Origin of the sequence: Tenacibaculum sp. Cn5-46, assembly GCF_022347705.1 — a bacterium.
In the GTDB taxonomy this organism is placed as follows: domain Bacteria; phylum Bacteroidota; class Bacteroidia; order Flavobacteriales; family Flavobacteriaceae; genus Polaribacter; species Polaribacter aiptasiae.
Genome location: NZ_JAKRGD010000006.1, coordinates 57,672 through 115,342, shown reverse-complemented (window position 1 = coordinate 115,342; position 57,671 = coordinate 57,672). Strand labels below are relative to the sequence as shown.

Annotated in this window: 59 protein-coding genes and 3 tRNA genes (2 of these 62 cut by a window edge); 32 read left to right on the top strand and 30 right to left on the bottom strand. The window is 31.1% G+C overall.

Annotated elements, in window-relative coordinates:
• From MHN29_RS13025 to MHN29_RS13015, 3 genes are all read left to right on the top strand, one after another.
• On the top strand, positions 1–1,838 hold the 3' portion of the coding sequence (locus MHN29_RS13025) for a penicillin acylase family protein (protein ID WP_235274998.1). The gene continues 547 nt to the left of window position 1, outside the view; 1,838 of the gene's 2,385 nt are visible here — the last part of the coding sequence; its start codon lies off the left edge, out of view; its stop codon occupies positions 1,836–1,838.
• Positions 1,839–1,845: 7 nt separating this feature from the next.
• The gene (locus MHN29_RS13020; protein WP_235274997.1) at positions 1,846–2,175 is read left to right on the top strand and encodes a hypothetical protein; all 330 of its coding nucleotides are present in this window, start codon (positions 1,846–1,848) and stop codon (positions 2,173–2,175) included.
• A gap of 79 nt (positions 2,176–2,254) precedes the next feature.
• Positions 2,255–3,457 carry a hypothetical protein gene (locus tag MHN29_RS13015; RefSeq protein ID WP_235274996.1) on the top strand — a complete coding sequence of 401 codons (1,203 nt, stop codon included), beginning with the start codon at positions 2,255–2,257 and terminating at the stop codon, positions 3,455–3,457.
• Positions 3,458–3,495: 38 nt separating this feature from the next.
• Here the strand turns inward: MHN29_RS13015 and MHN29_RS13010 are convergent, their stop codons facing one another.
• Genes MHN29_RS13010 through MHN29_RS12980 form a run of 7 tightly spaced genes read right to left on the bottom strand, consistent with a single transcriptional unit; the run spans position 3,496 to position 9,337 of the window.
• The gene (locus MHN29_RS13010; protein ID WP_235274995.1) at positions 3,496–4,038 is read right to left on the bottom strand and encodes a DUF1131 family protein; all 543 of its coding nucleotides are present in this window, start codon (positions 4,036–4,038) and stop codon (positions 3,496–3,498) included.
• A gap of 1 nt (position 4,039) precedes the next feature.
• Positions 4,040–4,774, bottom strand: coding sequence for a nitroreductase family protein (locus tag MHN29_RS13005; protein ID WP_235274994.1), 735 nt, complete (start codon positions 4,772–4,774; stop codon positions 4,040–4,042).
• A 1-nt stretch (position 4,775) separates the two neighbouring features.
• Positions 4,776–6,149: an aldehyde dehydrogenase gene (locus MHN29_RS13000; protein ID WP_235274993.1), complete on the bottom strand. Its 1,374-nt coding sequence runs from the start codon at positions 6,147–6,149 to the stop codon at positions 4,776–4,778.
• A gap of 4 nt (positions 6,150–6,153) precedes the next feature.
• A complete protein-coding gene (locus MHN29_RS12995) occupies positions 6,154–7,185 on the bottom strand; it encodes an alkane 1-monooxygenase (RefSeq protein WP_235274992.1) in 1,032 nt (343 codons plus the stop codon).
• A 26-nt stretch (positions 7,186–7,211) separates the two neighbouring features.
• The gene (locus tag MHN29_RS12990; protein ID WP_235274991.1) at positions 7,212–7,898 is read right to left on the bottom strand and encodes an RluA family pseudouridine synthase; all 687 of its coding nucleotides are present in this window, start codon (positions 7,896–7,898) and stop codon (positions 7,212–7,214) included.
• 34 nt (positions 7,899–7,932) lie between these two features.
• The gene (gene yihA / locus MHN29_RS12985; RefSeq protein WP_150901017.1) at positions 7,933–8,544 is read right to left on the bottom strand and encodes a ribosome biogenesis GTP-binding protein YihA/YsxC; all 612 of its coding nucleotides are present in this window, start codon (positions 8,542–8,544) and stop codon (positions 7,933–7,935) included.
• A gap of 28 nt (positions 8,545–8,572) precedes the next feature.
• Positions 8,573–9,337, bottom strand: coding sequence for an alpha/beta fold hydrolase (locus MHN29_RS12980; protein ID WP_150901016.1), 765 nt, complete (start codon positions 9,335–9,337; stop codon positions 8,573–8,575).
• A 202-nt stretch (positions 9,338–9,539) separates the two neighbouring features.
• Between MHN29_RS12980 and mraZ the strand changes: the two genes are divergently transcribed.
• From mraZ to MHN29_RS12900, 16 genes are all read left to right on the top strand, one after another.
• Positions 9,540–10,007, top strand: a complete 468-nt coding sequence (gene mraZ, locus MHN29_RS12975) for a division/cell wall cluster transcriptional repressor MraZ (RefSeq protein ID WP_235275203.1) — start codon at positions 9,540–9,542, stop codon at positions 10,005–10,007.
• Entirely contained in the window at positions 9,994–10,890 is an 897-nt protein-coding gene (gene rsmH, locus MHN29_RS12970) for a 16S rRNA (cytosine(1402)-N(4))-methyltransferase RsmH (protein WP_235274990.1), read from the top strand. The genes mraZ and rsmH overlap by 14 nt, the downstream gene beginning before the upstream one ends.
• Positions 10,890–11,219 carry an FtsL-like putative cell division protein gene (locus MHN29_RS12965; protein WP_150901013.1) on the top strand — a complete coding sequence of 110 codons (330 nt, stop codon included), beginning with the start codon at positions 10,890–10,892 and terminating at the stop codon, positions 11,217–11,219. Before rsmH ends, MHN29_RS12965 begins: the two co-directional genes overlap by 1 nt.
• A 7-nt stretch (positions 11,220–11,226) precedes the next feature.
• Positions 11,227–13,239 carry a penicillin-binding protein gene (locus MHN29_RS12960; RefSeq protein ID WP_235274989.1) on the top strand — a complete coding sequence of 671 codons (2,013 nt, stop codon included), beginning with the start codon at positions 11,227–11,229 and terminating at the stop codon, positions 13,237–13,239.
• Entirely contained in the window at positions 13,240–14,703 is a 1,464-nt protein-coding gene (locus MHN29_RS12955; protein WP_235274988.1) for a UDP-N-acetylmuramoyl-L-alanyl-D-glutamate--2,6-diaminopimelate ligase, read from the top strand.
• A gap of 5 nt (positions 14,704–14,708) precedes the next feature.
• Positions 14,709–15,935, top strand: a complete 1,227-nt coding sequence (gene mraY, locus MHN29_RS12950; protein ID WP_235274987.1) for a phospho-N-acetylmuramoyl-pentapeptide-transferase — start codon at positions 14,709–14,711, stop codon at positions 15,933–15,935.
• A gap of 2 nt (positions 15,936–15,937) precedes the next feature.
• A complete protein-coding gene (murD, locus tag MHN29_RS12945; protein WP_235274986.1) occupies positions 15,938–17,272 on the top strand; it encodes a UDP-N-acetylmuramoyl-L-alanine--D-glutamate ligase in 1,335 nt (444 codons plus the stop codon).
• A 15-nt stretch (positions 17,273–17,287) separates the two neighbouring features.
• Positions 17,288–18,478, top strand: coding sequence for an FtsW/RodA/SpoVE family cell cycle protein (locus tag MHN29_RS12940; RefSeq protein ID WP_235274985.1), 1,191 nt, complete (start codon positions 17,288–17,290; stop codon positions 18,476–18,478).
• Positions 18,462–19,553, top strand: coding sequence for an undecaprenyldiphospho-muramoylpentapeptide beta-N-acetylglucosaminyltransferase (murG, locus tag MHN29_RS12935; protein ID WP_235274984.1), 1,092 nt, complete (start codon positions 18,462–18,464; stop codon positions 19,551–19,553). The genes MHN29_RS12940 and murG overlap by 17 nt, the downstream gene beginning before the upstream one ends.
• On the top strand, positions 19,553–20,905 hold the full coding sequence (gene murC / locus MHN29_RS12930; RefSeq protein WP_235274983.1) for a UDP-N-acetylmuramate--L-alanine ligase: 1,353 nt from the start codon (positions 19,553–19,555) through the stop codon (positions 20,903–20,905). The genes murG and murC overlap by 1 nt, the downstream gene beginning before the upstream one ends.
• Positions 20,902–21,642: a cell division protein FtsQ/DivIB gene (locus MHN29_RS12925; protein ID WP_235274982.1), complete on the top strand. Its 741-nt coding sequence runs from the start codon at positions 20,902–20,904 to the stop codon at positions 21,640–21,642. Before murC ends, MHN29_RS12925 begins: the two co-directional genes overlap by 4 nt.
• Entirely contained in the window at positions 21,629–22,966 is a 1,338-nt protein-coding gene (ftsA, locus tag MHN29_RS12920; protein ID WP_235274981.1) for a cell division protein FtsA, read from the top strand. The genes MHN29_RS12925 and ftsA overlap by 14 nt, the downstream gene beginning before the upstream one ends.
• An 89-nt stretch (positions 22,967–23,055) precedes the next feature.
• Positions 23,056–24,930 (top strand): cell division protein FtsZ, encoded by a 1,875-nt coding sequence (gene ftsZ / locus MHN29_RS12915; protein ID WP_235274980.1) that lies wholly within the window; start codon positions 23,056–23,058, stop codon positions 24,928–24,930.
• A 70-nt stretch (positions 24,931–25,000) separates the two neighbouring features.
• Positions 25,001–25,447 carry a GatB/YqeY domain-containing protein gene (locus tag MHN29_RS12910; RefSeq protein ID WP_235274979.1) on the top strand — a complete coding sequence of 149 codons (447 nt, stop codon included), beginning with the start codon at positions 25,001–25,003 and terminating at the stop codon, positions 25,445–25,447.
• Between the two features lie 7 nt (positions 25,448–25,454).
• Positions 25,455–25,528: transfer RNA gene (locus tag MHN29_RS12905), tRNA-Arg, on the top strand.
• A 150-nt stretch (positions 25,529–25,678) separates the two neighbouring features.
• Positions 25,679–26,473 (top strand): zinc-dependent peptidase, encoded by a 795-nt coding sequence (locus tag MHN29_RS12900; RefSeq protein ID WP_235274978.1) that lies wholly within the window; start codon positions 25,679–25,681, stop codon positions 26,471–26,473.
• Between the two features lies 1 nt (position 26,474).
• On the opposite strand, the gene MHN29_RS12895 is transcribed toward MHN29_RS12900, so the two are convergent.
• Complete coding sequence (locus tag MHN29_RS12895; RefSeq protein WP_150901001.1) at positions 26,475–27,107, bottom strand: Crp/Fnr family transcriptional regulator; 633 nt, start codon at positions 27,105–27,107, stop codon at positions 26,475–26,477.
• A 126-nt stretch (positions 27,108–27,233) separates the two neighbouring features.
• Between MHN29_RS12895 and MHN29_RS12890 the strand changes: the two genes are divergently transcribed.
• Positions 27,234–27,653 (top strand): CBS domain-containing protein, encoded by a 420-nt coding sequence (locus MHN29_RS12890; RefSeq protein WP_235274977.1) that lies wholly within the window; start codon positions 27,234–27,236, stop codon positions 27,651–27,653.
• An 89-nt stretch (positions 27,654–27,742) separates the two neighbouring features.
• Positions 27,743–27,898 carry a hypothetical protein gene (locus MHN29_RS12885; protein WP_235274976.1) on the top strand — a complete coding sequence of 52 codons (156 nt, stop codon included), beginning with the start codon at positions 27,743–27,745 and terminating at the stop codon, positions 27,896–27,898.
• Between the two features lie 103 nt (positions 27,899–28,001).
• On the opposite strand, the gene rpe is transcribed toward MHN29_RS12885, so the two are convergent.
• Positions 28,002–28,658, bottom strand: coding sequence for a ribulose-phosphate 3-epimerase (gene rpe / locus MHN29_RS12880; protein ID WP_235274975.1), 657 nt, complete (start codon positions 28,656–28,658; stop codon positions 28,002–28,004).
• A gap of 127 nt (positions 28,659–28,785) precedes the next feature.
• Positions 28,786–29,649, bottom strand: coding sequence for an RNA polymerase sigma factor RpoD/SigA (locus MHN29_RS12875; protein WP_058884193.1), 864 nt, complete (start codon positions 29,647–29,649; stop codon positions 28,786–28,788).
• A gap of 221 nt (positions 29,650–29,870) precedes the next feature.
• Here MHN29_RS12875 and MHN29_RS12870 point away from each other — a divergent pair, with 221 nt between their 5' ends.
• From MHN29_RS12870 to MHN29_RS12860, 3 genes are read left to right on the top strand one after another with little or no spacing between them, the layout of a single operon-like run.
• Complete coding sequence (locus MHN29_RS12870) at positions 29,871–30,440, top strand: RNA polymerase sigma factor (protein ID WP_150900998.1); 570 nt, start codon at positions 29,871–29,873, stop codon at positions 30,438–30,440.
• Between the two features lie 5 nt (positions 30,441–30,445).
• Positions 30,446–30,649, top strand: coding sequence for a hypothetical protein (locus tag MHN29_RS12865; RefSeq protein ID WP_150900997.1), 204 nt, complete (start codon positions 30,446–30,448; stop codon positions 30,647–30,649).
• Between the two features lie 28 nt (positions 30,650–30,677).
• Complete coding sequence (locus MHN29_RS12860; RefSeq protein ID WP_235274974.1) at positions 30,678–31,496, top strand: hypothetical protein; 819 nt, start codon at positions 30,678–30,680, stop codon at positions 31,494–31,496.
• A gap of 411 nt (positions 31,497–31,907) precedes the next feature.
• Here the strand turns inward: MHN29_RS12860 and MHN29_RS12855 are convergent, their stop codons facing one another.
• The 5 genes from MHN29_RS12855 to MHN29_RS12835 all read right to left on the bottom strand — a co-directional run bounded on the left by MHN29_RS12855 (position 31,908) and on the right by MHN29_RS12835 (position 37,048).
• Entirely contained in the window at positions 31,908–32,609 is a 702-nt protein-coding gene (locus tag MHN29_RS12855; RefSeq protein WP_235274973.1) for a porin family protein, read from the bottom strand.
• A 1-nt stretch (position 32,610) separates the two neighbouring features.
• Complete coding sequence (ubiE, locus tag MHN29_RS12850) at positions 32,611–33,339, bottom strand: bifunctional demethylmenaquinone methyltransferase/2-methoxy-6-polyprenyl-1,4-benzoquinol methylase UbiE (RefSeq protein WP_235274972.1); 729 nt, start codon at positions 33,337–33,339, stop codon at positions 32,611–32,613.
• A 21-nt stretch (positions 33,340–33,360) separates the two neighbouring features.
• Positions 33,361–34,254, bottom strand: coding sequence for a NifU family protein (locus tag MHN29_RS12845; protein ID WP_235274971.1), 894 nt, complete (start codon positions 34,252–34,254; stop codon positions 33,361–33,363).
• 115 nt (positions 34,255–34,369) lie between these two features.
• Positions 34,370–35,764 (bottom strand): OmpP1/FadL family transporter, encoded by a 1,395-nt coding sequence (locus tag MHN29_RS12840; protein WP_235274970.1) that lies wholly within the window; start codon positions 35,762–35,764, stop codon positions 34,370–34,372.
• 48 nt (positions 35,765–35,812) lie between these two features.
• Positions 35,813–37,048 carry a hypothetical protein gene (locus MHN29_RS12835; RefSeq protein WP_235274969.1) on the bottom strand — a complete coding sequence of 412 codons (1,236 nt, stop codon included), beginning with the start codon at positions 37,046–37,048 and terminating at the stop codon, positions 35,813–35,815.
• A 148-nt stretch (positions 37,049–37,196) separates the two neighbouring features.
• Between MHN29_RS12835 and proS the strand changes: the two genes are divergently transcribed.
• The 4 genes from proS (at position 37,197) to rpsT (ending at position 39,508) form a co-directional block, all read left to right on the top strand.
• Positions 37,197–38,675 carry a proline--tRNA ligase gene (gene proS / locus MHN29_RS12830; protein ID WP_235274968.1) on the top strand — a complete coding sequence of 493 codons (1,479 nt, stop codon included), beginning with the start codon at positions 37,197–37,199 and terminating at the stop codon, positions 38,673–38,675.
• A gap of 282 nt (positions 38,676–38,957) precedes the next feature.
• A tRNA-Glu gene (locus tag MHN29_RS12825) sits at positions 38,958–39,029 on the top strand.
• 121 nt (positions 39,030–39,150) lie between these two features.
• Positions 39,151–39,222 (top strand) — tRNA-Glu (locus MHN29_RS12820).
• Positions 39,223–39,256: 34 nt separating this feature from the next.
• Complete coding sequence (rpsT, locus tag MHN29_RS12815; protein ID WP_150900989.1) at positions 39,257–39,508, top strand: 30S ribosomal protein S20; 252 nt, start codon at positions 39,257–39,259, stop codon at positions 39,506–39,508.
• Between the two features lie 273 nt (positions 39,509–39,781).
• Here the strand turns inward: rpsT and rodA are convergent, their stop codons facing one another.
• The 8 genes from rodA to MHN29_RS12780 all read right to left on the bottom strand — a co-directional run bounded on the left by rodA (position 39,782) and on the right by MHN29_RS12780 (position 47,757).
• The gene (rodA, locus tag MHN29_RS12810; protein ID WP_235274967.1) at positions 39,782–41,059 is read right to left on the bottom strand and encodes a rod shape-determining protein RodA; all 1,278 of its coding nucleotides are present in this window, start codon (positions 41,057–41,059) and stop codon (positions 39,782–39,784) included.
• A complete protein-coding gene (mrdA, locus tag MHN29_RS12805; RefSeq protein WP_235274966.1) occupies positions 41,040–42,923 on the bottom strand; it encodes a penicillin-binding protein 2 in 1,884 nt (627 codons plus the stop codon). Before mrdA ends, rodA begins: the two co-directional genes overlap by 20 nt.
• 48 nt (positions 42,924–42,971) lie before the next feature.
• Positions 42,972–43,478, bottom strand: coding sequence for a rod shape-determining protein MreD (gene mreD / locus MHN29_RS12800; protein ID WP_235274965.1), 507 nt, complete (start codon positions 43,476–43,478; stop codon positions 42,972–42,974).
• Positions 43,471–44,292: a rod shape-determining protein MreC gene (gene mreC, locus MHN29_RS12795; RefSeq protein WP_235274964.1), complete on the bottom strand. Its 822-nt coding sequence runs from the start codon at positions 44,290–44,292 to the stop codon at positions 43,471–43,473. The genes mreD and mreC overlap by 8 nt, the downstream gene beginning before the upstream one ends.
• 16 nt (positions 44,293–44,308) lie before the next feature.
• On the bottom strand, positions 44,309–45,337 hold the full coding sequence (locus MHN29_RS12790; protein WP_028890183.1) for a rod shape-determining protein: 1,029 nt from the start codon (positions 45,335–45,337) through the stop codon (positions 44,309–44,311).
• 79 nt (positions 45,338–45,416) lie between these two features.
• Positions 45,417–46,949: a bifunctional phosphoribosylaminoimidazolecarboxamide formyltransferase/IMP cyclohydrolase gene (purH, locus tag MHN29_RS12785; protein ID WP_235274963.1), complete on the bottom strand. Its 1,533-nt coding sequence runs from the start codon at positions 46,947–46,949 to the stop codon at positions 45,417–45,419.
• A gap of 147 nt (positions 46,950–47,096) precedes the next feature.
• Complete coding sequence (locus tag MHN29_RS18295; protein WP_255689397.1) at positions 47,097–47,222, bottom strand: hypothetical protein; 126 nt, start codon at positions 47,220–47,222, stop codon at positions 47,097–47,099.
• 82 nt (positions 47,223–47,304) lie between these two features.
• On the bottom strand, positions 47,305–47,757 hold the full coding sequence (locus tag MHN29_RS12780) for a GAF domain-containing protein (RefSeq protein WP_150900983.1): 453 nt from the start codon (positions 47,755–47,757) through the stop codon (positions 47,305–47,307).
• Positions 47,758–47,866: 109 nt separating this feature from the next.
• Here MHN29_RS12780 and MHN29_RS12775 point away from each other — a divergent pair, with 109 nt between their 5' ends.
• Genes MHN29_RS12775 through MHN29_RS12765 form a run of 3 tightly spaced genes read left to right on the top strand, consistent with a single transcriptional unit; the run spans position 47,867 to position 50,993 of the window.
• The gene (locus MHN29_RS12775) at positions 47,867–48,277 is read left to right on the top strand and encodes a hypothetical protein (RefSeq protein ID WP_235274962.1); all 411 of its coding nucleotides are present in this window, start codon (positions 47,867–47,869) and stop codon (positions 48,275–48,277) included.
• 57 nt (positions 48,278–48,334) lie between these two features.
• On the top strand, positions 48,335–50,584 hold the full coding sequence (locus tag MHN29_RS12770) for a TonB-dependent receptor (protein WP_235274961.1): 2,250 nt from the start codon (positions 48,335–48,337) through the stop codon (positions 50,582–50,584).
• A 37-nt stretch (positions 50,585–50,621) separates the two neighbouring features.
• The gene (locus MHN29_RS12765; protein WP_150900980.1) at positions 50,622–50,993 is read left to right on the top strand and encodes a heavy-metal-associated domain-containing protein; all 372 of its coding nucleotides are present in this window, start codon (positions 50,622–50,624) and stop codon (positions 50,991–50,993) included.
• 32 nt (positions 50,994–51,025) lie between these two features.
• Here the strand turns inward: MHN29_RS12765 and MHN29_RS12760 are convergent, their stop codons facing one another.
• From MHN29_RS12760 to MHN29_RS12730, 7 genes are read right to left on the bottom strand one after another with little or no spacing between them, the layout of a single operon-like run.
• Positions 51,026–51,862 carry a pseudouridine synthase gene (locus MHN29_RS12760; RefSeq protein WP_150900979.1) on the bottom strand — a complete coding sequence of 279 codons (837 nt, stop codon included), beginning with the start codon at positions 51,860–51,862 and terminating at the stop codon, positions 51,026–51,028.
• A gap of 46 nt (positions 51,863–51,908) precedes the next feature.
• Entirely contained in the window at positions 51,909–52,829 is a 921-nt protein-coding gene (locus MHN29_RS12755; RefSeq protein WP_235274960.1) for a geranylgeranylglycerol-phosphate geranylgeranyltransferase, read from the bottom strand.
• Between the two features lie 10 nt (positions 52,830–52,839).
• Complete coding sequence (locus MHN29_RS12750) at positions 52,840–53,766, bottom strand: mevalonate kinase (RefSeq protein ID WP_235274959.1); 927 nt, start codon at positions 53,764–53,766, stop codon at positions 52,840–52,842.
• A gap of 50 nt (positions 53,767–53,816) precedes the next feature.
• Positions 53,817–54,311, bottom strand: a complete 495-nt coding sequence (locus MHN29_RS12745; RefSeq protein WP_235274958.1) for a toxin-antitoxin system YwqK family antitoxin — start codon at positions 54,309–54,311, stop codon at positions 53,817–53,819.
• A 19-nt stretch (positions 54,312–54,330) separates the two neighbouring features.
• Positions 54,331–55,410: a diphosphomevalonate/mevalonate 3,5-bisphosphate decarboxylase family protein gene (locus MHN29_RS12740; protein ID WP_235274957.1), complete on the bottom strand. Its 1,080-nt coding sequence runs from the start codon at positions 55,408–55,410 to the stop codon at positions 54,331–54,333.
• Positions 55,411–55,445: 35 nt separating this feature from the next.
• Positions 55,446–56,150 carry a LytTR family DNA-binding domain-containing protein gene (locus MHN29_RS12735; protein ID WP_235274956.1) on the bottom strand — a complete coding sequence of 235 codons (705 nt, stop codon included), beginning with the start codon at positions 56,148–56,150 and terminating at the stop codon, positions 55,446–55,448.
• Positions 56,143–57,204, bottom strand: coding sequence for a sensor histidine kinase (locus MHN29_RS12730; RefSeq protein WP_235274955.1), 1,062 nt, complete (start codon positions 57,202–57,204; stop codon positions 56,143–56,145). The genes MHN29_RS12735 and MHN29_RS12730 overlap by 8 nt, the downstream gene beginning before the upstream one ends.
• A 212-nt stretch (positions 57,205–57,416) precedes the next feature.
• Between MHN29_RS12730 and MHN29_RS12725 the strand changes: the two genes are divergently transcribed.
• Positions 57,417–57,671, top strand: the 5' portion of a protein-coding gene (locus MHN29_RS12725) for a hypothetical protein (protein WP_235274954.1). 102 nt of this gene lie beyond the right edge of the window; the window shows 255 of its 357 coding nt (coding positions 1–255); the start codon lies at positions 57,417–57,419; the stop codon falls past the right edge of the window.

Here is a 57,671-nt window from a genome sequence, read left to right as displayed (position 1 = left end):
CACATAAAACTGATCCTCTGTTAACCGAAGTAAAAGAAAAGCTGGGAGACGCTTATATTAATGAGTTGATGAATTCATATCAAGAAAACTTAACAATTAATAAATCAAATAATAAAGAAAAGATTAGAGCAGAATTATCAGTTGCTGTTCAAGAAATTATGGAAAAACTACCTGTTTCTCCTTTTATAGGAAGTAATTCATGGGTAATAGCTCCACAGAAAACAAAGAATGGAAAAGTAATTTTTGCAAATGATCCTCATATTGCGTTTTCGCAGCCATCAGTATGGTATCAGAGTCACTTAAAAACTCCTGACTATGAAATTTATGGATTCAATTTAGCTTTAATGCCATTTCCTTTGTTAGGTCATAATAAAGAATATGCTTACGGATTAACCATGTTAGCAAATGACGATTTGAATTTTTATGTTGAAGAAAATAATCCAGAAAATGCTAATGAATATAAAACATCTGAAGGATATCAAAAATATAAATTAGTAGACAAAACAATTAAGGTAAAAGGAGGAGCAGACACAACTTATCAGGTAAAAGTAAGTAAACATGGTCCTGTTATGAATGGCTTAATAGAACATGTTAAAGATGATAAACCAGTGGCGATGAATTGGATTTATACACAACTGCCTAATCAAGTGTTGGAGGCATCTTATTTAATGTCTCATGCAAAATCAATAGAAGGTTTTAAGAAAGGAGCATCTTATATTCATGCACCAGGACTAAATGTAATGTATGGAGATGCAAAAGGAAACGTGGGTTGGTTTGCTTCTGCGAAATTATATCAGTTGAGAGATAGTTTATCGTCAAGAATGTATTTAAATGGAGCTTCAGGTAAAGATGAAATTCAAGAATATTTAGATTTTAAAGAGAATCCACAAGCAGTGAATCCGACTTGGAATTATGTGTATTCGGCAAATAATCAACCAGATTCGGTAAGAGGTAAATTGTACCCAGGATATTATCAGCCAGAAGATAGAGCTAAAAGAATAGTAGAATTGTTAGAGGCTAAAAACGATTTTACTAAACAGGATGTTACTGAAATGATTTATGATGTAACTTCACCAGCTGTTGCTGATATTTCTAAGAATTTATTAGAAGGAGTAGAGAAAGAAACACTGTCTCCATCAGCAAAAAAAGCTTATTCAGTTTTAAAAAAGTGGAAAGGTGATTATCCTAAAGAAAGTTTAGGGGCTACAATTTACAATAGATTCTTGTATGCGTTTTTAAAAGAAACTTATAAAGATGAACTGGGAAGTAGTTTTCAGTTATTTATAGATACTCAATTGCAAGATCAGGTATTGGCTCAGCAATCTAAAAGAAAAGAGTCTGTGTGGTGGGATAATATATTAACCAAAGATAAAGTTGAAACTCGAGAAGAAATCATTACGAAAGCTTTTACAGAAGCAGTTGAGTTTTTACAAAATCAATTGGGAGAGAATGTAGATAACTGGATGTGGAAAAGAGTAATTAGTGTAGAGTATGAGCATGCAATAGGAAAAGCAGGCGGGGCTTTGCGTAAATTTTTTAATGTAGGTCCGTTTGAAACTATTGGAGGTAATGAGGTGATTAATAATCAGATTTTTAAATTGGATAGTACAGGGTATTATAAAATTACAGCAGGACCATCAACTCGTAGAGTAATTGATTTTTCTGATGTTGAAAATAGCATAGCTATAGTGCCAACAGGTCAATCAGGAAATGTATTTAGTCCATATTATAAAGATCAGGCTCAAAAGTATGTAAACGGAGAGTTTGTAAAAATGAAAATAAATCAAAAAGAGATTGAAAAGAGTGAAAACAAATTAGTGTTTGTTCTTAAGAAATAGAATAAGTATGATTTTTGATTATATAGATTTTGATGGAAGAGAAAGGAAGATTCATTTACCTATAGTGGAAGATAAATTTAATGTGAATTATAAGACATGGAAAGAAGATGATTATTTGTCAGGTAGTGAGTTAGAGTTAGGAGAAATGTTTACAGAGTTGGTTTTTAAATGCTGGTCAAAAGTTAAAAAAGAGTCAGGCTCAAAAATGTTCGGAATGTTATCTTATGCAACTGGAGGAGGAGGTTGTTTTAATTTAGATAGTAAGGAAATGTCAACTGAATCGAAGGGATATATCAAAGATTATTATGAAAAAAAAGGAATGATGCTTTTAAAATAATTGTTTACTTATTTAGCTATAAACTGAATTACTTTCCATTTTTTTATAGTTTTGTAGTTCAAAAATTTTAAAAAAAGTTATGAAAAAAATTGCTACAACGTTTGCTTTGTTATGCTCGTTCATGTTTTTTGCACAAAATTACAATCCAATAATTAATTATAGTTTTAATGGAACACCAGCAAATGGTATAAAAATCAAAACTAATATTCCGTTTAAAAATGGTCAGGGTATGCCTACCGTTATTATAGAAGGATATCAGTATGGAGGAAGAGCTCCTATAGGACTAATTTTGAATTGGTACGTATATGGGGATGATTTTTATTATCCTGTAGCTTCATCATTTGGAGCATATACGCCAGAAATAAAATTGTCAAAAGAAAATGATAAAGTTGTTATTTTTATTAATGATAAGCAATATTACAATCGTTTTACAATAAGAGGGTATGCAGTAGGTCAATCGGAAACAGCTGAAATGTTTTCAAATTGGTCAATTTCAGATGAGCTATTAACTGGAAGTGTAGTGAAGTCATTCGTTTACAAGAGTAAATTTGCAGGTGCGGTTGAATTAGATGGTAAATTAAGTATTGGAAATAATAACTCTAAAGCTCTCATGGATGTATCTACTTTTGTGCCTAATGGAACGTTGGGAAGTGTTTTTGGGAGGTTAGCTGAAGGGAATACGGTTGGAGATGGTACTTATCTTGGGGTTAAGGGACATAAAACTCAAGGTCCAGATGTTGATAATATTAAAAGCTTTTCATTAGTTCATAATTTTTATGGGAAAACAAATAACTCAATTAATTTTTATCGAGGAAGAGGTATTAATGGAGGTTTTATAGCATTTAATACTTCAAATGATATAGAGAGAATGAGGATAACACCAGAAGGAAATGTAGCAATAGGAACAAATGATGCGAAAGGTTATAAATTAGCAGTTGCTGGGGGTAAAGGAATTATTGCAGAAGAAATAAAAGTAAAATTACATGTAAATTGGCCTGATTATGTTTTTACTAAAGATTATGAGTTGCCGAGTTTAAATGATTTAGAGAAATACATAATTGAAAAAGGACATTTACCTAATGTGCCTTCAGCTAAAAAAGTAAAAGAAGATGAAGGAGTGGAATTAGGTGTTATGAATGCTAAACTTCTTGAGAAAATAGAAGAACTAACATTATATACTATTCAGCAAGGAAAGGATATAAAAAAGAGAGAATTGGAAAATCAAAAATTAAAATTAGCTTTAAAAAAAATAGAAAAAAGGCTAACTAGATTAGAAGAATAAAATAAAAAAGCTACTTGAAAAGTAGCTTTTTTATTTTGCTAATGTTCTCTAATTATAAACTGTACTACTTTCCATTTTTTTACCTCTTCATAAATAAAATCTTGTTTATCTGGACCATTGTAAGTTCCAGATATTTCGTATTGTAAATTTGAGTTAGGTTCAGATAAAGTAGTGTGGAAATGAAAATCTGTTTTATGGGAAATGTTGGGTCGTAATTTCTTTACTTCTTCATAAGTCATTCCAACTTTTACTCCATACATGTCTTCTAAATTGGTTTGAGCATTAATTTCATTAATAATACAAGTTTTTTGCTCATTCATAATAAAATTAAGAGTAGTGTTATCTTTTAAAACTTCAAAATAACGATAATCAGGTCCGTCTTGTTGGCCAACTTTAGAGGTAATAGTATAAGAAGGAAAAGCAGCTTGTAGACTGTCTATTGTAATACATTCTAGTAGATTAATATTGTTAACACCATTATCGGTAATAGAAAAATCAGTAGTTTTTTTAGAAGTCTTCTTTTGTTTACAACTTATTGTAGTTGATATAATAAGTACAAGAAATAGTAGTAGCTTTTTCATATTATATTTCTTTATAAATTTCGTTAAAAGGAATTCTAAAACGTTCGCCATAAACACCTTCAGGTTTTCGAATACCACATGAAACAATCATATTGATTTCTGCGCTACTTGGTATGTTTAATAATTTTTTAACTCTCCAAGTGTCTGAGCCTTCCATAGGGCAGGTATCGTAATTTTCAGCTGCCATAGAAAGCATAAAGGTTTGCGCTGCTAACCCACAAGTTTTATGAGCAACAATGCGCATGTCGCTATTGCGGACTTCTCGATAAATTGGTCGAAACAATCCAGTAATTAAAATCATTAAATATTTAAAAAAACCTAAAATCCCCATAAAGTCAGCGTAAGCAAAAGGTATAATTTTACCATAATAGTTACGAGCTACTTTTTCTCTACTGCTTTGTTCAGATTTTGGATTGTTTTTGCCAAAAGTTTTATTCATAAAAGATAAGTTTGCTTTGGCTCGTTTTCGCCATAAATCCTTACGGACTACAAAAACAACTAATTGCTGTGCGGTTCTTGCAGCATTCTGATTAAAGCATAAAGGAGCAATTTTAGCAATTGTTTCTTTAGAGGTAATATGATAAAATTCCCACAATTGCATGTTGCTACTGGTAGGAGCTAAGCTAGCTTGTTGTAAGCATTTTTTTACGATAGCACTGTCGATAGCTTTTTCAGAGTCATAAACTCTTACGGAGCGTCTATAATTAATAGCTTCAGATACTGTTTTTTCTGTCATTTTACCCAAACTTCATTAATGATTTTAGTTGTTTTAACTTTCCTTTGTAAGGAGCATATCTAGTAGGTATATCTAACCAGTTTCCTCTTGTAACAACTCCTTTATTGTGAGAAAAAGTGTCAAAAGTTTGTTTTCCATGATATCCTCCAATTCCACTTTCACCTACACCTCCAAAAGGTAACCTATGATTTGCAAAATGAACAGTAGTATCATTTATGGTACCGCCTCCAAAAGAATAAGTTGCTATTATTTTTTTTGCAAAACGAGTACGAGTTGTAAACACGTATAAGGCTAAAGGTTTGTCGTAATTAGCTAATGTTTTGGTTATGTCTTCTTCGTTTTCATAAGAGATTAAAGGAAAAATAGGTCCGAAAATTTCACCTTTCATCACTTCACTATCAAAGCTCGGCTCATCAATAATGGTTGGAGCTATATATCTATCTTCTCTGTCGGTTTGTCCACCAATAATAAAATTTTCATTATCAAGCATTAGAGCTAAACGGTCAAAGTTTCTGGTGTTTACAATTCTTGGGTAGTCCTCAGATTTTTGAGGGTTTTGGCCATAAGCTTTTATCAACTCTTCTTTGAAGTGAGTAGTAAATTTATCTTTAACCGATTTGTGAATTAGTAAATAATCTGGGGCAATACAAGTTTGTCCGCCATTTATAAATTTACCCCAAACCAATCGTTTAGCTGCTAACTTTATATTAGCGGTTTCGTCAACAATACATGGGCTTTTTCCTCCAAGTTCTAAAGTAACAGGAGTAATGTGTTCAGCAGCAGCTTTTGCTACTATTCTTCCCACAGGTACGCTTCCTGTAAAGAAAATATAGTCCCATCGTTGCGCTAACAATTCTTGAGCAACATCCACACCACCTTCAATTACAGCTACATGATTTTTGTCAAAAACAGCTTCTACTATTTCTTTGGTAATTTTACTTACATGAGGAGTGAGTTCTGAAGGTTTTAAAACTACGGTGTTTCCAGCAGCGATAGCACCCAATAAAGGAGCAAAAGCTAGTTGATATGGGTAGTTCCAAGGTGCAATAATTAAAACAGTTCCATAAGGTTCTTTGTAAATTTTTGCTGATGATGGAAAATTCAATAAAGAAGGTAAAACTCTTTTAGGTTTGCTCCAAGAATGAATATTTTTAATAGCCATTTTTAATTCAGCTAGTACTATAGAGGTTTCGGTCATTACTGCTTCGTATTCAGATTTTTTAAAATCATCATGAAGAGCTTTTATTATGTCGTCTTCTCTTTTAATAATTTCTTTTTGAAGCCTTTTTAAAGCATCTTTTCTAAAAGAGATATCCTTAGTGTATTGTTGAGAAAAATATTTTTTTTGTGACTGAACTAGGTCTTTAATATTCATAAAGTTAAATTTCTTGTAGTTTTTTGTTCATTAATTTAAACCATAAAGGAGGAAAGAGTGCTACTAGCATCATGCCAGGGTATCCTGTGGGCATTTGAGGGCTTTCGGGCAATGATTTTAATATTTGATAATGCTTGCTTCCGTTATAATGATGGTCTGAATGACGAGATAAATTAAATAACATAATCTTTCCAATTACATGGTCAGAATTCCATGAGTGTGTTCTTTTTACACGTTCATATCTACCCTTTTCATTTTTCTTTCTTAGTAAGCCATAATGTTCAATATAGTTGACTGTTTCTAATAATAAAATACCAAAAACAGCAGCAGCAAAAAAACTTAAAAGAACATTAAGATTGAAAAAAAAGAAAATGCTAAAGATTAAAATGATGTTGCAAAATGTATAAACAAGCATTCTGTTTTGATGATGAAACCAATTTCTATTTAAGTTTTTCATTCGTTTGTTTTCTGCTTCCCAAGCTTGATAATAACTTTGGAAATGTGAGCGAATCCAAAAAGAATATAAAATTTCATTTTTTCTTGCGGTAGCAGCATCTTTAGGGGTGGCAACATTTAAATGATGCCCTGCATTATGATAAGGTAAAAAATGAGTGTTTAATGAAGTTAATAACAAAATCTCACCTAAAAATTCATCAAATCTATTATTTCTGTGACCTAATTCATGCCCAACATTTAAACCAATAACTCCACACATAAGACCCATGGCAGAAATTTTACCAATGTATTCTAGTGTAGTTAATTCTGGTTCTTGAATTATATAAAAGAACCAAGCTAAAAAGATTAATTGTATAGGAATGGTTAAATATAAAATATAGGTATATAATTTATTTTCTTTCTCAGCTTTTTCTTGTTCTTTTTCGAAGTTTTCTTTGTCTGGTTTAAATAGAAGTTCTAATAATGGCACAAAACCAAAAAAGGTAATCAAAGGTAATATGGTTAACCAACCGTTATTTGTAAAAGAAATGTATACGGTGATAGGGAGTATTAAAATTGATAAAAACTTAAGGGCTTTCATGGTTGAAATTTCCCTAAAGATACAAATTACATACAAGCATCCCAAATAGGATCTGATGGAGTTGGGGCAATTATTTTAATTAATTCTTTGCTTACGGGGTGAGTGAATTTAATTTTTCTTGCGTGTAGATGAATGCTTCCGTCTTTATTGCTTCTTTTGGCTCCGTATTTTAAATCTCCTTTTATAGTAGAGCCAATGTTAGATAATTGTACTCGAATTTGATGGTGGCGACCAGTCTCCAAATCAATTTCCAGTAAAGAATAATTGTCTAGTTTTTTTAAAACTTGATAATGTAAAACAGCTTTTTTGCTTCCGTCAATTTCTTTAGAGTAAGCGGTAGATTTGTTGTTCTTGGGGTTTTTCTTTAAGAAATTAATTAAAGTGTCTGTTGGTTTTTTAGGTTGATTTTTAACAACAGCCCAATACGTTTTCTGTATTGTTTTCTCTCTAAGCATTTTGTTTAAACGTTCTAATGCTTTTGATGTTCTAGCATATATAACAATACCAGAAGTAGGTCTGTCGAGTCTATGAACAGTACCTAAAAAAACAGCTCCAGGTTTATTGTATTTTATTTTAATGTATTCTTTAACAACATCTGATAAGGGTTTGTCTCCAGTTTTATCTCCTTGAACAATATCTCCAGCACGTTTGTTTACTATAATAATGTGATTATCCTCGTGTAAAACTTGCAGATTATTTTTGGTAGAATACATTTTCAGAAATTATAAGCAATAAATAAAAAATGGTTTATTTAAAGTTTTCGGCTACATCCTGATTAACTCCATCAATAAAATTAAGGAATTCATCTCTACCAAATCCAGTTGAAGAAGAGGTAACAAAAGACATAGGTAGTTCTTCCCAAAATTGAAGTAATTTCTTTTTGTAGGCAGTTATCTGTTTGTTTAATTTAGAGCTTCCTAATTTATCTGCTTTGGTGAAAACAATGCAGAAAGGAATACGGTTTTTTCCTAAAAACTCCATGAACTCTAAATCTATTTTTTGAGGATCGTGTCGACTGTCAACTAAAACAAAAGTGCAAACTAATTGCTCTCTTTCTTTGAAGTAATTTTCAATAAAATATTGAAAAATAGTTCTTTTCTTTTTAGAAACTTGAGCATATCCATAACCAGGTAAATCCACTAAAAACCATTCATTGTTAATTTTAAAATGATTTATAAGTTGTGTTTTTCCTGGTTTTCCAGAAGTTTTTGCTAAATCTTTTCGCTCCATTAACATGTTAATTAACGAAGATTTACCAACGTTAGATCTACCGATAAAAGCATATTCCGGTATTCTGTCTTTTGGAGCCTTAGTAACATTACTGTTACTCATTACAAATTCAGCAGATTTTATTTTCATAAATATAGATTTAGCTTGTTAAAAGCTATTATATATTTTGATTAGAAAGCCAAGCTTCTAATATTTTATTAAATTCATCAGGAGTCTCCATCATAGCGGCATGTCCACACTTATCAATCCAAAATAAATCTGAATTTGGTAAAAGTCTGTGGAAGTCTTCAGCAACTTCAGGAGGAGTAACAGAGTCCTGTTTACCCCAAATTAAACAAGTAGGCTGTTCCATGTTAGGTAAGTCTTTAGCCATATTGTGCCTCACAGCACTTTTAGCAATAGCTAATGTTCTAACAAGAGTATTTCGATCGTTGATAACTTCGTAAACTTGATCAAATAAATCATCAGTAGCTATAGCTGGATCGTAAAAAACTTCTTCTATTTTTCTGCGAACAAATTCCTTGTCGCCTCTTCTAGGATAGTTACTTCCCATAGAGTTTTCATATAAACCAGAACTACCAGTTAGAACTAATGACTTAATATCAGAACTATAGTGTTTTGTGTAGTATAAAGCAATATGTCCACCTAAAGAATTTCCTAAAAGTGTTACATCTTTAAGGTTTTTGTATTCTATAAAATCATGTAAAAATTTAGCAAGATTTTTTACATTGGTTTTGAGTAGAGGTAAAGTGTATAAAGGTAATTCAGGGATGAATATTTTATATCCTTTTTGAGAAAGGTAGTTAAACGTTGAATCAAAATTACTCAACGCTCCCATTAAACCGTGTAGTATAATGATAGGGTTTCCTTCTCCCGCTTCCGCGTATGTAAATTTACCTTCTTTCTTTAAAAATTCAGTCATTGTATCTAAGATTTGACTCAACCGCAAATGTAGTTCTTTTTTGGGATATTCTCATTTTTATTATTTCAGTATCAATTATAAAACTAAATGCTCTAATAATCAGTTTTTTAACAAAAAAGGTAAAACTTATCAACAAAGTGGTAAAAAGTGGTAAAAAGTGGTAATTATTTTTTATTTTTGGTGCAAACTATTGTTTCTGGGTGTGATAAATCTAATTGGGACATATGAGTGTAAGGTAGATGCTAAGGGAAGGTTGATGGTTTCATCAGCTTTTAAAAAGCAGTTGTCTTCTGTGTTGCAAGAGGGGTTTGTGGTTAAAAGGTCTGTTTTTCAGTCTTGTTTAGAATTGTATCCAATGCAGGAATGGAACATGGTGATGCAAAAGATTAATAAATTAAATCGTTTTGTAAAGAAGAATAATGATTTTATTAGAAGGTTTACTGCTGGTGTGAAGGTTGTAGAAATGGATGCTTCTGGTAGAGTTTTAATTCCAAAAGATTTATGTCAATTTGCGGGAATAGAGAAGCAGGTGGTGCTTTCGTCTGCGGTTAATATTATTGAGATTTGGGATAAAGATAAGTACGAAAAAGTTATTGATGAAGCTGTTGTTGATTTTGCTGATTTAGCAGAAGAGGTGATGGGAAATATAGATGTAGATGAATTATCATAATCCGGTTTTGTTGAAAGAAAGTGTTGATGCGCTTGGTGTAAAAGAAGATGGAGTGTATGTTGATGTGACGTTTGGAGGTGGAGGTCATTCTAGAGAGATATTGAGTAGGTTAGGTGAGAGCGGGAGGTTGTTTGCATTTGATCAGGATCCGGATGCGCAACGAAATAAAATAGATGATGAGCGTTTTGTTTTAATTGGAGAGAATTTTCGTTTTATTTCTAGGTTTTTGCGTTTTTATGGTGTGAGAAAAGTAGATGGTGTTTTGGCGGATTTAGGTGTTTCGTCTCATCAGTTTGATGAAGCAGAAAGAGGGTTTTCTACACGATTTGATGCAGATTTAGATATGAGGATGGATCAGAAGTCTGAATTGTCTGCGAAAAAAATTATTAATAAATACGAGGAGGATAAATTAGCGGATGTGCTTTTCTTGTATGGAGAGTTGAGGAATGCTAGGGTGTTGGCTAAAACAATTGTAGAGGCTAGAGAAGAAGAGAGGATAGAGACTAGCTTTCAGTTGAGAGAGGTGTTGCGAGCTTTTTTGCCAAAAGCAAAGGAGCATAAGATTTTGGCTCAGATATTTCAAGCGGTTAGGATTGAAGTAAATCAGGAGTTGGATGTGTTGAAGGAGTTTTTGGAGCAGATTCCAGGTTTGCTAAATGAAGAAGGTAGGTTGAGTGTTATTTCATATCATTCTTTAGAGGATAGATTGGTGAAGCGTTTTATAAGGACGGGGTTGTTTAGTGGAGAGCCAGAGAAAGATTTTTATGGAAATATTAATGTGCCGCTGAAAAAAGTGGGTAAAATGATAGTGCCTACTCAAGAAGAGATTAAAGAAAATAATAGAGCGAGAAGTGCTAAATTAAGGATAGCAACATTAAAATAATGTCGAAAGTTAAAGAAGGTATTTATGGAGTGCTGAAGGGGCGGTTCTTAACGGATGAGAGTTCCTTTGATAATTGGCGAATATTAATATTTGTAGTGATTCTATTATTAATAATGATATCTAGTTCGCATAGTATAGATGCTAAGGTGGTTCGAATAGCAGAATTGAATAAGCAAAAAAGAGAGTTGCGAGCGGAAGATATAGATACGAATACAAGGTTGATGCGGATGAAGTTAGAAAGTAGTATTCGTGATAAAGTAAAAGTAAATGGGTTGTCTCCAGCGAAGACACCTCCTCAAAAAATAAAAGTAACAACTAAAGTAGAATAGGATAAAAATGGTAGTAAAGAAAGGTATATTAAATAAGCTCTATGTGGTTGCGATTTTAATGACGCTTTTTTTTATTGTTATCCTGTTTAGAATCTTTAATCTTCAATATGTTGATGGTGCTAAGTATAAGAAGTTAGCGCTAGAAAAGACAGTAAAAAACGATACGATTTTTGCAAACAGGGGTAATGTGTATGCAGCGGATGGAAATCTTTTGGCAACTTCAATGTCGAGATATACTATTCGAATGGATGTTGTTACGGTAGATTCAGAGGTGTTTGAAAAAAATATTCGAGCTCTTGCAGAATCGTTGTCAGGATTGTTGGGGAAATCGGCGGATTATTATCAGGAAAGGCTGCGAGAAGCTAAGAATAGAAAAAATCGCTATTTGTTAATTGCAAGAGATGTTGGGTATAATGATTATACGAAAATGAAAAGTTTCCCAATTTTTAAGTTGGGGGTTTATAGAGGTGGTTTTATAGCTGAGCAAAAAACTGTTCGTGTTCATCCTATAGGTAAGATTGCGGAAAGAACAATAGGTTACGATAATCATAGAGGAGGTGCTGGTATTGAAGGAGCTTTTGCAGATTATATGCAGGGTGAAAATGGTTGGCGTTTAAAAAAGAAAATCGCAAAAGGACAATGGAAGCCAGTAAATGATGTAAATGAAAAAGAGCCAGTAGATGGAAGTGATGTAATTACCACAATAGATGTAAATATTCAAGATATAACACATCATGCATTGCTTAAGCAATTAGAATATTTTGAGGCAGATCATGGATGTGCTGTGGTTATGGAGGTTGAAACAGGTGAGATAAAAGCAATTTCTAACTTAGGAAGAACATCGAAGGGTAGATATTACGAAAAAAGAAACTATGCGGTGTGGGAGAGTCATGAACCAGGTTCAACATTTAAGTTGGCAAGTTTAATGGCGGTTCTTGAAGATAAGTTAGCGGATACATCTAATGTTGTGGATTGTGAAAAAGGAAAGATTTTTATAAATAATAGAAAGGTAGAGGATAGTAAAAGAGGAGGTTTTGGAAGAGTTTCTTTAGCGCGTGTATTTGAAGTGTCATCAAATGTTGGGATTGTAAAAACAATTCAAAAGCATTATGATAGAAATCCTAAGAAATTTATCAAGAAAATTAAATCGTTTGGGTTAGATCAAATGACGGGAGTTAAAATCTTAGGAGAAGGAAAACCATATATTCCAAATCCGTCAGAAAAAAGATGGAGTCCAATATCATTAGAGTGGATGGCTTGGGGTTATGGAGTGTCTTTAACACCTTTGCAAACACTGGCTTTTTATAATGCGGTAGCAAATGATGGTAAAATGGTGAAACCGTTTTTTGTGAAAGAATTAAGAGTTGGAGGGAAAGTAGAGGAAAGATTTGAAACTGAGGTTGTAAAGGAGAGGATAGCGTCGAAAACAACTTTGAATAAGGTTAGAAAAGTGATGGAGAATGTGGTGAAAAAAGGAACTGCAAAAAATGTGTATTCTTCTAATTTTTCAATGGCAGGAAAAACAGGGACGGCAAAAAAATGGATTCCTAAGCATAAAGATAAAAACGGTAAAACGGTATATGGGCATTATTCAAATAAGAAATATGTAGCGTCTTTTGCAGGTTTTTTCCCAGCAAAGAATCCTAAGTATTCATGTATAGTGGTTGTGCATAGTCCAAAAAAGGAAAAAGGATATTATGGGGCTACAGTGGCTGCTCCAGTTTTTAAGGAGATTGCTCAAAAAATATATACAACAACACCGGTTAATAATCAAAGAGTGTCTGATCAAATGTCAAACTTGAATCTTGATAAGGAATATCAGGTGTATTATCAGAAGTTAAGAAAATATAAAACAATCATGCCTAAGGTTGTAGGTATGAGTGGTATGGATGCTATAGCTTTACTTGAAAATATGGGGCTTAAAGTTAAGTTCTCTGGAATGGGTAAAGTAAAAGAGCAGTCGATACAAAAAGGAATAAAAGTGTCAAAAGGAAGAACAGTTTATTTAAAACTATCGTAGTTGAAGAGATTAAAAGACATATTATATAAAGTATCTGTAAATGCAGTGTATGGAAATACAGATGTAATGGTGAAGGATATTCAATTTGATAGTAGGCAAATTGAAAAAAATGATGTTTTTGTTGCTCAAAAAGGAGTGATGGTGGATGGACATCAGTTTATAGATAAAGCATTAGAATTGGGAGCAAACATAATTATTTGTGAAAAGCTTCCAGCTAATATGATGGAAGATGTTACCTATATAGAAGTAGTAGACTCTAGCGTTGCTTTGGCAGTAATGTCAGCTAATTTTTATGGTAATCCGAGTGGTGATTTGAAGTTGGTGGGGGTTACGGGTACTAACGGTAAAACAACCATTGCTACATTATTGTATAAGCTGTTTAAAAAAGCGGGTTATAAAGTAGGTTTACTTTCAACTGTGAAAGTAATGGTTGATGAAGTTGAGTATGAGGCAACACATACAACTCCAAATTCATTAATGATTAACAAATACCTGTCATTAATGGTTAAAGTAGGGGTTGAGTACTGTTTTATGGAGGTTAGCTCGCATGGAGTGCATCAAAAGAGAACAGAAGGATTGAGTTTTGTAGGAGGTGTTTTTACAAATCTATCTCACGACCATTTAGATTATCATGAGACTTTTGCAAAATATAGAGATGTGAAAAAGTCGTTTTTTGACTCATTGCCAAAATCAGCATTCGCTTTGGTGAATATTGATGATAAAAACGGTCAAATAATGCTTCAGAATACAAAAGCAAGTAAGAAATCATATGCTTTAAAAACATTAGGAGATTATAAAGTTAAGGTTTTAGAAAAGCGCTTTTCAGGAACATTGTTGTCAATAAATGGAGTTGAAATCTGGACAAGGTTAATAGGTGAATTTAATGCATATAATCTAGCAGCGATTTTTGGTGTGGCAGATTTATTAGGTTTTGAAAAACTTGAAACTTTAAGAATAGTAAGTGAGTTGGAGAGTGTAAGAGGGCGTTTTGAGTATACGGTATCTGAAGATAAAGTAACAGCTATAGTTGATTATGCGCATACACCGGATGCATTGAAGAATGTATTGCAAACGATAAATGATATTCGAACAGGAAACGAAAAAGTATTCACAGTAGTAGGTTGCGGAGGGGATAGAGATAAAACCAAGCGTCCGAAAATGGCACTTATAGCTTCACAATTAAGTGATCAAGCAATTTTTACATCAGATAATCCTAGAACAGAAGATGCACAGGTAATTATAGACGAGATGGAAGAGGGAGTGTCGGCAGAAAACTATAAAAAAACATTGTCAATTTTAGATAGAAGACAAGCTATAAAAACAGCATGTAAGTTAGCAGAAGCTGGAGATATAATATTGATTGCAGGAAAAGGGCATGAAAATTATCAAGAAATAAATGGAGTTAAACACCATTTTGATGATTTAGAAGAAGTGACTAATTGTTTTAATCAACTAAAAAACTAAAGTAGATGCTGTATTATATATTTCAATATTTAGAAAGCGAATTTAACCTAACGGGGGCGAGTGTATTTCAATTCATTACGTTTCGTTCAGCAACAGCGTTTATTTTGTCTTTATTAATCTCTACGATTTTTGGAAAAAAAATCATCAATTATTTAAGAAGACAGCAAGTAGGTGAAACGGTTAGAGATTTAGGTTTAGAGGGTCAGGTGCAAAAAGCAGGTACACCAACAATGGGAGGTGTTATTATCATTTTCGCAACATTAATACCAGTCTTATTATTAGCGAGGTTAGAAAATATTTATATCATCATTTTATTAATCACAACGGTTTGGATGGGGTTAATAGGTTTTGCGGATGATTATATAAAGGTGTTTAAGAAAGATAAGGCTGGATTGAAAGGTAAGTTTAAAGTTCTAGGTCAGGTTGGACTTGGACTTATTGTAGGTTCAATGCTTTATTTTCACCAAGATGTAACAATAAAAGAACAGTTGCCAGCTTCGGAGCAATTAGTTCAGGTTGATGGTAAGAAGAAGGTTTTTGGAGAAGCGCATAAATCAACTAAAACTACGGTGCCGTTTTTAAAAGATAATGAGTTAGATTATGCAAAAGCACTAAGTTTTCTAGGGGATGACTACAGGAAATATGGGTGGATTGTATTCATATTTGTTGTTGTATTTATCGTAACAGGAATTTCAAATGGAGCTAATTTAACAGATGGGATTGATGGTTTAGCGGCAGGAACATCTGCAATTATGGTGGTTACTTTGGCAATTTTTGCTTGGGTGTCTGGTAATATAATTTTTGCAGATTATTTAGATGTAATGTATATCCCTAAATCTGGAGAAATGGCAGTGTTTATACTTGCTTTTGCAGGAGCTTTAATAGGGTTTTTATGGTATAACACGTACCCAGCTCAAGTGTTTATGGGAGATACAGGAAGTTTAACTATAGGAGGGATTATAGCAGTAATAGCAATTGCAATTCGAAAAGAGTTATTGTTGCCAATATTAGCAGGAGTTTTTGTGGTTGAAAATTTATCGGTAATGATTCAGGTTTCTTGGTTTAAATATACAAAAAAGAAGTTTGGAGAAGGAAGGCGTGTTTTTAAAATGTCGCCTTTACATCATCATTATCAGAAGTCAAATTATCATGAGAGTAAAATTGTTACACGTTTTTGGATTGTAGGAATTTTATTAGCAGTGTTTACGATAGTAACTCTAAAACTGAGATAGTAATGGAAAGGTTGGTTGTTTTAGGAGGAGGAGAAAGCGGTGTAGGAACAGCTATTTTAGGAAAGCAAAAAGGTTTTGATGTTTTTGTTTCAGATAAAGGAAGCATAGCAGAAAGTTATAAAAAGGTTCTTTTACATAATGCTATAGATTTTGAAGAAAATCAGCATACGGAAAGTAAAATATTGAACGCCGATTTGGTGATGAAAAGCCCTGGTATACCAGAAAAGGTTGTCTTAGTGCAAAAGTTGATTGTAGCAGGTGTGAAGGTTATTTCTGAAATAGAGTTTGCGTCTAAATATACAAATGCAACTATAGTAGGGATAACGGGATCAAATGGTAAAACAACTACAACAATGTTGGTGCATCACTTGTTAAAACAAGGAGGGTTAAATGTTGGAGTAGGTGGTAATATAGGTGATAGTTTTGCGCAGCAAATAGCAGAGCAAGATTACAAAGAGTATGTGTTGGAATTGAGTAGTTTTCAGTTGGATGGGATTGAAGAGTTTAATTCACATATAGCAATTATAACAAACATATCACCAGATCATTTGGATAGATATGATTATGATTTTGAAAAATACATAGCGTCAAAGTTTCGCATTACAAAAAATCAAACAGAAAAAGATTTTTTGATTTATGACGCAGATGATAAAGCGATACAAAATTGGTTGAAAAATAATACAGTAAAGGCAAAATTAGTTCCTTTTTCAGTTGAAAAAGAATTAGAGTTTGGTGCCTTTTTAAGACAAGATAAGATAATAATGAAATTAAATACAGAAGAAGTACTAATGAATGTTTCTGAATTAGCATTAAAAGGAAAACATAATACTAAGAATGCAATGGCAGCATCAATGGCAGCTCGATTATTACAGGTTAGAAAAAATACAATAGCAGAGAGTTTATCTGATTTTGAAGGTGTAGAGCATCGTTTAGAAAATGTTCAAAAAATTAATGGAGTTCAGTATATAAACGATAGTAAAGCTACAAACGTAAATGCTGTTTATTATGCATTAGAATGTATGGAAGCTCCTACAGTATGGATAGTAGGAGGTGTAGATAAAGGAAATGATTACACAGACTTAATGCCTTTGGTTAGAGAAAAGGTAAAAGCAATTGTATGTTTAGGGTTGGATAATCAAAAGATTATTGAAACATTTCAAAATGTTGTAGAAGTAATGGTTGAAACAGCAGGAGCTGAAGAAGCTGTTAAGGTGTCTCATAAAATAGCAAAAAAGGGAGATGTAGTTCTGTTATCGCCAGCATGTGCTAGTTTTGATTTGTTTGATAGTTACGAGGATCGAGGGAATAAATTTAGAGAAGCGGTTAAAAATTTATAAAACTAAAACTGATTGATGAAAACCATCTTTCAACATATTAAAGGGGATAGAGCTATATGGGCAATTGTTGCTATGTTGGCTATATTCTCGTTTATGCCAATTTATAGTGCAAGTACTAACTTAGTATACGTAGTAGGTAATGGTTCTACTTTAGGGCATTTAGTAAAGCATATTGTTTTATTAATTACTGGTTTTGCAATAATTTATGGCGTTCATAAAGTACCATACAGATATTTTAGCGGAGGTTCTATTCTAATGCTTCCTGTAGTGGTGTTGCTTCTGATAGTAACCTTGGCGCAAGGAACAATTATTGGAGGTGCCAATGCAAGTAGGTGGATTCGAATTCCGTTTGTGGGTATAGGTTTTCAAACATCTACCTTGGCAGGTTTAGTTTTAATGGTGTATGTGGCAAGGTATTTGGCTAGAAATAAAGAAAAAGTAATAGTATTTAAAGAAAGCTTAATAAAGCTTTGGTTACCTGTAGGTATAGTTTTAGTACTTGTGTTACCAGCAAACTTCTCAACAACAGCAATAGTTTTTACAATGATTTTATTGTTAAGTTATATTGGAGGGTATCCATTAAAGTTTATAGGCTACATACTAAGTATGGGGCTTTTTGCTTTGTTGTTTTTTATACTAGTAGCTAAGGCATTTCCAGATGCAATGCCAAATCGTGTTAATACTTGGCAAAGCAGGATAGAAAATTTTTCAAAATCTGATGGAAAAGAAGATTATCAGGTTGAAAAAGCTAAAATTGCGATAGCTACAGGTGGTGTAGTTGGAAGAGGTCCAGGAAAAAGCGTTCAGAAGAATTTCTTACCACAGTCATCATCAGATTTTATTTATGCTATAATTGTAGAGGAGTATGGTTTGGTTGGTGCTGTAATTGTAGTGTTTATATACTTTTTATTGTTGTTTAGAATTTTGATAACAGCAAAGAAGGCAACAACAATTTTTGCAACACTAATGGTAATAGGAGTAGGTGTTCCAATAGTTTTTCAAGCAATGATAAATATGGCGGTAGCTGTAAATATTTTACCAGTAACAGGTCAAACACTTCCGTTAATAAGTAGTGGAGGAACCTCTATTTGGATGACATGTTTTGCTTTGGGAATGATATTGAGTGTGAGTGCTTCAAAGAATGAAACAGAAGAAACAATTTTAGATGATAATCCTTTAGATATTTTACATGAAACAATCGATTAACATCATAATAAGCGGAGGAGGAACTGGAGGTCATATATATCCAGCAATAGCTATAGCGAATGAAATAAAAGTTCGTTATCCAGGGGCTAATATTTTATTTGTGGGAGCAAAAGATAAAATGGAGATGGAAAAAGTACCGCAAGCAGGATATGATATAGAAGGATTGTGGATATCTGGAATTCAAAGAAAATTAACAGCTAAAAATTTATTGTTTCCATTTAAGTTGCTAAGTAGTTTGTGGAAAGCTCATAGAATTATTAGAAAGTTTAAGCCAGATGTTGCCATAGGAACGGGAGGTTTTGCAAGTGGACCAACATTAATGGTAGCTAACAAGAAAGGAATTCCAACACTAATACAAGAACAAAATTCATATCCGGGGATTACGAATAAGTTATTAAGTAAAAAAGCAGGGAAAATATGTGTGGCATATGAGAATTTAGAGCGTTTTTTTCCTGAAGAAAAAATAATAAAAACAGGAAATCCAGTACGTCAAGATTTACTGTTTATACACACAAAGGATGAAGAGGGTAAGGAGTTTTTTGAGTTAGATTCAAAAAAGAAAACAATCTTAGTGTTAGGAGGAAGTTTAGGAGCAAGAAAAATAAATCAGTTAATAGAAGCTAATTTAGAATTCTTTAAAGAGCAAAAAGTACAATTGATTTGGCAATGTGGGAAGTTGTATTTTGAAGAATATCAAAAATATAATGAGCTAGAGAATGTACAAGTGCATCAATTTTTAAATAGAATGGATTTGGCTTATGCAGCGGCAGATTTTATTGTTTCAAGAGCAGGGGCAAGTTCAGTTTCAGAGTTGTGTATTGTAGGGAAACCAACAATATTTATACCTTCTCCTAATGTGGCAGAAGATCATCAAACTAAAAATGCAAAATCGATAGCAGATAAACATGGTGCGATTTTAGTAAAGGAAAAAGAGTTAGATACATTTCCAATAGTGTTAGAAACTTTACTAAAAGATGAAGGAAAGCAACAAAGCTTAAGTGAAAATATAAATGAGTTAGCATTGCCAAATGCAACAAGTGATATAGTTAACGAAATAGAAAAATTAATTATTTAGTGAATTTAAAAACGATACATAACGTTTATTTTATAGGTGTAGGAGGAATAGGAATGAGTGCTATTGCGCGTTATTTTTCTATGAACGGGAAAAAAGTATGTGGTTATGATAAAACACCAAGTCCAATAACTAAGAAGTTAGAAGAGATTGGTGTTGAAATTCATTTTGAAGATTCAATTAAAAATATACCTCTTTCTTTTTTAGAGAAAGAAAAAACACTGATTGTTTATACGCCAGCAATTCCAAAAGATCATGAGGAGTTAGGTTATTTTAAAAATAATGGGTTTGTAATTTTAAAAAGAGCAGAAATTTTAGGAGAAATTACAAGAAATACCTTCTGTTTAGGAGTGGCAGGAACTCATGGAAAAACAACTACATCTTCTATTTTGGGGCATATTATGCAGCCAGAGAAAGCAACTTCTTTTTTAGGTGGTATAGCAGAGAATTATAACTCAAATCTTATTTTAGGAGAGGATAAAGTTTCGGTGGTAGAAGCAGATGAGTTTGATAGATCGTTTTTAAAATTATCTCCAAATATAGCTTGTGTAACCTCCATGGATGCGGATCATTTAGATATTTATGGGGAGAGTGAAGCGTTGCAACAATCGTTTAGAGATTTTTCAAGCAAGGTGTCAGATACTCTAATAGTGGCTAAGGGAATTCCTTTGAAAGGACTTACGTATGGAGTGAATGAAGCAGCAGATTATAAAGCATATAATGTTAAAGTAGCAGAAGGGAAATATGTTTTTGATGTGCAAACACCAACATCAGAAATAAAAAATATTGAATTTCATTTGCCAGGAAAGCATAATATGATGAATGCTTTAGCGGCTTTAGCAATGGCAGATGTTTATGGAGTGTCTTTAGAAAATATAAAAGAGCAGTTAAAGACATTTAAAGGGGTGCAGAGAAGGTTTTCATATAAAATTAAAACTGAAAATTTAGTTTTAATAGATGATTATGCACATCATCCAACAGAAATAAAAGCAGTGGAGCATTCGGTAAGAGAAATGTATCCAAAAGATAAAGTGTTGGCGGTTTTTCAACCACATTTATTCAGTAGAACAAAAGATTTTGCAGATGATTTTGCAGAAGCGCTTTCTAAATTTGATGAAGTGTTGTTGTTAGATATATATCCTGCCAGAGAACTGCCAATTGAAGGAGTAACATCGTCATGGTTATTAGATAAAATGAGTTTGAAAAGTAAAAAGCTTGTATCTAAAGAAAAACTGAGTGACGAAATATTGAAATCTGAGTCAAAAATTATAGCAATGTTAGGTGCTGGAGATATCGGATTATTGGTTGATGAAGTGAAAGAAAGTTTAGAAGAAAAATACACAAATCAAATATGAAAAAAGTAATAACATATTTATCTTTTTTCCTCTTGCTGATGTTTTTTGGCTTTTTGTATGGGTTTACTACAGGTAAAAATGGTAGTAAAAAGGTGAAAAATACAGTGGTTGAATTTGAAGCGGGAGACAATAACTTTTTGACGCACAGTATAGTTGATAAATTGTTAATACAAAATAAAGAATTTGTTAAAAACCAACCGAAAAGAGTGGTAGATTTACATTTTCTAGAAACTAATGTTTTGGCGAACCCGTATGTTGAAAAAGCAACCGTTTTTTTAACAGTAGATGGGGTGTTGAAAACTGTAATAAAACAGCGAAAACCAATAGCTCGAATTGTTGATAAAGGTAAGTCCTTCTATGTTGATAAGTTTGGTGTTAAAATACCAATGTCAACCAATTTTTCGGCTAGAGTACCGTTAGTTTCAGGGGTAAGGGAGTCTGAGGATATCAAAGAATTAATAGCGTTAATAAAGGCGATTGAAAGTAACGATTTTTTTTCAAAAGAAATCATTGCAATTCAAAAAAACGCTCAGAAAGAATATGTGTTTACTGTGCGTAGCGGTGATTATAAGATTCTTTTTGGAAAATTGGAAGATGTAGATATAAAGTTTAAAAAATTAATGGCTTTTTATAACAAAGCCTTAGTTGATAAAACGATAAAAAAGTATAAGATAATAAATGTAAAATACCACAACCAAGTTGTGTGCACAAAACAAAATCAAGATGGAAAACAATAAAATTGCAGTTGGTCTAGATATTGGTACTACCAAAATTGTTGCCATGATTGGTCGTAAAAACGAGTATGGTAAATTAGAGGTTTTAGGTATAGGTAAAGCCAAAAGTTTAGGTGTAAAACGAGGTGTGGTTAATAATATAACACAAACAATTCAATCAATACAACAAGCTGTTGATGAAGCACAGAGTGTTTCTGGTCAACAGATAGAAAATGTTGTAGTAGGTATTGCAGGGCAACATATTAGAAGTTTGCATCATAGCGATTATATAACTCGTGAAAAATCGGACGAAGTAATTGATCAAGTTGATATTGAAAACTTGGTTGAGCAAGTACATAAATTAGTAATGCTTCCAGGCGAAGAGATTATTCATGTATTACCTCAAGAGTTTAAAGTAGATAGTCAACCAGAAATTAAGGAACCTATCGGAATGTATGGAGGTAGACTAGAAGCAAATTTTCACGTTGTAGTAGGGCAAGTTTCTTCAATTAGAAATATTGGTCGTTGTGTAAAAAGTGCCGGGTTGAATTTGTCAGACATAACATTAGAGCCGTTAGCGTCAGCGTCAGCGGTGTTAAGTCAAGAAGAAAAAGAAGCAGGAGTAGCTTTAATTGATATAGGTGGAGGAACAACTGATTTAGCAATATTTAAAGATGGGATTATTCGTCATACGGCGGTGATTCCTTTTGGAGGTAATGTTATAACCGAAGATATAAAAGAAGGTTGTTCAATTATTGAAAAACAAGCTGAGTTATTAAAAATAAAGTTTGGTTCAGCTTGGCCAGGAGAAAATAAAGAAACAGAGATTGTTTCAATTCCAGGTTTAAGAGGAAGAGAACCAAAAGAGATAACCCTTAAAAATTTATCTAAAATAATACATGCAAGAGTACAAGAAATTATAGAGCATGTGTATTTAGAAATAAAGAATTATGGGCACGAAACTCAAAAAGGAAAGCTAATTGCAGGTATAGTTTTAACAGGAGGTGGTTCTCAGTTAAAGCATTTACGACAATTAGTTGAATATATTACAGGAATGGATGTTCGTATTGGTTACCCAAATGAACATTTAGCAGGAGATTCAGATGAAGTATTATCAAGTCCGTCATATGCAACAGCCGTTGGTTTGTTAATGGAAGGTTTACAGAAAGAAGAGTCTTGTGAAGTAGAAGAAATTGTTGAAGAACCAATTGAAGAAATAGAGCCAGAGGCGGTTGAAGAAAAAGAGGTTTTACAGCAAGAGGTAGAGCAAAGAACAAAAGAAAAGTCTAAGTCGTTTTTTGAAAAATTTACTGAAAGATTCAAAGAATTTTTAGATAACGCAGAATAGACAAGTTAAAATAAATAATAAAAATTACTCCTATTTATCCCCTAAAGAGGAGCGTAAAATGAATATGAATTAATAAAAGAAAAGTTATTATGAGCACAGAATTCAATAACATTTCATTCGACATGCCGAAAACACAATCGAATGCCATTAAAGTAATTGGTGTTGGTGGGGGAGGAAGTAATGCAGTAAACCACATGTATAGTAAACAAATTCACGGAGTAGATTTCGTAATTTGTAATACTGATGCACAAGCACTAGAGAATAGTCCAATTCCTAATAAAGTTCAGTTAGGAGCTCACTTAACTTCAGGGTTAGGTGCAGGGGCAAATCCTGAGGTTGGAGCACAAGCAGCAGCTGAGAGTATACAAGAAATTCAGCAAATGTTAAGTACACATACTAAGATGGTTTTTATAACTGCTGGTATGGGAGGTGGTACAGGAACTGGAGCGGCTCCTATTATTGCTAAAATAGCAAAGGATATGGATATTTTAACGGTAGGAATCGTTACAATGCCATTTCAGTTTGAAGGAAGAATGCGCTCAAAACAAGCTCAAAAAGGAATTGATGAATTACGTGAAAATGTAGATTCATTAATTGTAATTAATAACAATAAATTACGTGAGGTTTACGGTAATTTAGGTTTCAAAGCAGGTTTTTCTAAAGCAGATGAAGTTTTAGCAACGGCAGCAAAAGGAATTGCAGAGGTAATTACACATCACTATAAGCAAAATATCGATTTACATGATGCTAAAACAGTATTGTCAAATAGTGGTACTGCAATTATGGGGTCGGCAAAAGAAGCAGGAGCGAATCGTGCTAAAAATGCAATTGTAAAAGCTTTAGATTCACCATTATTAAACGACAATAAAATTACTGGTGCTAAGAATGTATTGTTGTTAATAGTTTCAGGAGCAAATGAAGTAACTTTAGATGAGATAGGAGAAATTAACGATTATATTCAAACTGAAGCAGGTTACGATGCTAATATCATTATGGGTATTGGAGAAGACGAAGCTTTAGAAGATGGTATAGCAGTTACTATTGTAGCTACTGGTTTTACGGCAGATCAGCAAGGAACAATAACAAATACTGAGGTAAAGAAAATTGTTCATACGTTAGAAGATGAGCAAAAAGCAACTTATAGTTTTGGTGAAAAGAAAATAGAAACAGCTCCTAGTATAGATGAACCTTTAACTGTTAAACCTAAAAATGAAAAGGTAGTACATGTTTTAGAGGAAGAGGAAGAAAAAACACCAAAGTTTAACTTAATTCCTACAACCGATGTAATTAAAAATATCGATGTAGTATATGATGAAATTGCTTTGGAATCAGTTTCTGAAGATGATTTTATCATTACGAATATAACAGAGCAAAAAGTTGAGAAGAAAGAGGTAAAGCAACAACCAATTCAACAAGATTTACTATTCGATTTGCCTTTAAATTCGTATGAAGAAGTTACGCCTAATACTCGTTTAGTTGAAACTACAAAAGAAATTGAAAACATTGATGTAGTTGCTGAGAATGTGAAGCCACAAGCACATCAAGTAGAGAAACGTTATGTCTTAGATGATTTTGATGTACAGCCAACTATAGGAAAAAGCTCAACTCCTATTATAAAAGAAGAAGTAGAAGAGGAGTTACAATTTGAAGTTACGAGTAAAGTTCAGGAAAAAGTTAATGAAATAGAAACAACAAGTGAAGAAGTTTCTCCGTTAAGTTTAACAATTTCTGAATTACAAAAGAGAGCACAGGAGAGACGTGAGAAGATGAAAGGCTTTAATTATAAGTTCAATGATCAGGTTAGTAAAAATATCGATGATATTGAAAAACAGCCAGCATACAAAAGATTGGGTGTAGATATTGATTCTGGTTCAGATATCAGTAAGTCAGATACGGCATTGAATACTGATAACAACGATTTATCACGTACCAATAATTCATTTTTACACGATAACGTAGATTAATTAAATAATAAAATATATTTTTAAATTCCCGATTTTTTCGGGAATTTTTTAATACTAAAAAATAATAACTATGAGTTTGCAAAAACAAGTAATGGATAAAATGAAAGAAGCTATGAAATCTAAAGATACAGTAGCTTTAACAGCTTTAAGAGCATTGAAATCTGCTTTCATGTTAGCTAAAACAGAATCAGGAGCAGGAGAGCTTTCAGAAGCTGAAGAATTAAAAATTATACAAAAACAAGTAAAACAACGAAAAGATAGTGCTGATGTTTTTTCAGAGCAAGGTAGAGAAGATCTAGCTGAACCAGAATTAGCTGAAGCAGCAGTATTAGAGCAGTTTTTACCTGAAGCACTTTCAGAAGAAGAAATAGAAAAGGTTGTAAAAGAAACAATCAAGAAAGTCGGAGCTGAAGGAATGAAAGATATGGGTAAAGTAATGGGAATTGTTTCAAAACAATTAGCTGGACAAGCTGATGGGAAAATAATTTCAACTATAGTCCGTAAAAATTTAGGATAACTAAATGGGCCCAGTAGTTCAACTGGATAGAATATCAGATTTCGGCTCTGACGGTTAGAGGTTCGAATCCTCTCTGGGTCACAAAATAAAAAGCAGTAGAAGTTGTTCTACTGCTTTTTTTAGGGAAAAAGAAAAAGGGGTGCACTCTCTTTTGAGTGAGCAATAAAAGTATAAAACAAGTATTTTAAATTGTGTAACAAATGTTACATAAGAGATGTTTATTTTAATGATATGAAATATTTTTCAATAATAAAATACACGGGAGCTTTCCTAAGTTTCTTAGGTGTAGGGATAAATATTGTGGAAAGAATTTATGTTAGTGTTTTTAGAAAACCAATTTTTGTGCATCTCTATTTGGTAAAAAAGAAACTTCCGAAGAAAAAGAAAGCTTTTTTAGTAGAGAATGTGTCCTTTTACACTAGACTTAACAATAAGGAAAAAGAATATTTTGAACATAGGTTAGTTCAGTTTTTTAGGAAGTATGATTTTGTTCAAAGAGGAAAGGTTGAATTAACACCAGAAATTAAAGTTTTAATAGCTTCATCATATATAAAACTAACTTTTGGTATGAGAAAATATATAACTACAACTTTTGATAGAATTATAGTTTACCCTCAAAGTTTTTATTCATTATCTACCAAAAAATATCATAAAGGAGAGTTTAATCCTCGATTTAAAACAATAGCTTTTTCATGGGAAGATTTTCTGTTGGGAGAAATTATTGTAAACGATAATTTAAACTTAGGAATTCATGAGTTTACACATGCATTAACTTTTCATGGAAGCAAATCGAAAGATGTAAGTGCAAAAATATTCTATAAAGTATTTGTAGAAATAGTAAGTTTTATGAATGATAAAAGAAATGTAGAGCAGATAAAAAAATCTAATTACTTTAGAAATTACGCCTTTACAAACAAATTAGAGTTTATGTCGGTAATTATGGAGCATTTTTTTGAAACACCAGAAGATTTGCAAAAGAAATTTCCGGTGTTATATAAGAAAATTAAAATAATGTTGAATTATTAACTTATAATTCTAATACTTTTATTTGATTGCGATGTAATTCTATTTTTTCTTGCTTTTCAAGAGCTTTTAATAAACGAGAAATAACAACTCTTGAAGTGTGTAAATCATTGGCTATTTGTTGATGTGTAGCTGAAATAACAACATTATTAGTAACCATTGCTTTATCTTTTAGGTATTTATACAGGCGATCATGCATGTTTAAAAAAGCAATAGAGTCAACAGCTTCAATAAATTCATTAAGTCGCGAATGATAACTTTGTAAAATATATTCCTGCCAGCTTTTGTATTTACTAAGCCATTCAGACATTTTATTTTTAGGTATCATCAATAGTTTGATGTCTGTTTCAGCTACAGCTTTAATTTTACTTTTTGTTTCTCCCATACAACAAGAAAGCGTCATAGCACAAGTATCACCTTTTTCTATATAATATAGCACAAGTTCATCACCGTCTTTATCTTCTCTTAATATTTTAATAGCACCGCTAATTATTAAGGGAATAGAAACCATATAGCTATCAACATCAATAATAATAGTATTGGCTTCAAACTCTTTGTAAACGGCTAAATTTGAAATTTCATTAATTAATTCATCTTCAAATATGTATCCGTAGTGTTTTTTTAAATCTAGTATCAATTTTGTCTTTGTTTTCAAGGGATAATTTACAAAGAAATAAAATAAAATGATATGATTTTAATCAGTTTTTCTGAGGGATTTATTTCTGAAATTTGATATAGAAATTAATAATAAAATCATATAAAAATGAAAAAAAGAACGCCAGTATCAGTTATTATGAGTAAAAATGTAATTACGTTAAGTAGTACAGATGATTTATTGCGTGCAGAAGAATTATTTAAAAAAGAACGTATAAGACATATTCCTGTAGTAAGTGGTTCAGAAATTAAAGGAATGCTTAGTTATACAGATTTATTAAGAATAAGTTTTGCTGATGCAATAAATGATGATGAAACAGATGTTGATACAGTAGTATATAACATGTTTACTATTGATCAAGTAATGGCTAAAAACTTAGTAACGGTTAGCTCTTCAACAACAATTAAAGAAGTAGCAGAAATTTTATCTAAAAAAGAGTTTCATGCGTTACCAGTAGTTGATAAGGGTGAACTAGTAGGGATTGTTACTACTACTGATTTGATTTACTACTTGTTAGAGCAGTTTTAAAAGTAAGGAAAAACCTTACTTATATTACGGATTTTTTTAACTAAGCTTGTTTTTTATAATTTATTTTTGAGAAAATAAAATATATTATTATGCTAAAAAACTTATCAAACTTAGGTTCAGTTTTAAATAAATCAGAGCAAAAGTCTATCAAAGGTGGTTGGATTTATGTTATGTGTTTAACATGTGATCCTCTTCCAGATGGTTATGTTTGTATGAACAAACCATTTTGTGGTGACCAAACTTAAAAAACAAATAAATTCTACTATTTATTTAAGGTTTTAGTAGAGGAAATTAAAGGCAATTTTATTTAATAAAATTGCCTTTATATATTTTAAGTAGTTTTTAAACTTAATTAATAATATCTTTTAAGTTTGAAATTGTTTCAGTAGGGTTATCACTTTTAAAAACAAAACTACCTGCAACTAAAACATCTGCTCCAGCTTCAATTAGTTTATTTGCATTTTGATCACTTACGCCACCATCAATTTCAATTTTACATTTAGAACTTGTAAACTCTATTAAGTGTTTTAATTGAGAAACTTTTTTATAAGTATTTTCTATAAAAGATTGCCCTCCAAAACCAGGATTAACACTCATAATGCACACCAAGTCCAAATCTTCAATAATATCTTCTAAAACAGCTATTGGAGTATGAGGGTTTAATGCAACTCCAGCTTTCATTCCTGAAGCTTTAATTGCTTGTATTGTTCTGTGTAAATGTGTACAAGCTTCGTAATGTACTGTTAAAATATCTGCTCCTAAGTCAGCAAAAGTATTAATATACCTATCAGGATCTACGATCATTAAGTGTACATCAATAGTTTTATTTGCGTGTTTAGATATTGCTTTTAAAACAGGCATTCCAAAAGAAATGTTAGGTACAAACACACCGTCCATGATATCAATATGAAACCAATCGGCTTTACTGTTGTTAACCATTTCTACATCTCGTTGTAGATTTCCAAAATCAGCTGCTAAAATTGAAGGAGCTACTAGTTTTTCCATTATATGTTGTTGTGTTGTTGTGAATGGCAAATATAGTTAAAACTATAAAGTGAATAAAAAAGAAAACTCTCGAGTAATCGAGAGTTTTTTATCATACATATAGTTGTATAACTATAGTTATTAGTTTTTAACCTAAGTAAGTCATTAAGATTTTGCTTCGAGATGTATGCTTTAATCTACGAATAGCTTTTTCTTTAATTTGTCTTACACGCTCACGAGTTAAATCGAAAGTTTCACCAATTTCTTCTAAAGTCATTGGTTGGTGCTCACCTAAACCAAAGTATAACTTAACAACATCAGCCTCACGAGGAGTTAATGTTTCTAAGGCACGATTAATTTCAATACGTAAAGATTCGTGTAATAAAGTTCTATCTGGGTTTGGAGATTCACCTGAGTTCAATACATCATATAAGTTAGAATCTTCACCTTCAATTAATGGAGCATCCATAGATACGTGACGTCCAGAGTTTTTCATAGACTCTTTTACGTCGTTAACAGTCATGTCTAATTTCTTAGCAATCTCTTCAGGACTTGGAGGTCTTTCGTTTTCTTGCTCTAAGAAAGCATACATTTTATTGATTTTATTAATAGAACCAATTTTGTTTAACGGTAAACGTACAATACGAGATTGTTCAGCTAAAGCTTGTAATATAGATTGACGAATCCACCAAACAGCATAAGAGATAAATTTAAAACCACGAGTTTCATCGAAACGCTTAGCAGCTTTAATTAAACCTAAATTACCTTCATTAATTAAATCAGGTAAAGTTAATCCTTGGTTTTGGTATTGTTTTGCTACAGAAACTACAAAACGTAAGTTGGCTTTAGTTAGTTTTTCTAAGGCTCTTTGGTCACCAGCTTTGATTCTTTGTGCTAATTCAACTTCTTCATCGGCAGTAATTAAATCTACCTTTCCTATTTCCTGTAAATATTTATCTAAAGATGCGGTTTCTCTATTGGTAACCTGTTTTGTAATCTTAAGTTGTCTCATGTAATTACGAAATATTTTAATTATCTATTGGCTTACATATTCTTATACGTAAGATGTTATATGAATGTTACAAAAAGGGAGAATTTTTTTATAAAATTTTCCAATCTGTTAAAGAATTGTTAATTTCGAACTTTGAAGAGAAAAATAAAAGTGACTTCTTCTAAAATAAAGTGTCTAAATAGCAAGTCTAATTATAACCATAAGGAAATCAAACTTAGCCCTTGAAAAGTCTTGATGCTACAAAATTTAGTGATGAAGAGCTGGTTGCTAAAATAGTGGAGAAAAATGATACTCATTTGTTCGCTGTTTTGTACGACCGCTATGCTGCTGTTGTATATAACAAGTGCTATGGTTTTTCTAAGAGCAAAGAAGAAGCTCAAGACTTAACCCACGATGTTTTTATACGCCTATTTGTAAAACTAAGAACTTTCAAAGGAAGATCTAAGTTTTCTACATGGCTATATTCCTTTACTTATAATTTCTGTGTAAATTACGTGCAAAGAAATAAGGAAAAGAAAAAGGAAAGAGTAACAGTAGTAACAGACCAAATTAAAGAAGAAACAAACGAAGATGAAATAGATGATGCTGATTTATTTGAGTTAAAATCGGATAAATTAGCTAAAGCACTCGAAATGATATCTCCTTCGGAGAAAATGATTTTATTAATGAAATATCAAGATGATATGTCTATTAAAGAAATCTCAGTATTATTAGAGTTGGGAGATAGCGCAGTAAAAATGCGTTTAAAAAGAGCCAAAGAAAAAGTAGTAAAAGCGTATAACAAATTGTAATAATTATGGATAATCCATTTAAGAAAATATTACATAGTGAAGAGTTGCCAGAGGTACTTAAAGAAAAAGTACTTAACGATGTGGCAATGATTAAGCTTTCAATAGATATGGCTGATTTATTTGTGGTAAAATACCCAAATACAATAGCTGATTTATTAGGAGGAGGTACGCCTAAAAAAGAGTCTGAAGAAGAAAACAACCAAAACTAAATATATACAACCATAACACACTATTATTATGAACGCCTTGCAAATAGATATTTTAAAACCTTTTAAAGATATTTTTCAAAATGTTGTAGATTCATTACCTACAGTAGTGGGATTTATCGGCTTTGTAATTGTTGCCTGGATAATTATTAAAGTATTCTTGTATATAGTGAGAAAGGCTTTAGCAAAAACTAAAATAGATGAATGGTCTAAAAAATTAAGAAAAACTGAGATTTTTGGAAATAGTACAATTAATATAGTGCTAACCAATGTAATCTTAGCCGTATTAAAATGGTTTTTAATATTAACATTTGTTATGGCAGGTTCTAATATTTTTGGACTTAATGTAGTTTCTGAAGGAATACAAAACTTTTTTGCGTATTTACCTAAACTATTAACAGCTCTTGGAATTTTTGTTGCGGGTGCGTATTTAGGTACTGTTGTAAAGAAGGCTATTCAATCAATGTTTAAATCACTAGAAATTTCTGGAGGCAATTTAGTTGGAAATATAGCGTTTTACTTAATAGTTGTATTTTTATCAATAACAGCATTAGATCAAGCAGGAGTAGATACTTCTGTTATAAAAAGTAACTTAACTCTGTTAATAGGTTCAGTACTTTTAGCTTTTACAATAGCTTTTGGTTTAGGTGCAAGAGATGCGGTTTCTAGATTGCTTTTTGGTTACTATTCAAGAAAGAATATAGGAATTGGTGAAAAAGTAGTGATAGGAGATGTAGAAGGAGTAGTTACAGCGATAGATAATATATGCTTTACAGTAACAACAGCAGATGGTAAAATTGTTTTACCGATCAAAGATGTGGTAAACAGTAAAATAATTATAAAAAAATAACGTATTAACTTTTTTTTTATATATTTGGCAAATATATTATATTAAAGAAAGATAATTTTAAGAAATGATAGATTTCGGGGGACTTCTATCTTATAGGTGAAGATTTATTCTTTGCTAATTAAATGGCCATTGAGAAATGGTCATTTTTTTTGTCTTTTTTTGTGACCATATAAAAATTAAAGTGTCTAAATAATTAGAGATAGGTATCGGGGGGCATCTATCTTTTTAAGTAAGTAAAGAATGGTTTTTGGAAACAAAAACCATTCGTTTTTTATAAAAAAAATAAAGAGGAATTGTGACTTAAACTTATTTTAAGTGTCTTACATAATAGAAGAGAAAAGGAAATATAATTTTTTAAATTATAGCCATAAAAAAACAGCTAATCAATTAGCTGTTTTTTTTATTGTTTTACTATTCAAAAGAGAGGTGTAAGAAAACTCCTCTTGTTCCTAAAAAGTCAATTGGGTCTGTCCATTGACTAGGATTTCTGTTATCGTACTTAAGCTCATTGTTTACAGCAAAGACTCCTCTTATAGAAGGTGAGAATTTAAAATAACTAAGGTAAAAGTCAACACCAATACCTATTTCATACATAAAGTTACTAGTGGTTGTTCTAAACTCACCTGCAAAATTATCATCGCTATTATTTTCATTACTAGAAAAATTATAGTCATAAGAAATACCTCCTAATACATAAGGTCTTATATTGTTAAGTCTATTAGTGCTTAACTTTAAAATTAAAGGTAGGTGTAAATAAGTAGCTCCCACTTCTCTTGTTCTTACATTATCAGCCCCAGCAATATGTTTAAAGGTTAATGTTTTGGTATTAGACATTAAACCAGGTTCAAATCGTAAGTTTACATTATTATGTAGTCTTAAATCTGCAATTAATCCTACGTTAAATCCAACAGAAGAACTTACTTCTACTTCGGCATTGTTAAATCCACTAGGTTTATATGCAACTTTATATCCGTTACTATTTAAGCCTAAATAAAATCCATAATGAAATAGAGGTTTATCAAAACTAGGTAAATTCAATACTTTTTCTTGTTGAGCTTGAGAAGAAATTGAAAAGATTCCAAGGATTCCGAAAAGTAAAAGTTTTTTTAGCATACTATTTTAAAGCGGTATAAATTGATGCAACTCCAAAAGTTACAGGTAAATTCTTTGCATTCTTAAACCCATTTTTTTGTAAAATATTGTTGAAAGCTTCTCCAAAAGGAAAAGAATTAGCACTTTCGGACAAATATGAGTAAGCAACTTTATCTTTAGAAAAGATTTTTCCTATAACAGGTAAAATAAAATTGGTGTAGAATTTATATCCTTGTTTAAAAGGAAACTTAGTAGGATTAGATGTTTCTAAAACAACAAACTTACCACCCGGTTTTAATACACGTAGTATTTCCTTTAATCCTTTATCCAAGTTTTCAAAATTTCTTACGCCAAAAGAAACAGTAATAGCATCAAAGGTGTTGTCTTCAAAAGGAATATTTTCACTATCGCCAACAATCATTTCTATTTTTTCAGACAAGTTAGCTTTTGCTACTTTTTGTTTTCCAACTTCTAACATTCCAGCAGAAATATCTAAACCAACAATTCTTTGTGGTTTTAACGCAGACATCATTAATGCTAAATCACCAGTACCAGTTGCTATATCTAATATTTGTTGGGGATTGTTTTCACCAACGAGCTTCACAACTTTTTTTCGCCAGCTTACATCAATTCCTAAAGAAATAACTCGGTTTAATCCGTCATAATCTTCAGAAATATTGTCAAACATTTTTGCTACTTGCTCTTTCTTTCCTAATTCAGAATCTTTATATGGTTTGATGCTTTTTGACATTTGATTTTTTTTACAATAAGATTATCCGTTAATAGCTACTACTTCACTAATTTGGTTAGGAAGCATTTCTTTAAGCATTGTTTCTATACCGTTTTTTAAAGTAACTGTAGATGATGGACATCCACTACAAGCACCTTGTAAAATAACACTTACCTGTTTTGAACTTTCATCATATGATTGAAAAGCAATGTTTCCACCATCAGAAGCAACTGCTGGTTTAATATACTCGTTTAAAATATCAACAATTTTAGCTTCAATATCAGTTAAATCTTCTTTAGGAATCTCAACATTTTGTTTTGTTTGTTGTTTAGGAAGCTCTTTAATAATTGTTTTTCCTTGTTGAATATATTCTCTAATGAAAGTACGTACTTCTTGATATACTTCATTCCATTCAATCATATCATATTTAGTAATAGATATGTAGTTTTCGGAAATAAAAATCTCTTTTACAAAAGGAAAAGTAAATAATTGTTGAGCTAAAGGCGAAGATTTACTAGCCTCTTCAATATTTTGAAACTCAACATCTGTTTGAGTAAGAGCTTTGTTAGTTCCAAATTTCATTACAGCTGGATTTGGTGTAACTTCCGCATATACTTCAACAGCTTCTTTTTTGGTAGTTTCTTCCGTTACTACAGACTTTCCTTCTTGTAAGTAGTTTTCTATCTGTTCACGAACTTCTTCTTCTACATCATCCCATTGAACAATGTCATATCTCTGAATAGCTATGAAGTTTGCTGTAACTAATACTTTCTTTACAAAAGGAAGGTAAAAAAGTTTTTGCGCTAAAGGTGAGTTTTTAGCTTCGTCTATATTGTTAAACTCATAACTACCTCCGTTTACTAGAATAGTATTACTAATAAACTTTAGTATTGTTTCGTTATTTGTTTCTTGTATATTTATTTTGATCGAACTCATAAGTTGTAAAATGAAGTGCAAAATTACGGTAAAAAACTGATATATGTATATATAAAAAGTCCTGCTTAAGCAGGACTTTCATGTTCTTTATTTTTTATAAACTATAAACTATAAACTATAAACTAAAAGTAATAGTTCCTGAAATTCGTGTAGTGTTGTTATTCAATTCAATAGGGTTTACATTTACGTTTGGTGAGTTATATATGTTATAAGGACTATTGTTTTCTGATTTACGATATGCTAAATCAAATTTAAAATCTCCAAAATTATAACCTAAACCTAAAGAGTATCCTTTTGTATGATCCTTACTTAATGCATTTTTAAATGGGCTCTCTTCAAAATGATAACCACCTCTAATACTCATATTATCGAATCGCCATTCAGTACCAATATTTAAAGAATGTGCGTTTTTAAAATCATTAACAAAGTTTTGATTTGCAGTTATAAAAACTGGATCGTTCTCTTGAAATTTCGTTCCGCTATAATCTCTGTACGTGTAATCCGCACTAATTAATCCTTTTTTACCAAAAACTATTGCAGCACTAGCAGTTAATCTACTAGGAGTTCTTAATTTGAATATATTAGAACTAAATTGTTCGCCGCTGTTAACATCTGTAGGTTGGTTTGAAGCAGAAATGTCTGTATACCCTAACCAGTCATCATATCTAGCATTATTAGGATCAAAAACATTTAAATTACTTTCTTCAAATACTTCAGGATACCAAGTAGGAGTTTCATAAGCTAAACCAAAACGGAAAGCTTGATTTACTTTATATATAAAACCAGCACTTAATGAAATTCCATTTCCTTCAAAAAAGCTATCCTGGATATTTAAAGCGTTTAAAGTATTACCGTTTGTATCTTCGTTTGTTTCCCTTAGTCTTGTTACTTGACCAAATCTAAAGCGATGAAATTTTATACTTGCTCCAGCAAATAACTTATTTTGATGTACAGCAGAGAATCCCATTTCTAAAATAGAACTTTCTCCTATAGTGGTATTGGTAAATCGTTGCTCTTGTCCATTGTCAAACTGATTAGTTGTGTCATCTGGGTGTTCATTAAATAGAGCTTGCCCACTATTACCTCTAGAAGAAAAAGAGTTTTCAAAATCACTTTTAAGTCTATAGTTAATATTTAAAGAAAAACGATTCCAATCAGAGCTATTTGCAGAATCAAAAGATAAAATAGCTCCTGCTTGAGAAATATTAAAATAATTGTCACTAGTATTTGTGTTAGTTCCGTAGTATGAAGCTAAGAATTCAGTGTTTCGATTGTTAAGGGTAGCAGAAAAAATACTTTTTTGAGCAACAGCTCCACCTGCTGGATTGATACTTATAGCAGAAACGTCTGCTCCAAGTGCTCCAAAAGCACCACTCATAGCTTCAAAACGAGCAGTTCCAAAACTATCATCTTTTGAAAAAAGTATCCCTATATCATTGTATCCTAAAGATTGAGAATAGGCAGTATAAGTACTGGCGATAATTATCGCAAAAGTTAAAATTCTTTTCATGTCTTTGTTAATTAGTTTAAAAACTTATTTAGGTAGGGTTGGTTAAATTTATCTACGTCTGCTACTTCTTGAACTACTTCTACCGCTAGAATAACTTCTGCTAGAAGAGCTACTTCTCGATGGTGTAGAATAACTACGAGTACTTCTCGATGGAGTTGAGTAACTTCTCGAGCTTCTACTTCTTGTTGGAGTAGAATAACTTCTAGAACTTCTCGTAGATCTATTTGTTGTAGTTTTAGAAGGTTTGTATCCGCCTGTTTTATAACTTCTACTGTTACTTCTTGTATTGTAACTGCTGCCACGAGTACTTCTTGTGTTACTTGAAGTCCTATTACCTCTAGTGTATCTATTTGAACTTCTTGAACTACCACGTGTGTTATACCCTCTTGTACTTCTTGTAGATCTTCCACTAGAATTGTAGCTACGTGTAGACCTTCTATTTGATGAGTTGTATCCGCGAGTATTACCTCTAGTACTTCTTACAGATCTAGTACTTCTGGTATTACGACGAGTAGAATAACTTCTATTATTTCTTGAATAAGCATTAGATGATCTTCTTGATACTGAAGTACCTCTTCTTCCAGTAGTATATCCTCTTCTGTAAGTAGAAGCAGTTCTGTATCCTCTATATGGGTTCGCACCTCTGTAAGGTCTGTAAAATCTATTATTGTAATATGGGCCGTAGAAGTGATTCCTGTAAAAAGGAGGGCAATAAAAAGAATTATAAAAACCACCAACTCCTACATAAAACCCAGAGTTATATGGATGCCAGTAAGGGTTGAATCCCCAATAACGAGTTCTCCACCAAGGACCATAGTAACCGTAATCAAAGAAAGGATCCCAATCCCAAGCATTATAATACCCCCATCTTGGTGAGGTGTTAATATTAATTACAACATCACTACTATTTGTATTGTACCCCCAAGGAGAGTTAGAATTATAGGTAATATTAGTTTCTTGCTCTTCTTCATTAATAATATCCTCTTCAGGATTGAAGTCAGAATCATCAGATTTATAACTTTCAATATCTGTAAAAATATCTGTTCCGTTTAATGCATCTAAACGTTCTATTTCTTTTGTAAAATAGTTTTCGTTGTATTCTTTATACTCTTTTCTATCAGCAACAACAACTCTACGTTCAGTCTCTATTTCTTGATCATCAGCATAAATTCCATCATCACTACCGGCAACCGTTTGGACTGTTCCGCAAGAAACAATTGTAGTAATCATTAATAATGATATAATGTATAAAGGAAGCTTGGTGTGGTAGTAATGTAACTTCATGTCTTATGTTTTTAGATTAGAACTAGCTTAATAAAAAACTGAAATGCAAAAAACAATTTCTTTGTTGGGCTTGTAGCCTTTTTAATGTAGTTTTGCAAATACAATTTTACGCATAAAAAATAACAATTTTTGTGCCAAACTTTTGATTATGAGCAAACATTTAACAAAAAGAGCAGAAGATTACTCTAAATGGTATAACGAATTAATTGTAAAAGCTGATTTAGCTGAGAATTCAGCAGTAAGAGGATGTATGGTAATAAAGCCTTACGGTTTTGCAATTTGGGAAAAAATGCAGGCAGAATTAGACAGAATGTTTAAGGAAACTGGTCATGAAAATGCATATTTCCCCTTATTTGTACCTAAAAGTTTGTTTGAAGCTGAAGAAAAAAATGCTGAAGGTTTTGCAAAAGAGTGTGCAGTAGTTACTCACTACCGTTTACAAAATGATCCTGATAATGAAGGGAAGTTACGTGTAGATCCTGAAGCTAAATTAGAAGAAGAGTTAGTAGTTCGTCCTACTTCTGAAGCTATTATTTGGAATACATATAAAGGGTGGATTCAATCGTATAGAGATTTACCTTTATTAATTAATCAATGGGCCAATGTAGTTCGTTGGGAAATGCGTACACGTTTATTCTTACGTACAGCTGAGTTTTTATGGCAAGAAGGTCATACAGCTCATGCAACTAAAGCAGAAGCTGTTTCAGAATCTGAGCAAATGCAAGAAGTATATGCAACATTTGCAGAAAACTTTATGGCAATGCCAGTAGTTAAAGGAGCAAAATCTGAAAGTGAGCGTTTCGCAGGAGCTGATAATACATTAACTATAGAAGCATTAATGCAAGATGGTAAAGCATTACAAGCGGGTACATCTCACTTTTTAGGGCAAAACTTTGCAAAAGCATTTGATGTGAAGTATACATCTAAAGAAGGAAAGCAAGAACATGTTTGGGCTACTTCTTGGGGAGTTTCAACTCGTTTAATTGGAGGATTGATTATGACGCACTCAGATGATGCAGGTTTAGTATTACCTCCTAAATTAGCTCCAATTCAGGTAGTAATTGTACCTATATATAAAGGAGAAGAGCAATTAGAAGCAATTTCAGAAAAAGTTGATATAATTGTTAAGGAACTAAGAAAGAAAGGAATTTCTGTTAAATTCGATAATAGAGATACTTTTAGACCAGGGGCAAAATTTGCTGAATATGAATTGAAAGGTGTTCCAGTAAGAATAGCTATGGGTAAACGTGATTTAGAAAATGGTACAGTTGAAGTAGCAAGACGTGATACTTTCGAAAAACAAACTGTTGCTAGGGAAGAAGTAGTAGATGTTGTAGAAAGTTTATTAAATGAGATTCAAGAGAACTTATTTAAAAAAGCTTTAGATTATAGAGATAGTCATATTACAGAAGTAGAGACATTTGAAGAATTTAAAGATGTTATAGAAAATAAAGGAGGATTTGTTTCTGCTCACTGGGATGGTACTATTGAAACAGAAGATAAAATTAAAGAATTAACTAAAGCAACAATTAGGTGTATTCCTAATGATGCAAAAGAAGAAGTTGGAAAATGTGTTTTCACAGGAAAAGAATCGTCTAAAAGAGTTCTTTTTGCTAAAGCATATTAAAAATTAAGCCCTGCTAATAAGTAGGGCTTTTTTATGTTTTAATTTAAGTGTAAGTCTAGTTTGTAATTTTAATACAGAAAAATTAAAATAAGGATCTTTTCTTTTAGGATTTAAGAAGTTTTTTTATTTTTATGAAAATCAGTTGTTTATATTGGTGTGGTTTAAAAGCTATTTCTAGCAAGTAAAAAAAATCACTTAAAAAGTAAAAAAAAATGAAAAAAGCTTTTGGTAAATAAAAAACTGTTTCTATATTTGCACCCGCAATCGCAAAATGATTGTTTTGGTCCGTTCGTCTAGGGGTTAGGACGCCAGGTTTTCATCCTGGTAACACGGGTTCGATTCCCGTACGGACTACAAAGTTAATTGACATTTATAAAGAGTTTAATTATATTTATAATTGGAAAATTAAAAATAAAATTATTGCAAATATAAAAAGTTATTGTATATTTGCACCCGCAATCAAAACGATTGTTTTGGTCCGTTCGTCTAGGGGTTAGGACGCCAGGTTTTCATCCTGGTAACACGGGTTCGATTCCCGTACGGACTACAAAGTTTTTTATAAACAAATAAGAATTAATAAAATGGCAAATCATAAGTCAGCAATTAAAAGAATTAGAAGTAACGAAGCTAAGCGCTTAAGAAATAAATATCAGCATAAAACAACTCGTAATGCTGTTAGAAAATTAAGAGCTACTGAAGATAGAAAAGAAGCAGAAGGTATGTTTTCGTCAGTTGTATCTATGTTAGATAAATTAGCTAAGAACAACGTAATTCATAAAAATAAAGCTGCAAACTTAAAGTCTAAGTTAGCAAAGCACGTAGCAGCTTTATAGAAAAAATAAGATTAGTTAATAGTAAAACGTTTCAATTTCGATTGAAACGTTTTTTTTGTGCTTTAAATTTAAAATAACATTTTATTCAAGGAGTTGTTTTTGATTTTTTTGAGTGTAATTAAGGAAGAAAGTTTATACAGAGTATAAGAGTATTAATCTGTTTGATAATGTTTTCCTTTAATAAGCTTATTAAGGAGTGTATATAGCTGTTTTTATGGCGCACAAATACATATTCTTCTATCGGTAGAGGAAAAAGAGTTGTTAAAAAACTCCTTACCAATCGTATTTTTTGTGGGCATCTAAACGAATGAAAATAAATAATAGAAGTGTAAAGCCCCATAATGAAGATCCACCATAACTAAAAAAGGGCAGAGGTATTCCAATAGTTGGTAATAAGCCTATAACCATTCCTATGTTTACAATTAGGTGAAAAAATATTATAGAAGCTACTCCATAGCCATAAATTCTACCAAATTTATTTGTTTGTTTTTCCGATAAGTATATAATTCGATATAGTAAAAACATAAACAGGATAATAACTAAAGAACTTCCCAAAAACCCCCATTCCTCACCTACAGTACTATAGATATAGTCAGTTTCTTGTTCAGGAACAAATTTTCCTTGTGTTCTATCGCCTTGTAAAAAACCTTTACCTAGAAAGCCTCCTGAGCTAATGGTTAATTCTGATTGATATGTGTTATATCCTTTTCCTTTAAGGTCTGTGGTTTTTCCTAAAAGAATATCAAATCTGTCTTTTTGATGAGGTTCTAATATGTTATTGTAAGTGTAGCTAATACCTAAAATAGAGATACTAGTAACAAGATATATGCTGATTATTTTTATGGCATTAAAACGTAAAAAACGCTTGTCTTTATACAATCCATATAGCACGGATAAAGTAATAATTGTTAAACAGATAAAAAGTATCCATTTAGCTCCAAAAGATATTGTAAGTATAAAAAGTATTATTGATAGTGTACCAAAAATTATGTAAGCAAGTGTTAATCCTTCTCTATTTAAAACAAAAAAGAAGGCAAAATAAATTAAAACTGATCCCATGTCAGGCTGAAGAGCAATAAAAAAAGCAGGTAAAAATATGACAAAGAATGCTTTTATTTGATTTTTAACAAGTTTCAAATTATACTGTCTGTCACTCATTAATTTTGCTAAAGCAAGTGCTGTAAATGCTTTTGCAAATTCTGAAGGTTGTAGACCAATACCACCAAAATTATACCAAGAAGTTGCTCCATTAATTTTCCGTCCTAATACTAAAACTCCAGCTAATAAAACTAGTGAAACTATATATAGAACACTGGCGAATTGTTCGTAGAATTTTGAATTAAAGAATAGAATTAAAATAATTACAGGTATACTTAGGCAAATGAAAATTAATTGTTTTCCATATTTACTCGAAAAATCAAAAAATTCTCTTGTATCATCAGTAGATGAAGCTGCGTAAATATTCATCCAGCCAAAACCAACTAATACAATGTATAATAAAACAAGTATCCAATCGATACCTTCAAATATGTTATTTCGTTCCTTGCGCAAGTGTATCTTTCTTTTGAATTAATTTATCATATTGCTCTTGAAGACTGTAGTTAATCATTCTGTCTTCTAAGTTTTTTCGAGAAACCTCTCCTTTAATATAGCTTTCAATCATTAAACTAGTTATTGGAGCAGCTATAGTAGAACCGTACCCTCCGTTTTCAATATAAACAGCCATTGCTATTTTAGGGTTGTCCTTAGGAGCAAAGGCAATTAATATAGAATGATCAGGAGCTGTTACCTTTTCTCCGTCTATAATTTTAATTTTGTTTTCAGCAGTACCTGTTTTACCGCATATTTCAATACCTTTTATTTGATACCATTTTGCTGTTCCGTAGGTGAAAACTTCGTGCATTGCATCTATTGCAATAGGAAAATGTTCAGGGTCAATTGTAGTAACTCTCTTAGTTGTATAAGTTGAATCAGTAATTGATTTATTATCTATTTTTTTTACAATATGTGGTGTGTAAAAATATCCTTTGTTAGCAATAGCAGCAGTCATATTTGCTAGTTGCATTGGTGTGGTAAGTATTTCTCCTTGTCCAATTGCGTTTGAAATAGTATAGGTGGATTTCCATCTGTTTTTATACCATTTGTTATAAAATAAAGTATCTGGAATCATCCCTTTTCTTCCAGAAGGTAGATCATAACCTAAATAATTTCCTAAACCAAAACTTTCAACATGCTTATTCCATTTTTCCATTCCTATTTTAGGGTTGCCAGATTTATCTACAATTTTCTTATAAGCAGTAGCAAAATAGCTATTACAAGATTTTGCTATCGCTGTTTTTAATCGGATAGGTCTTCCTACAATACCACAGTGACACCCCATAAATTCATTTTTTCGATTACCATATCTGTATCCATGTTGGCAATAAACTCCAGTATTTTTATCAATAACTCCTTCTTGTAGTCCTATTAGGCCATTAATAATTTTAAAAGGCGATCCCGGTGGGTACATGGCTTGTAAACCTCTATCGAAAGTAGGAATGTTTATAGTGTCATTAAATAATTTTACGGAATTAGGAGATCTTTTTCGTCCGACCAATAGATTTGGGTCATAGGATGGAGCAGTAACTAAAGCTAAAATTTCTCCAGTCTTAGGTTCAATAGCAACAATCCCGCCTCTTTTACCTTTCATTAATAACTCACCATATTGCTGTAGTTTAGTGTCTATGGTAAGTGTTAAATCTTTACCAGGAACAGCTAGTGTATCGTATTTCCCATTTTTATAGGTCCCTGTAATTTTATTTAGGTTATTTCTCTTGAAATGTTTTTTTCCTTTAACTCCTCTAAGGACGTTTTCATATTGTTTTTCAACACCTAGTTTTCCTATTAACTCTCCTTGTTCGTAATAGTTACTGGCTTTTGCTTTTCTTTCATTAACCTCCGCAATGAATCCTACAATGTTAGCAGCGGATTTAACAGGGTAATTTCTAATAATACGTTTTTGAATATAAAAACCTTTGTATTTAGGTAATTTTTCTTGTAAATAAGCAAAGTCTTCTTTTGCCAATTGTTTTAAGAAAACTGAGGGTAACCAGCGAGCAAATTTTACCGCTTTTTTATAACGTTTTTTAAAACTTTCTTTATCAATTTTTAAGAGAGAACAAAATTCTAGAGTATCTAAAGGTTCAACATCTTTAGGCACTATCATTACATCATATGATAATTGATTAGCTACTAATAATTTTCCATTACGATCATATATATGACCACGCTCAGGGTAGTCATATTCAATTTTTACAGTAGAGCTTTGTATTGGGTTTTGATTACCGCCACGAAGTATCTGTAATTGGAAAAGCCTTACGATATATATGATTCCAATTAATGTGACTAAAAAAAATAGTAAAAAACTTCGTTTCATCCGCTGTTTTTATCTTTATTGTTGATGACAGATGTTGTTAAAATATGGTTATGCAAGTTTTCTTTTAAAGATAAAACTTCCTAAGAAATATAATACTAACGTAAAAACACTAGAAAAAAGTGTTTTAATAAGTACGTCTGAAAAATTATAAAAACTAAAATTAATTAAACTAAATAAAATGAAATGATGTATAAGTGTTAAAATTACAGTGTAATTAAATACTTTATCAAATGTTTCTAACCTTAGGTTAAATAATAAATAATCAGATTCTGTTTTCTTAAAGATAGTTTTCACTAAAAATAGTCTTATATATGCTATGAATAAAATAGAAAAAGCATGCATGCCTCCTGAGTTAGAAAAGCTATCAACACATAAGCCAAGTAAAAAAGCTAAACTTAAAAAAGGAAAACGGTTAGTGTTTAAAGGGTAAAGAAAAACAAAAACTATATATAAATAAGGATTTACATACCCTAAAAAAGATACATTGTTTAACACAAGAACTTGTAATAACAAGAGAAAAACAAATAAAAATATGATATAGATAGTCTTATTCATTTTCTACAGTTTTAATTTCTTTTTTATCTAAATTTATTATCATGTAAACATGTCCTAAGTTAGACATATCATTAAATAATTTAACATCAATAGTGTTAGAAGCTGATAATTTTTCAGGAACTTCAAGTATAGTTCCAATAGGGATTCCTTTTGGAAAAATAGTAGATTTACCTCCAGTTATAATTGTATCTCCAACCTTGAAAATTGCTTGACGAGGAATGTCTGTTAATTGAACTGTATTGTAATCTTTTCCATTCCAAGTTAAAGTCCCAAAATGATTGTTGTTTTTAAAGCTAGCATTGATTCTACTTTTTGAATTTAAAATAGATTGAACTCTAGCATATTTACCAGAAACATTATCAGTAATTCCTATAACTCCTTTACTATTAATAACAGCCATTTCTGTAGAAACACCATTTTTTGAACCTCTGTTGATAGTTATAAAGTTGTTGGATTTGTTATATGAGTTATTGGTAATTTTTCCGTTAATGTATTTGTATTGTTGGTTTGGATATAGCGAATCTGACACTGAAGTAATTTTTGTTGTGTCTATTATTGCGTAAATTTTTTCTAATTTATTTCGCAACAAAGTATTTTCTTCAGCAAGTAAGTTGTTTTGGTCTTTTAAATTTAAGTATTCAGAAATTTCTGAAGACTTATTATACAAGCCACCAGTAATAAAATTAGTTGAGCTAATAAATTTACTTCGGTGAAAAGAGTGATTATTAATGATTAATGCAACAGCAATAATTTCTAAAAATAGAAAAAACAAAAAGTGTTTATACTTCTGTAAGAAATAAATAAGCTGTTGCATAAATAATCATTAAAATTTATTTGATTAATACAGATTTGTATTTTTCAAGATTTTTCAATGCGATACCAGTTCCACGAACTACAGCACGTAAAGGATCTTCAGCAACATAAACAGGTAAATCAGTTTTTCTAGATAAACGTTTATCTAAGCCTCTAAGCATAGATCCACCACCAGCTAAATAAATACCAGTATTATAAATATCGGCAGCTAATTCTGGTGGAGTTTTTGATAAAGTTTCCATAACAGCATCTTCAATACGTAAAATTGATTTATCTAATGCTTTAGCTATTTCTCTATATGAAACTTGTACTTGTTTTGGTTTACCACTTAATAAATCACGTCCTTGAACCATCATATCTTCTGGAGGAGTGTCTAAGTCTTCTGTTGCAGAACCTATTTGAATTTTGATTTTCTCAGCAGTAGTTTCACCTACATATAAGTTGTGCTGTGTACGCATGTAATACATAATGTCACTAGTAAATAAATCACCAGCAACTTTTACAGATTGATCACAAACAATACCTGCAAGTGCAATAACAGCAATTTCAGTTGTACCACCACCTATATCAATAATCATATTACCTTTAGGTTCCATTATATCAACACCAACACCAATTGCAGCAGCCATTGGTTCATAAATCAAATAGATTTCTTTAGCATTCATATGGCGACCAGAATCGATAACGGCACGTTTTTCTACTTCAGTAATTCCAGAAGGAATACAAATAACCATTCGTAATGATGGTGGGAAAAGCTTCTTTTTTATGGCAGGAATTTGTTTTACAAATTCTTTGATCATTTCTTCCGAAGCCTGAAAATCGGCAATAACCCCATCTTTTAATGGACGTATTGTCTTAATGTTTTCGTGTGTTTTTCCTTGCATTCTGTTCGCTTCATGACCCGTAGCAATAATTTTACCAGTCAATCTATTACGAGCAACAATGGATGGATTATCGATAACAACCTTTCCGTTGTGTATAATTAACGTGTTTGCAGTTCCTAAATCTACTGCAATGTCTTCAGTCATAAAGTCGAAAAAACCCATATGGTATCCTTGTTTTTTATATTTAAGTGGAATCTTACAAATCTAATAAAAATCTGTAATGTTTCTGCATCTAAAATTATTAATGTTTAAAATGTCTTGTTCCTGTAAAAACCATTGAAACTTCATTGTTATTACAGAAATCAATACTTAGTTGATCTTTAATAGAACCACCTGGCTGAATTACACTTTTTATACCTGCATTATGTGCAATTTCTACACAATCTGGAAATGGGAAAAAAGCATCACTAGCCATTACAGCACCATTTAAATCGAAATTAAAACTATTAGCTTTTTCAATTGCTTGTTTAAGAGCATCAACTCTACTAGTTTGTCCAGTACCACCAGCTAATAATTGTTTGTTTTTTACTAAAATAATAGTATTTGACTTTGTGTTTTTACATAATTTAGAAGCAAACAATAAATCATCTAACTCATTATTATTTGGTTTATTGTTTGTAGGGTATGATAGATCCTCTAATTTGTCTGTAATAAAGTCTTTATCTTGAACTAATGCTCCATTTAAGCAAGTTCTTACAGTAGTTTTAGGAAGTTCAACTTCTTTTTGAACTAGTAAAACTCTATTCTTTTTTCCTTTTAAAATTTCTAAAGCATCATTATCAAAAGATGGAGCTATAACTACTTCACAAAATAATTTATGAATTTCCTCAGCAGTAGCTTTATCAATATTGGTGTTTGAAATTAAAATACCTCCAAAAGCAGATACAGGATCTCCTGCCAAAGCATCAGCATATGCTTGGTAAATTGTTTCCCTTTGAGCAAAACCACAAGCATTATTGTGTTTTAAAATAGCAAATGTTGGATTTTCTCCTTTAAACTCGTTCATTAAATTTACAGCGGCATCTACATCTAATAAGTTGTTGTAACTTAATTCTTTTCCGTGTAATTTATCAAACATAGCATCTAAATCGCCAAAAAAGAAACCTTTTTGATGAGGGTTTTCTCCATAACGTAATGTTTTACCATTTGTTTCGCTAATTTTTAAAGAAGCTTCTTCATGGTCGGCATTAAAGTAGTTAAAGATGGCTGTGTCGTAATGAGAAGAGATGTTAAAAGCTTTAGCAGCAAACTTTTTTCTGTCTGCTATAGAAGTTTCACCACTATTTTCAGAAATTAAATTTAAAAACTCATCGTATTGTTCCATAGAAGAAACTATTACAGTGTCTTTAAAGTTCTTTGCCGCAGCTCTAATTAAAGAAATCCCTCCGATATCAATTTTTTCAATAATATCTTGTTCAGGAGCACCTGAAGCTATTGTTTTTTCAAAAGGATATAAATCTACGATAACTAAATCTATTTGAGGGATGTTATATTCTTGCATCTCTGCTACATCACCTTCATGGTCTTGTCTATTTAAGATTCCACCAAACACTTTTGGGTGTAATGTTTTTACTCGACCACCTAAAATAGAAGGATAAGAAGTTACATCTTCAACTGGTACTACTTGAATACCTAAATCTTTAATAAATTTTTCAGTTCCTCCAGTAGAATAAATAGTTACCCCTAAATCGTTAAGCTTTTTTACAATAGGTTCTAATCCGTCTTTGTGAAATACCGAAATTAGGGCAGATTTAATAGTTTTTGTATTGTTCATTGTTGTTGTGTTGTTAAGCGAACAAAGCTACTAAAACAGTAAAGGTTACGCAATAATTATTTTAGAAGATAACAAAAGAAAAACACCACCAAAAATATTAGAATTTTGGTGGTGTTTTATACAACAAAATGTGAAAAAAGTATTGTTTTATTCCGCATTTTCTAAGAAATCGCGAAACCACATTGTAAATTTTTCTAATAAAGATTGTTGAGATTTTGATTGAGCATTAGCATTGCCTAATGCAGCATAAGAAGGGTATTCTTTAGTGCTCATAATTAAGGGGATTATGTGGGATTAATAAAACTGTTCAAATAAAAGAAAAAAAATCCTAATAATCAAATGTTTACAAAAAAAATTAAATAAAAGTGGCAACTTTTTTACATGTATACTCTAATAACTCTTCATCATCTTTAGAAAAAGCGTTAACTGTATGAGAATCAATGTCTATTTGCCCGATATTTTCTTCGTTTACAAAAATTGGAATTACAATTTCAGATTTTACCTTCCATCCGCATGAAATATAATTATCTTGTTCGCTAACATCTTGAACAACAAAGTTTTCATTACTAACAGCTACTTGACCGCAAATCCCTTTTCCAAATGGAATAATAGTATGGTCAGTAGGTTCTCCATTAAATTGAGCTAATTTTAATTCCTCTTTATCTCCGTTTCTGAAATAAAACCCAACCCAATCGTAATAAGAAATCTCAGAAGCTAAGTAATCACATATTTGTTGTAGCTTTAATTCTTTGTCAGAATTGCTATCTGTAATTTTATCAATATTATTTTTTAAATCTTGTAAGTTCATTATTCGTAAATTTAATACCTAGTTCGTAATCAAACGTTAGAACTTACAAAAGTAGTTTTAACAACTGTTATAAAAAACACAATTTTGATTTTTTGTACATTTGCATTTCATGAAACAGTTAATGTCTAAAATATTTTCTACAGTACTAGCTTTGTTAGTGTTGTTTTCTACTTTTTCTTTTACGGTAGATAAACATTATTGTGGCGATTTTTTAGTTGACATATCTTATCTTGGTGAAGCAAGTTCTTGTAATGGATTAGAGCAAGACGATTGTGAAAGTACAGAAAAGAAAGATAAATGTTGTAAAAATGAAGTTCATCAAATTGATGGACAAGATGAAATTCAAAAAGTTTCTTCAGAAAAGATAGTTTTTAAGAAAGCTAAATTATTTGTAGCTTTTTTAATGTCTTATAAATTGATTTTTCAAGAAGAAGAAAAACAATTTATACCTCACCAATATTATTCACCACCTGATTTAGTTTTCGATATACAGGTACTTCACGAAGTTTTTATCATATGATTTTATAATTCTTTTCAGTTGAAATAAGAATTGTAGAATTTAGTATGATATTAAATAATGAAAAATAATATACTCAGTATTTTATTACTGATTACTTCTATAGCTTTTTCTCAAGAAACAATTGAAGGAACAGTTGTAGATAAAAATAATCCTAAAGATAATTTAGGGATTTATGGAGCTAGTGTATACTGGTTAAATACAAGTGTAGGGGTAACTACTAATGAACAAGGTAAATTTGTAATACCTTATAAAAAAGAATATAAAAAGTTAGTAATTAGTTTTGTTGGTTATAAAACAGATACATTAATTGTTAATAGCTTAAAACCTATACGTCACTTTTTAAATGAGAGTAATACGTTAGAAGAGGTTTCAATAAAAGCAAAGAAAAGTGCTACCCAAAGATCGTATTTACAAACTCAGAATTTAGTAACGATCAATAGTGAAGAGTTATTAAAAGCTGCTTGTTGTAATTTATCAGAAAGTTTTGAAACGAATCCATCTATTGATGTGAACTTTTCAGATGCTTTAACAGGTACTAAGCAAATTCAAATGCTAGGTTTGGAAAGTCCATATTTATTAATAACACAAGAAAATATTCCTTCTATTAGAGGAGCTTCTCAAGCATTTGGACTTTCTTTTACTCCGGGAACTTGGGTTGAAAGTATTCAAATAACTAAAGGAGCGGGAAGTGTAACTAATGGTTATGAAAGTATTTCTGGACAAGTAAACGCAGAACTGGTAAAGCCATTTACCGATTATAAGTTCTTTGCAAATGCTTATGGTTCTGTAGGAGGAAGGTTAGAGTTGAATACACACTTTAATCAGGAATTGAATGATAAGTGGCAAACAGGAGTGTATGTTCATGGAGATTATAGAGGGCAGAAGTTTGATAATAATAAAGATGGGTTTTTAGATAATCCTTTAGCAGAACAAATTAATATAATGAACCGATGGCAGTATACTAATGTTGAAAAAGGTTGGGTGAGTTTTATTAATTTTAGATACTTAAATGATGAGAAACAGGTAGGGCAAACTAATTTTAATCCAGATATTCATAAAGGATCAAATACTATATGGGGAAGTGAGATTAAAACAAAACGATTTGATGCTTCTACAAAAGTAGGATATGTATTTCCAGATTTACCTTTTCAAAGTATGGGCTTTCAAGCTGCTTATAGTAATCATAAACAAGATTCGTATTTTGGTTTAAGAGATTATAATATTGAGCATCAGAGTTTTTATGCCAATTTTATTTTTAACTCAATTATTGGAGATACTAGAAATAAATTTAAAACAGGAGTTAGTTTTACATATGATAGATATGATGAGTTTGTAAGAGTAACTACAGCTCAAAATTATAATCGTAAAGAAAATTCTTTTGGTGCTTTTTTTGAATATGCTTACGATAATTCCGAAAACCTTAGTGTTACAGCAGGATTAAGAATCGATACTCATAATTTATTAGGAACTTTTATAACCCCACGTTTACATGCTAGGTATGTGCCTTGGGAAAGAGGAGTTTTGCGAGGTTCGATAGGTAAAGGAAGAAGAAGTGCAAATATTTTTGCTGAAAATCAACAATTCTTTGCTTCTTCAAGACAAATCAATATAGATGATGTTGGTGGTGAAATTTATGGTTTAAATCCAGAAGAAGCATGGAATTATGGGGTCTCTTTTTTACAAGGGTATAAACTTTTTGGAAGAAAAGGAGATGTTACTTTTGATTTCTACCAAACAAACTTTACAAATCAAGTTGTGGTAGATTGGGAAAATCCTCAAGAAATTTCATTTTATAATTTGAATGGAAAAAGTATAGCAAACAGTTTTCAGGTTGAAATAAATCAGAATATTATACCGTATTTTAATACAAGGTTTTCATATAAGTTTTATGATGTTACTACCGATTATAAGTCAGGAAACTTAGATAAGGCTTTACAAGCAAAACATCGCTTTTTTGCCAACGTCTCGTATGAAACTTCAAAAAAAGAAAATGATGCCCGTTGGAAGTTTGATGTAACCTATAATTGGATTGGTGAGCAGCGATTGCCAAATACACAATCTAATCCGGTACAACATCAATTACCTACATATTCAGAGAGCTATAATTTATTGAATGCTCAGATAACAAAAGTGTTTTCAAAAAAGTTTGAGATTTATGCGGGAGCAGAAAATATTACAAACTATAAACAGAAAAATCCTATCATAGAAAGTAATAATCCATTTGGAGCAAACTTTGATACAACAATTGTGTATGCGCCTATATTTGGAAGTAATTTTTATACAGGATTACGATTTAAAATTGATTAATAAAAAATAGTAGAACAATTAAATAATACATAAAAACATGAGAAAAATAATATTTATAATAGGTTTATTGCTGATTGGTTTTTCAGCACAAGCTCAGAAAAAGAAGAAAAATGCAAAAGTATCTTTAGAAGTAGATGGAGTTTGTATGATGTGTAAAGGACGTATTGAAAAAGCTGCTTTAAATAGTAAAGGTGTTAAATATGCACAATGGAATGTAAAAACTCATGAGTTGAAATTAATTATTGATGAGCGTAAAACAGACGTTAAAACAATTCAACAAAACTTAGCAAATGTTGGTCATGATACTAAAGCTATAAAAGCAACCAAAGAAGCGTATGATAATTTACATCCTTGTTGTAAATATAGAAGTGAAGAAGTGCAAGAAGATCATAAGAAAGAAAATAAATAAAAAAATCCCGAGTTTTTACTCGGGATTTTTTGTTATAACATTTGTAGGTTGTTTACTTCTTGTTGAGTTAACTCTCTCCATCTACCACGTGGTAAATTCTTTTTAGTCATGCCAGCAAAAACAACTCTATCTAATTTTTTTACAGTATATCCAAAGTGTTCAAATATTTTACGAACAATTCTATTTCTACCAGAATGAATTTCAATACCTACTTCCGTTTTTCTTTCACCTTCTACATAAGAAACGGCATCAATAAAAACTTTTCTTCCTTCAATAATTACATCACCTCTTAGTTTGTCTAAGTCAGATAACGAAAGTTTCTTATCTAAAGAAGCATGATATAATTTACGAACGTTGTGTTTTGGATGAGTTAGCTTTTTTGCTAATTCTCCATCGTTAGTAAATAATAATAAACCAGTAGTGTTTCTATCTAACCTACCAACAGGGTAAATACGCTCTTTTGTTGCGTTAGCTACAATTTCCATAACTGTTTTACGACCACGGTCATCTTCCATCGTAGTAATATAGTTTTTAGGCTTATTTAATAAAATATAACGCTTTTTTTCTATTGAAATTAAAGTTCCATCGAAACGTACTTCGTCTCCAGGTTGAACTTTATATCCCATTTCGGTAACCAATTTATTGTTTACTGAAACACTACCGTGTTCAATATAAGTATCAGCTTCTCTACGAGAGCAGATTCCTGAGTTAGCAATAAATTTATTTAAACGAATACCGGTATCTTCAGTTTTTTTCTGAGCAGGTTTATTAGGTTTGTTTTTTTTGAAACCTTTATTAAATCTTTTATTTCCTTGAGGATTGCTGTTACGATCAGCTTGTCGTCCTCTCGACGAGTTTTTTGAATTCATGCTTAAATTTTAAAAAGTGGGCAAATGTACGCCAATTATTTGATTTTTAATCTAAAACTTCAACGACTTTGTCTAAAATTAATGACTTATCTATGAATAGTAGACTAAATACTCCTATTAATAATAAGATTTTTAAAATATTGTGTAACAGGCGATACTGATTTATTCTGGTTGCTTTCCAGGTGTAAATTCCAATAAAAAATAAAGTGAAAGCAGCTAAATAGAAATAATATTTCATATACTCAATAGCAGGGTAGTTGTATAAAACCCCAATTGGTGTTAAGGTTAAAACCATTAATAGGATAATTAGCTTCTTGGTGTTCTTTTCTCCGTATTTTACAGGAAATGTATTATAGTTGTTAGCAATAGCTCCTTTTATATTTTCTAGATCTTTTATTAATTCTCTAATCATGATAACTAAAAAAAGAAATACAGCATGTACAAAAATTACTTTTGAAAAATTTTTATAATGTATAAAAACAACAAAAAAAGGCAGTATAGTTAGAGTAGTTACGCTTATTAGACCTATAAAAGGATGTTTTTTAAGTTTGTGAGAATAAAACCATATGCCAAAAATATATAAAGCAAAAAATAAAGCTGCTCTCCAAGATACTAGCCATCCAAAACCAAAACCAACAAAATTTAAAAAGAAATATAAAGAAAGTTTAGTTTCTTGTTTTACATAAGAGTCGATACCAGATTTTATAGGTCGATTAATTCTATCGGCATTTTTATCGTAAAAATTATTTATGATATACCCAGAAGCAACTACTGAAACTGTTGCGATAACTAAATAAAGTAAGTGCCAGTCTAAAAGAACAGGTTTTATCGATTTTTTATCTGAAAAAATAAAAATAGCAGCCAAATATTGGGCTGCTATTAATACTAATATATTATATCCTCTAACTACAGAAAGAAGACTAAATATTTTTAACAAAAAAGTATTTGTTTTTAAAGTACTACTCATGGTAATATTATTAAAAACGATATACTAATTCTAATTTATAATCTTTTAAACTGTTTTTTGCTTTCTGGTAATCTTCAGTAAAACCTAAGATATAACCACCACCACCAGAACCGCAAAGTTTTAAATAATAATCGTTGGTTTGAATACCTTTTTCCCAAACTTTATGAAAAGGAGTAGGAATCATAGGTTTAAAGTTCGTCAAAACTACTTTTGATAACTTTTTTACATTGCCAAATAACGATTTAATATTTCCCTGTAAGAAATCATCGATACAAGCATCAGTGTGAAGAGAAAATTCTTCACTTAACATTTTACGGAACCCTTCGTTCTTCATTTTATTCATAAAGATATTTACCATAGGTTCAGTTTCTCCAATTTGTTCAGAGTCTAATAAAAATACAGCTCCTTTACCTTCTTTTTGAGAAGGAATACCAGCAGGTTCAATATTTTCTTTTGAGTTTATTAAAATTGGTAAACTTAAATATGAATTTAAAGGGTCTAAACCAGAACTTTTTCCATGGAAAAAAGATTCCATCAATGAAAAAATCTGTTTTAGTACTAACAGTTTATCACGAGTTAAGTTTTCTAAAACAGTAATTTTATTGTTAGCATATTTATCATAAATAGATGCAACTAAAGCTCCAGAACTTCCTACACCATATCCTTGTGGGATTGATGAATCGAAATACATTCCATTATCGATATCATTTTTTAAAGAAGTTAAATCGAAAGAAACAATATTTGAATCTAAATCAGCAAGGTATTGATAAAAGTTGGCTAAACTATTATTTGACTTGCTTGCTTCTCCTGTTAAGTTACTAGCCGATTTTAAGGCTCCTTTGTATGAGTTAAATGGAATAGCTAACCCTTTAGAGTCTTTTATAATTCCATACTCACCAAAGAGTAATATTTTTGCGTAAAATAAAGGTCCTTTCATAATTTTTTAGTTACAAGGCAAAAGTACAAGTAATTGTATAAGTGTACAAACTAGTACACATTTTTATAAAATGTCTTCCAAACTCCAACTTTTTCGTTGTCTCTGTATTTTCCTTTGGTTTCTATTTTACCATTTTTGTAAAAGGTTTTCCATACACCTTCTCTTTTACCATCGTTATATTTTCCTTGTTGTTTTAATTCACCAGATTCGTAAAAAACTTTACGAACTCCGTCTAACTTACCATTTTTATAATTAGCCTTATGAAAAGGTTTACCATTAGGGTGATAATAAATAACTAAACCGTCAAATACTTCCCCGTCAGGTTTATTAACAGTACTGTATCCTTCCATTTGAATTTGGCCATTTTTATAATAATCTACAATCCAAAAACCATCTTTAATTTTTTTTGGTGCTGGTCTATAGAATTCATGATTCTCTTTTGTTGTTTCTTTCCAGTTTTTATCAAACCAAATTGTTTCTTGACCAGTTATAGATGAAGTTAAGAAACCAAAAAACATAACTATTATTAATGTTGAAGTTTTCATAATTTCAAGGAATTTAAGGTTATAGTGGTTTTGCTCCCAACCCCACACTATCACAAATATACTGATTTTTTTGGCAGTAATTAGCTAAATGATTCTTAATAAATAGCTCTACTTCAGTCTTTTCTGAGTTAGGGTAAAGAACATGAACATTTGCACCAGCATCTAAAGTAAAGCAAATGTTACTATCATTTTCATTACGATATTCCCATATTTTATTGATAATTTCTAAAGTGTTAGGTTTCATTAGAATAAAATAAGGGTTACTAGTTAACATCATAGCGTGCAATGTTAATGCTTCACTTTCTACTAAATTTACAAAGGCTTTAATATCGCCATTTTGAAGTATTTCTGCTATTTTTTCTAAATTTTCATTTGCTTGTATAAAGCGTTGTTCTGCATAAGGGTGATTATGCATTAAATTATGACCTACAGTCGAACTTACTTGCTTTTCACCTTTATCTACTAATAAAATAGTATCGCAATAGTTTTCAAAAATAGGATGAACTTTATAAGGTAATTTTACACCATATAAATCGGAACTACCTTCAATAATTGGGTGTTTACCCCAAACAACAATTGGTCCTTTAATACTTCTACTAGCACTTCCAGACCCGAGTCTGGCTAAGAAAGAAGCTTTTTTATTTATAAACGATTCTGTTAAGTCAGGATTTAATTTGTTTTCTAAATTCATTAAACACATGGCTATAGCAGACATTCCACTTGCAGATGATGCAATACCACTACTGTGAGGAAAAGAATTTTTAGAAGAAATAACCATATTGTACTCTAATATATATGGGCAATATTCTTGAATTCTTTCAAAAAATTTAGCAATTTTAGGTTTGAAATCGTCTTTCTTTTTTCCTTCAAAAAACAATTCGAATTGAGCATTCTCATTTTTTTCCGATTTAGTAAACTCAATTGTAGTTGTAGTATGACAATTGTTTAAAGTAAAGCTAATAGATGCGTTTTTAGGAATTTGAGGTTCACTTTTCCCCCAATATTTAACTAAAGCGATGTTGCTTGGAGTTTGCCATGTAACGGATAAGTTTTCTACTGATTTTTCAGAAGCTTGGAATTTAAATTCTGCTGTATTCAAAGTGTAAAAATTTTGCCGTAAAGATAAAGTTTCACTTACACTTCTGCTAATTTTTGTAATGTGCTTTCTTTATAACTTCTACTAATAGGTAATGCCTTTTTATTTATTTCGATAAACTCATTAGTATAGGAAGAGATTTTATTAAGAGAAACAATATAAGATCTATGAATTCGAACAAAATTATTTTGAGGTAATTTATTTTCTATATTGCTCATTGTTTCTCTTGTAACTACAACATTTTCTTTAAGAAAAACTTTAACGTAATCCCCCAGACTTTCTATGTATTCAATTTCATTAAAATCGATTTTTATCATTTTTCTATCTGAGCGAATAAACATAAATTCTTTTTTGCTAGATCCCTTTGTAATGGAAAGTGTATTATTGGTTTTTGTTACTTTTTGAACAGCTTCAAAAAAACGTTCGAAAGCAATTGGTTTTAATAGATAATCAACTACATTTAAATTAAATCCATCTACGGCATAATCTCTATAAGCAGTAGTAAAAATAACTTTTGATTTTTGACCTATTATTTTAGCTAAGCTTAAACCTGTTATTTCTGGCATATTGATGTCTAAAAAAAATAAATCAACAGTGTTCTTTTCTATGAATTGAATAGCTTCAGTAGCATTACTACATGTGGTTAAAAGTTCTAGATTGGGAACTTTAGTAACAAATGAAGTTATTATTTCTCTGGCTATAGGCTCGTCATCGACAATTACACAGGTTATTTTTTTAGACATGATTGAGCGGAGTTTTAAGTTGAATTTTAAAGATATTATTCTCTTGAGTTATGTTTAAAAAATAATGATTTTGAAATAACATTTCTAAGCGTTTTTTTATGTTTTCTAAACCAATGCCTTTTTTAGAAGAACTAATGTTTTTCATAGGGTTTTGAACGTTGAATTCCAATGAATCATGAGATGTTTTTATTGAAATATTGATTTTTAAAATCCCATTAACTTGAGTTCCATGTTTGAATGCATTTTCTACAAAAGGTAATAATAGCATTGGAGGTATTTTTACATCATTGCACTCAATTCTTTTATAGAAATGAATATCTAAGCTATCTTGAAAACGCATCTTTTCTAAGGTAATGTAATTGTCTATATGCTCAATTTCATTTCTCAAAAGTACAGATGGTTTATCAATTTGATACAAAATGTAATCTAATAAGCCAGAGAGTTTTAAAATCATGTTTGGTGCATCATCAGATTTTTTTAACGCAAATCCATATAAAGTATTTAATGTATTGAATAAAAAGTGAGGATGGATTTGTATTTTTAAAAACTTTAATTCTTGTTCTTTTAATTGGAGTTGAGTTTGTAAGAATTTATTTTTTAAATCATCATTTTTTAAAGAAGCTGTATGACTGTGTATTGTTAAACTTAAGGTGATGGCAATAAAAATTATAAAATATACTCCTAGAATAATAAATAAGATTCCTTTTGTAAGAGGAATGTTACTTCCAGTAATTATTGAATCAGCTAAGAAAACTAATCCTGCAAATATTGAAATTATAATAAAAAAGAAAGATACAATAAAGGTATAAACTGAATAAAGAACAAATTCTAAATATTTCTTTTTAAGAAGATATTTAGGTATTAGAAAAGAAAAGAAAAAATAACCAGATGCAATTGTAATTGGCATTAAAAACCATGAAAATTGATTAACATATTTAGTGTTAATACTTCCATAGCCTAAAAAATAAGTATAGAAAAAATAAACACCTATCCAAAATAATAAATGGATACTGCATTTAAGTAATATTTTAATAATCAAATCTGATTTTTTCATAAGTTTACAATATTACTTTTTTTATTTAGAAAACATATTTTTTGCGATGAAATACAAGATTATCAAGTAAGATTACATAAAATATGAGATAAGATATAAAGGATAACTAAAGTTGTAATTTATCTGTCTAATTAATTCACTTATCGCATTTATAAAAATAAGGACAAACTGTTTGATAGATTTGAAATGTATTAATTTTAAAATATAAAAAAATGACATTTTTATTTGCTAATTTATTAACAGAAGGAGGTCCCTTGTTTATGTATACAATATTAATCATGTTGCTGATTTGTATTGGGCTTTTGATTAAAGCACTTCTAAAAGGTGATGAAGATAAAAGAGGGCAAAAACTGGTTAGTCATATTAGTTTGTTGGCTTTAGTTTGGGGATTTATGGGGTTTATGATAGGAATGATTAGTGCATTTGATCAAGTTACATTTGATGCAGGCATGCATCCTTCTATTTTT

What these genes read in the sequence shown, in the direction of transcription:
- MHN29_RS12865 (WP_150900997.1), top strand. Translation starts at nt 30,446, where the DNA reads ATGGATAATCCATTTAAGAAAATATTACATAGTGAAGAGTTGCCAGAG.
- MHN29_RS12965 (WP_150901013.1), top strand. Translation starts at nt 10,890, where the DNA reads ATGTCGAAAGTTAAAGAAGGTATTTATGGAGTGCTGAAGGGGCGGTTC.
- MHN29_RS12940 (WP_235274985.1), top strand. Translation starts at nt 17,288, where the DNA reads ATGAAAACCATCTTTCAACATATTAAAGGGGATAGAGCTATATGGGCA.
- MHN29_RS12890 (WP_235274977.1), top strand. Translation starts at nt 27,234, where the DNA reads ATGAAAAAAAGAACGCCAGTATCAGTTATTATGAGTAAAAATGTAATT.
- rpe (WP_235274975.1), bottom strand. Translation starts at nt 28,658, where the DNA reads ATGGAAAAACTAGTAGCTCCTTCAATTTTAGCAGCTGATTTTGGAAAT.
- MHN29_RS12980 (WP_150901016.1), bottom strand. Translation starts at nt 9,337, where the DNA reads ATGACTGAATTTTTAAAGAAAGAAGGTAAATTTACATACGCGGAAGCG.
- MHN29_RS12885 (WP_235274976.1), top strand. Translation starts at nt 27,743, where the DNA reads ATGCTAAAAAACTTATCAAACTTAGGTTCAGTTTTAAATAAATCAGAG.
- mraY (WP_235274987.1), top strand. Translation starts at nt 14,709, where the DNA reads ATGCTGTATTATATATTTCAATATTTAGAAAGCGAATTTAACCTAACG.
- MHN29_RS13015 (WP_235274996.1), top strand. Translation starts at nt 2,255, where the DNA reads ATGAAAAAAATTGCTACAACGTTTGCTTTGTTATGCTCGTTCATGTTT.
- MHN29_RS12875 (WP_058884193.1), bottom strand. Translation starts at nt 29,649, where the DNA reads ATGAGACAACTTAAGATTACAAAACAGGTTACCAATAGAGAAACCGCA.
- MHN29_RS12765 (WP_150900980.1), top strand. Translation starts at nt 50,622, where the DNA reads ATGAGAAAAATAATATTTATAATAGGTTTATTGCTGATTGGTTTTTCA.
- MHN29_RS18295 (WP_255689397.1), bottom strand. Translation starts at nt 47,222, where the DNA reads ATGAGCACTAAAGAATACCCTTCTTATGCTGCATTAGGCAATGCTAAT.
- MHN29_RS12910 (WP_235274979.1), top strand. Translation starts at nt 25,001, where the DNA reads ATGAGTTTGCAAAAACAAGTAATGGATAAAATGAAAGAAGCTATGAAA.
- mreC (WP_235274964.1), bottom strand. Translation starts at nt 44,292, where the DNA reads ATGCAACAGCTTATTTATTTCTTACAGAAGTATAAACACTTTTTGTTT.
- MHN29_RS13005 (WP_235274994.1), bottom strand. Translation starts at nt 4,774, where the DNA reads ATGACAGAAAAAACAGTATCTGAAGCTATTAATTATAGACGCTCCGTA.
- MHN29_RS12780 (WP_150900983.1), bottom strand. Translation starts at nt 47,757, where the DNA reads ATGAACTTACAAGATTTAAAAAATAATATTGATAAAATTACAGATAGC.
- ubiE (WP_235274972.1), bottom strand. Translation starts at nt 33,339, where the DNA reads ATGTCAAAAAGCATCAAACCATATAAAGATTCTGAATTAGGAAAGAAA.
- MHN29_RS12855 (WP_235274973.1), bottom strand. Translation starts at nt 32,609, where the DNA reads ATGCTAAAAAAACTTTTACTTTTCGGAATCCTTGGAATCTTTTCAATT.
- MHN29_RS12840 (WP_235274970.1), bottom strand. Translation starts at nt 35,764, where the DNA reads ATGAAAAGAATTTTAACTTTTGCGATAATTATCGCCAGTACTTATACT.
- MHN29_RS12790 (WP_028890183.1), bottom strand. Translation starts at nt 45,337, where the DNA reads ATGGGTTTTTTCGACTTTATGACTGAAGACATTGCAGTAGATTTAGGA.
- MHN29_RS12730 (WP_235274955.1), bottom strand. Translation starts at nt 57,204, where the DNA reads ATGAAAAAATCAGATTTGATTATTAAAATATTACTTAAATGCAGTATC.
- MHN29_RS12745 (WP_235274958.1), bottom strand. Translation starts at nt 54,311, where the DNA reads ATGAAAACTTCAACATTAATAATAGTTATGTTTTTTGGTTTCTTAACT.
- murG (WP_235274984.1), top strand. Translation starts at nt 18,462, where the DNA reads ATGAAACAATCGATTAACATCATAATAAGCGGAGGAGGAACTGGAGGT.
- MHN29_RS12770 (WP_235274961.1), top strand. Translation starts at nt 48,335, where the DNA reads ATGAAAAATAATATACTCAGTATTTTATTACTGATTACTTCTATAGCT.
- MHN29_RS12750 (WP_235274959.1), bottom strand. Translation starts at nt 53,766, where the DNA reads ATGAAAGGACCTTTATTTTACGCAAAAATATTACTCTTTGGTGAGTAT.
- MHN29_RS12925 (WP_235274982.1), top strand. Translation starts at nt 20,902, where the DNA reads ATGAAAAAAGTAATAACATATTTATCTTTTTTCCTCTTGCTGATGTTT.
- ftsA (WP_235274981.1), top strand. Translation starts at nt 21,629, where the DNA reads ATGGAAAACAATAAAATTGCAGTTGGTCTAGATATTGGTACTACCAAA.
- MHN29_RS12735 (WP_235274956.1), bottom strand. Translation starts at nt 56,150, where the DNA reads ATGTCTAAAAAAATAACCTGTGTAATTGTCGATGACGAGCCTATAGCC.
- MHN29_RS12845 (WP_235274971.1), bottom strand. Translation starts at nt 34,254, where the DNA reads ATGAGTTCGATCAAAATAAATATACAAGAAACAAATAACGAAACAATA.
- MHN29_RS13020 (WP_235274997.1), top strand. Translation starts at nt 1,846, where the DNA reads ATGATTTTTGATTATATAGATTTTGATGGAAGAGAAAGGAAGATTCAT.
- ftsZ (WP_235274980.1), top strand. Translation starts at nt 23,056, where the DNA reads ATGAGCACAGAATTCAATAACATTTCATTCGACATGCCGAAAACACAA.
- MHN29_RS12990 (WP_235274991.1), bottom strand. Translation starts at nt 7,898, where the DNA reads ATGTATTCTACCAAAAATAATCTGCAAGTTTTACACGAGGATAATCAC.
- proS (WP_235274968.1), top strand. Translation starts at nt 37,197, where the DNA reads ATGAGCAAACATTTAACAAAAAGAGCAGAAGATTACTCTAAATGGTAT.
- rpsT (WP_150900989.1), top strand. Translation starts at nt 39,257, where the DNA reads ATGGCAAATCATAAGTCAGCAATTAAAAGAATTAGAAGTAACGAAGCT.
- mrdA (WP_235274966.1), bottom strand. Translation starts at nt 42,923, where the DNA reads ATGAAACGAAGTTTTTTACTATTTTTTTTAGTCACATTAATTGGAATC.
- MHN29_RS12835 (WP_235274969.1), bottom strand. Translation starts at nt 37,048, where the DNA reads ATGAAGTTACATTACTACCACACCAAGCTTCCTTTATACATTATATCA.
- MHN29_RS12900 (WP_235274978.1), top strand. Translation starts at nt 25,679, where the DNA reads ATGAAATATTTTTCAATAATAAAATACACGGGAGCTTTCCTAAGTTTC.
- rsmH (WP_235274990.1), top strand. Translation starts at nt 9,994, where the DNA reads ATGAATTATCATAATCCGGTTTTGTTGAAAGAAAGTGTTGATGCGCTT.
- mreD (WP_235274965.1), bottom strand. Translation starts at nt 43,478, where the DNA reads ATGAATAAGACTATCTATATCATATTTTTATTTGTTTTTCTCTTGTTA.
- MHN29_RS12860 (WP_235274974.1), top strand. Translation starts at nt 30,678, where the DNA reads ATGAACGCCTTGCAAATAGATATTTTAAAACCTTTTAAAGATATTTTT.
- MHN29_RS12755 (WP_235274960.1), bottom strand. Translation starts at nt 52,829, where the DNA reads ATGAGTAGTACTTTAAAAACAAATACTTTTTTGTTAAAAATATTTAGT.
- MHN29_RS13000 (WP_235274993.1), bottom strand. Translation starts at nt 6,149, where the DNA reads ATGAATATTAAAGACCTAGTTCAGTCACAAAAAAAATATTTTTCTCAA.
- MHN29_RS12995 (WP_235274992.1), bottom strand. Translation starts at nt 7,185, where the DNA reads ATGAAAGCCCTTAAGTTTTTATCAATTTTAATACTCCCTATCACCGTA.
- MHN29_RS12960 (WP_235274989.1), top strand. Translation starts at nt 11,227, where the DNA reads ATGGTAGTAAAGAAAGGTATATTAAATAAGCTCTATGTGGTTGCGATT.
- murD (WP_235274986.1), top strand. Translation starts at nt 15,938, where the DNA reads ATGGAAAGGTTGGTTGTTTTAGGAGGAGGAGAAAGCGGTGTAGGAACA.
- yihA (WP_150901017.1), bottom strand. Translation starts at nt 8,544, where the DNA reads ATGAAAATAAAATCTGCTGAATTTGTAATGAGTAACAGTAATGTTACT.
- MHN29_RS12760 (WP_150900979.1), bottom strand. Translation starts at nt 51,862, where the DNA reads ATGAATTCAAAAAACTCGTCGAGAGGACGACAAGCTGATCGTAACAGC.
- MHN29_RS13010 (WP_235274995.1), bottom strand. Translation starts at nt 4,038, where the DNA reads ATGAAAAAGCTACTACTATTTCTTGTACTTATTATATCAACTACAATA.
- MHN29_RS12775 (WP_235274962.1), top strand. Translation starts at nt 47,867, where the DNA reads ATGAAACAGTTAATGTCTAAAATATTTTCTACAGTACTAGCTTTGTTA.
- purH (WP_235274963.1), bottom strand. Translation starts at nt 46,949, where the DNA reads ATGAACAATACAAAAACTATTAAATCTGCCCTAATTTCGGTATTTCAC.